The sequence below is a fragment of the Salinivibrio sp. YCSC6 genome (assembly GCF_004916735.1).
Lineage (GTDB): Bacteria > Pseudomonadota > Gammaproteobacteria > Enterobacterales > Vibrionaceae > Salinivibrio > Salinivibrio proteolyticus.
The window spans coordinates 2708544-2766214 of record NZ_CP039516.1; the positions used below are offsets into that span (position 1 = coordinate 2708544).

Annotated in this window: 56 protein-coding genes (1 of these 56 only partly in view); 29 read left to right on the forward strand and 27 right to left on the reverse strand. The window is 47.6% G+C overall.

Translation table 11 applies throughout. The features are described from left to right. The first annotated feature begins 72 nt into the window (after positions 1-72). The 3 genes from E8E00_RS12620 (at position 73) to pfkA (ending at position 2630) form a co-directional block, all read left to right on the forward strand. Positions 73-510 (forward strand): Spy/CpxP family protein refolding chaperone, encoded by a 438-nt coding sequence (locus E8E00_RS12620; RefSeq protein WP_096630583.1) that lies wholly within the window; start codon positions 73-75, stop codon positions 508-510. Between the two features lie 76 nt (positions 511-586). Beyond that, positions 587-1513, forward strand: coding sequence for a CDF family cation-efflux transporter FieF (gene fieF / locus E8E00_RS12625; protein WP_096630581.1), 927 nt, complete (start codon positions 587-589; stop codon positions 1511-1513). A 154-nt stretch (positions 1514-1667) separates the two neighbouring features. Further along, a complete protein-coding gene (gene pfkA / locus E8E00_RS12630; RefSeq protein WP_069590862.1) occupies positions 1668-2630 on the forward strand; it encodes a 6-phosphofructokinase in 963 nt (320 codons plus the stop codon). Positions 2631-2687: 57 nt separating this feature from the next. On the opposite strand, the gene cysE is transcribed toward pfkA, so the two are convergent. From cysE to E8E00_RS12650, 4 genes are all read right to left on the reverse strand, one after another. After that, positions 2688-3521, reverse strand: coding sequence for a serine O-acetyltransferase (gene cysE / locus E8E00_RS12635; RefSeq protein WP_069590864.1), 834 nt, complete (start codon positions 3519-3521; stop codon positions 2688-2690). A 122-nt stretch (positions 3522-3643) separates the two neighbouring features. Next, on the reverse strand, positions 3644-4663 hold the full coding sequence (gene gpsA / locus E8E00_RS12640; RefSeq protein ID WP_096630578.1) for an NAD(P)H-dependent glycerol-3-phosphate dehydrogenase: 1020 nt from the start codon (positions 4661-4663) through the stop codon (positions 3644-3646). A gap of 9 nt (positions 4664-4672) precedes the next feature. After that, positions 4673-5149, reverse strand: a complete 477-nt coding sequence (gene secB, locus E8E00_RS12645) for a protein-export chaperone SecB (protein WP_069590868.1) — start codon at positions 5147-5149, stop codon at positions 4673-4675. 97 nt (positions 5150-5246) lie between these two features. Further along, positions 5247-5708, reverse strand: a complete 462-nt coding sequence (locus tag E8E00_RS12650) for a rhodanese-like domain-containing protein (protein ID WP_077455084.1) — start codon at positions 5706-5708, stop codon at positions 5247-5249. A gap of 462 nt (positions 5709-6170) precedes the next feature. Here E8E00_RS12650 and gpmM point away from each other — a divergent pair, with 462 nt between their 5' ends. Further along, positions 6171-7709 carry a 2,3-bisphosphoglycerate-independent phosphoglycerate mutase gene (gene gpmM / locus E8E00_RS12655; protein ID WP_096630575.1) on the forward strand — a complete coding sequence of 513 codons (1539 nt, stop codon included), beginning with the start codon at positions 6171-6173 and terminating at the stop codon, positions 7707-7709. A 31-nt stretch (positions 7710-7740) separates the two neighbouring features. After that, positions 7741-8850: a peptidoglycan DD-metalloendopeptidase family protein gene (locus E8E00_RS12660; protein ID WP_240531922.1), complete on the forward strand. Its 1110-nt coding sequence runs from the start codon at positions 7741-7743 to the stop codon at positions 8848-8850. 66 nt (positions 8851-8916) lie between these two features. On the opposite strand, the gene tdh is transcribed toward E8E00_RS12660, so the two are convergent. From tdh to E8E00_RS12675, 3 genes are all read right to left on the reverse strand, one after another. Further along, positions 8917-9945: an L-threonine 3-dehydrogenase gene (gene tdh / locus E8E00_RS12665; protein ID WP_096631581.1), complete on the reverse strand. Its 1029-nt coding sequence runs from the start codon at positions 9943-9945 to the stop codon at positions 8917-8919. Positions 9946-9964: 19 nt separating this feature from the next. Continuing rightward, a complete protein-coding gene (locus tag E8E00_RS12670; protein ID WP_069590876.1) occupies positions 9965-11161 on the reverse strand; it encodes a glycine C-acetyltransferase in 1197 nt (398 codons plus the stop codon). A gap of 190 nt (positions 11162-11351) precedes the next feature. Beyond that, a complete protein-coding gene (locus E8E00_RS12675) occupies positions 11352-12020 on the reverse strand; it encodes a TetR/AcrR family transcriptional regulator (protein WP_096630570.1) in 669 nt (222 codons plus the stop codon). A 100-nt stretch (positions 12021-12120) separates the two neighbouring features. Between E8E00_RS12675 and rfaD the strand changes: the two genes are divergently transcribed. Genes rfaD through E8E00_RS12700 form a run of 5 tightly spaced genes read left to right on the forward strand, consistent with a single transcriptional unit; the run spans position 12121 to position 16948 of the window. Then, the gene (rfaD, locus tag E8E00_RS12680) at positions 12121-13065 is read left to right on the forward strand and encodes an ADP-glyceromanno-heptose 6-epimerase (RefSeq protein WP_077455079.1); all 945 of its coding nucleotides are present in this window, start codon (positions 12121-12123) and stop codon (positions 13063-13065) included. 44 nt (positions 13066-13109) lie between these two features. Then, complete coding sequence (locus E8E00_RS12685; RefSeq protein ID WP_069590880.1) at positions 13110-14090, forward strand: lipid A biosynthesis (KDO)2-(lauroyl)-lipid IVA acyltransferase; 981 nt, start codon at positions 13110-13112, stop codon at positions 14088-14090. Beyond that, positions 14090-15127 carry a lipopolysaccharide heptosyltransferase II gene (waaF, locus tag E8E00_RS12690; RefSeq protein WP_096631578.1) on the forward strand — a complete coding sequence of 346 codons (1038 nt, stop codon included), beginning with the start codon at positions 14090-14092 and terminating at the stop codon, positions 15125-15127. The genes E8E00_RS12685 and waaF overlap by 1 nt, the downstream gene beginning before the upstream one ends. After that, positions 15124-15903 (forward strand): glycosyltransferase family 2 protein, encoded by a 780-nt coding sequence (locus E8E00_RS12695; protein ID WP_069590883.1) that lies wholly within the window; start codon positions 15124-15126, stop codon positions 15901-15903. The genes waaF and E8E00_RS12695 overlap by 4 nt, the downstream gene beginning before the upstream one ends. 1 nt (position 15904) lies before the next feature. Beyond that, positions 15905-16948 (forward strand): glycosyltransferase family 4 protein, encoded by a 1044-nt coding sequence (locus E8E00_RS12700; RefSeq protein WP_096630567.1) that lies wholly within the window; start codon positions 15905-15907, stop codon positions 16946-16948. Here E8E00_RS12700 and E8E00_RS12705 read toward each other — a convergent pair. Further along, positions 16943-17788, reverse strand: coding sequence for a glycosyltransferase (locus E8E00_RS12705; protein ID WP_096630564.1), 846 nt, complete (start codon positions 17786-17788; stop codon positions 16943-16945). The genes E8E00_RS12700 and E8E00_RS12705 overlap by 6 nt on opposite strands. A 76-nt stretch (positions 17789-17864) precedes the next feature. Here E8E00_RS12705 and waaA point away from each other — a divergent pair, with 76 nt between their 5' ends. Further along, positions 17865-19118 carry a lipid IV(A) 3-deoxy-D-manno-octulosonic acid transferase gene (gene waaA / locus E8E00_RS12710; protein WP_096630561.1) on the forward strand — a complete coding sequence of 418 codons (1254 nt, stop codon included), beginning with the start codon at positions 17865-17867 and terminating at the stop codon, positions 19116-19118. 3 nt (positions 19119-19121) lie between these two features. Here waaA and E8E00_RS12715 read toward each other — a convergent pair whose 3' ends face one another. Then, the gene (locus tag E8E00_RS12715; RefSeq protein WP_096631575.1) at positions 19122-19832 is read right to left on the reverse strand and encodes a 3-deoxy-D-manno-octulosonic acid kinase; all 711 of its coding nucleotides are present in this window, start codon (positions 19830-19832) and stop codon (positions 19122-19124) included. Positions 19833-19985: 153 nt separating this feature from the next. Between E8E00_RS12715 and coaD the strand changes: the two genes are divergently transcribed. Further along, positions 19986-20492, forward strand: a complete 507-nt coding sequence (coaD, locus tag E8E00_RS12720; RefSeq protein ID WP_069590889.1) for a pantetheine-phosphate adenylyltransferase — start codon at positions 19986-19988, stop codon at positions 20490-20492. Here the strand turns inward: coaD and mutM are convergent. The 5 genes from mutM to radC form a co-directional block, all read right to left on the reverse strand. Then, complete coding sequence (gene mutM / locus E8E00_RS12725; protein WP_096630559.1) at positions 20487-21299, reverse strand: bifunctional DNA-formamidopyrimidine glycosylase/DNA-(apurinic or apyrimidinic site) lyase; 813 nt, start codon at positions 21297-21299, stop codon at positions 20487-20489. The two genes, coaD and mutM, sit on opposite strands and share 6 nt — an antisense overlap. A gap of 15 nt (positions 21300-21314) precedes the next feature. After that, positions 21315-21794: a hypothetical protein gene (locus E8E00_RS12730; protein WP_069590893.1), complete on the reverse strand. Its 480-nt coding sequence runs from the start codon at positions 21792-21794 to the stop codon at positions 21315-21317. A 154-nt stretch (positions 21795-21948) separates the two neighbouring features. After that, positions 21949-22116: a 50S ribosomal protein L33 gene (rpmG, locus tag E8E00_RS12735; RefSeq protein WP_069590895.1), complete on the reverse strand. Its 168-nt coding sequence runs from the start codon at positions 22114-22116 to the stop codon at positions 21949-21951. Between the two features lie 13 nt (positions 22117-22129). Further along, positions 22130-22366, reverse strand: a complete 237-nt coding sequence (rpmB, locus tag E8E00_RS12740; RefSeq protein WP_069590897.1) for a 50S ribosomal protein L28 — start codon at positions 22364-22366, stop codon at positions 22130-22132. A 185-nt stretch (positions 22367-22551) separates the two neighbouring features. Then, positions 22552-23235, reverse strand: a complete 684-nt coding sequence (radC, locus tag E8E00_RS12745; protein ID WP_077455068.1) for a DNA repair protein RadC — start codon at positions 23233-23235, stop codon at positions 22552-22554. 267 nt (positions 23236-23502) lie between these two features. Here radC and coaBC point away from each other — a divergent pair, with 267 nt between their 5' ends. Further along, positions 23503-24747 carry a bifunctional phosphopantothenoylcysteine decarboxylase/phosphopantothenate--cysteine ligase CoaBC gene (coaBC, locus tag E8E00_RS12750; protein WP_096631572.1) on the forward strand — a complete coding sequence of 415 codons (1245 nt, stop codon included), beginning with the start codon at positions 23503-23505 and terminating at the stop codon, positions 24745-24747. Positions 24748-24927: 180 nt separating this feature from the next. Further along, the gene (gene slmA / locus E8E00_RS12755; RefSeq protein WP_069590901.1) at positions 24928-25518 is read left to right on the forward strand and encodes a nucleoid occlusion factor SlmA; all 591 of its coding nucleotides are present in this window, start codon (positions 24928-24930) and stop codon (positions 25516-25518) included. A gap of 43 nt (positions 25519-25561) precedes the next feature. On the opposite strand, the gene pyrE is transcribed toward slmA, so the two are convergent. Then, positions 25562-26203 carry an orotate phosphoribosyltransferase gene (gene pyrE, locus E8E00_RS12760; protein WP_096630557.1) on the reverse strand — a complete coding sequence of 214 codons (642 nt, stop codon included), beginning with the start codon at positions 26201-26203 and terminating at the stop codon, positions 25562-25564. A 102-nt stretch (positions 26204-26305) separates the two neighbouring features. Further along, positions 26306-27025, reverse strand: coding sequence for a ribonuclease PH (gene rph, locus E8E00_RS12765; protein WP_069589051.1), 720 nt, complete (start codon positions 27023-27025; stop codon positions 26306-26308). A 159-nt stretch (positions 27026-27184) separates the two neighbouring features. Here rph and E8E00_RS12770 point away from each other — a divergent pair, with 159 nt between their 5' ends. Further along, a complete protein-coding gene (locus E8E00_RS12770) occupies positions 27185-28048 on the forward strand; it encodes a YicC/YloC family endoribonuclease (RefSeq protein ID WP_077455065.1) in 864 nt (287 codons plus the stop codon). A gap of 171 nt (positions 28049-28219) precedes the next feature. Then, complete coding sequence (locus E8E00_RS12775; protein ID WP_096630554.1) at positions 28220-29443, forward strand: site-specific integrase; 1224 nt, start codon at positions 28220-28222, stop codon at positions 29441-29443. A gap of 169 nt (positions 29444-29612) precedes the next feature. Here the strand turns inward: E8E00_RS12775 and E8E00_RS12780 are convergent. Then, positions 29613-30724 (reverse strand): IS3 family transposase gene (locus E8E00_RS12780; protein ID WP_240531956.1). Its coding sequence is split into 2 segments (ribosomal slippage): positions 29613-30472 and positions 30472-30724, totalling 1113 coding nucleotides; the frame shifts between segments, so codons are not numbered across the junction. 459 nt (positions 30725-31183) lie between these two features. Here E8E00_RS12780 and E8E00_RS12785 point away from each other — a divergent pair. The 5 genes from E8E00_RS12785 to E8E00_RS12800 all read left to right on the forward strand — a co-directional run bounded on the left by E8E00_RS12785 (position 31184) and on the right by E8E00_RS12800 (position 34247). Further along, on the forward strand, positions 31184-31570 hold the full coding sequence (locus tag E8E00_RS12785; protein WP_096630551.1) for a hypothetical protein: 387 nt from the start codon (positions 31184-31186) through the stop codon (positions 31568-31570). Then, complete coding sequence (locus E8E00_RS12790) at positions 31563-32726, forward strand: hypothetical protein (protein WP_096630548.1); 1164 nt, start codon at positions 31563-31565, stop codon at positions 32724-32726. The genes E8E00_RS12785 and E8E00_RS12790 overlap by 8 nt, the downstream gene beginning before the upstream one ends. Before the next feature lie 2 nt (positions 32727-32728). Further along, positions 32729-33088 carry a hypothetical protein gene (locus tag E8E00_RS12795; RefSeq protein ID WP_096630546.1) on the forward strand — a complete coding sequence of 120 codons (360 nt, stop codon included), beginning with the start codon at positions 32729-32731 and terminating at the stop codon, positions 33086-33088. A 312-nt stretch (positions 33089-33400) separates the two neighbouring features. After that, entirely contained in the window at positions 33401-33547 is a 147-nt protein-coding gene (locus tag E8E00_RS17170) for a hypothetical protein (RefSeq protein WP_168174063.1), read from the forward strand. A 43-nt stretch (positions 33548-33590) separates the two neighbouring features. Then, positions 33591-34247 carry a hypothetical protein gene (locus tag E8E00_RS12800; protein WP_096630543.1) on the forward strand — a complete coding sequence of 219 codons (657 nt, stop codon included), beginning with the start codon at positions 33591-33593 and terminating at the stop codon, positions 34245-34247. Between the two features lie 435 nt (positions 34248-34682). Here E8E00_RS12800 and E8E00_RS12805 read toward each other — a convergent pair whose 3' ends face one another. From E8E00_RS12805 to E8E00_RS12845, 6 genes are all read right to left on the reverse strand, one after another. Continuing rightward, positions 34683-35132 carry a hypothetical protein gene (locus E8E00_RS12805; RefSeq protein ID WP_096630541.1) on the reverse strand — a complete coding sequence of 150 codons (450 nt, stop codon included), beginning with the start codon at positions 35130-35132 and terminating at the stop codon, positions 34683-34685. Beyond that, positions 35104-35916, reverse strand: coding sequence for a hypothetical protein (locus tag E8E00_RS12810; protein ID WP_039546433.1), 813 nt, complete (start codon positions 35914-35916; stop codon positions 35104-35106). The genes E8E00_RS12805 and E8E00_RS12810 overlap by 29 nt, the downstream gene beginning before the upstream one ends. Before the next feature lie 644 nt (positions 35917-36560). Then, positions 36561-38084, reverse strand: coding sequence for a hypothetical protein (locus tag E8E00_RS12825; protein WP_240531921.1), 1524 nt, complete (start codon positions 38082-38084; stop codon positions 36561-36563). A 99-nt stretch (positions 38085-38183) separates the two neighbouring features. After that, complete coding sequence (gene mobF / locus E8E00_RS12830) at positions 38184-41294, reverse strand: MobF family relaxase (RefSeq protein WP_096630530.1); 3111 nt, start codon at positions 41292-41294, stop codon at positions 38184-38186. Further along, positions 41291-43552 carry a type IV secretion system DNA-binding domain-containing protein gene (locus tag E8E00_RS17350; protein ID WP_240531920.1) on the reverse strand — a complete coding sequence of 754 codons (2262 nt, stop codon included), beginning with the start codon at positions 43550-43552 and terminating at the stop codon, positions 41291-41293. The genes mobF and E8E00_RS17350 overlap by 4 nt, the downstream gene beginning before the upstream one ends. Next, a complete protein-coding gene (locus E8E00_RS12845) occupies positions 43539-43895 on the reverse strand; it encodes a hypothetical protein (protein ID WP_096630528.1) in 357 nt (118 codons plus the stop codon). The genes E8E00_RS17350 and E8E00_RS12845 overlap by 14 nt, the downstream gene beginning before the upstream one ends. 1089 nt (positions 43896-44984) lie before the next feature. Here E8E00_RS12845 and E8E00_RS12855 point away from each other — a divergent pair. From E8E00_RS12855 to E8E00_RS12880, 6 genes are all read left to right on the forward strand, one after another. After that, on the forward strand, positions 44985-45977 hold the full coding sequence (locus tag E8E00_RS12855; protein ID WP_096630521.1) for a DNA-processing protein DprA: 993 nt from the start codon (positions 44985-44987) through the stop codon (positions 45975-45977). A gap of 9 nt (positions 45978-45986) precedes the next feature. Next, complete coding sequence (locus tag E8E00_RS12860; RefSeq protein WP_096630519.1) at positions 45987-47231, forward strand: phosphoribosyl transferase; 1245 nt, start codon at positions 45987-45989, stop codon at positions 47229-47231. Positions 47232-47724: 493 nt separating this feature from the next. Continuing rightward, complete coding sequence (locus E8E00_RS12865; RefSeq protein ID WP_096630516.1) at positions 47725-49413, forward strand: hypothetical protein; 1689 nt, start codon at positions 47725-47727, stop codon at positions 49411-49413. A gap of 12 nt (positions 49414-49425) precedes the next feature. Further along, positions 49426-51003: a hypothetical protein gene (locus tag E8E00_RS12870; RefSeq protein WP_205907384.1), complete on the forward strand. Its 1578-nt coding sequence runs from the start codon at positions 49426-49428 to the stop codon at positions 51001-51003. A gap of 517 nt (positions 51004-51520) precedes the next feature. Beyond that, the gene (locus E8E00_RS12875; protein WP_136588389.1) at positions 51521-52276 is read left to right on the forward strand and encodes a hypothetical protein; all 756 of its coding nucleotides are present in this window, start codon (positions 51521-51523) and stop codon (positions 52274-52276) included. Between the two features lie 2 nt (positions 52277-52278). Next, entirely contained in the window at positions 52279-53766 is a 1488-nt protein-coding gene (locus E8E00_RS12880) for a hypothetical protein (protein WP_096630512.1), read from the forward strand. 110 nt (positions 53767-53876) lie between these two features. Here E8E00_RS12880 and E8E00_RS12885 read toward each other — a convergent pair whose 3' ends face one another. The 4 genes from E8E00_RS12885 to E8E00_RS12900 form a co-directional block, all read right to left on the reverse strand. Further along, positions 53877-54587: a replication protein P gene (locus E8E00_RS12885; protein WP_205907382.1), complete on the reverse strand. Its 711-nt coding sequence runs from the start codon at positions 54585-54587 to the stop codon at positions 53877-53879. Continuing rightward, the gene (locus E8E00_RS12890) at positions 54587-55423 is read right to left on the reverse strand and encodes a hypothetical protein (RefSeq protein ID WP_096630506.1); all 837 of its coding nucleotides are present in this window, start codon (positions 55421-55423) and stop codon (positions 54587-54589) included. The genes E8E00_RS12885 and E8E00_RS12890 overlap by 1 nt, the downstream gene beginning before the upstream one ends. Beyond that, positions 55420-55653 (reverse strand): hypothetical protein, encoded by a 234-nt coding sequence (locus E8E00_RS12895; RefSeq protein WP_096630503.1) that lies wholly within the window; start codon positions 55651-55653, stop codon positions 55420-55422. The genes E8E00_RS12890 and E8E00_RS12895 overlap by 4 nt, the downstream gene beginning before the upstream one ends. Before the next feature lie 376 nt (positions 55654-56029). Further along, entirely contained in the window at positions 56030-56596 is a 567-nt protein-coding gene (locus E8E00_RS12900; protein WP_072036830.1) for a hypothetical protein, read from the reverse strand. 341 nt (positions 56597-56937) lie between these two features. Between E8E00_RS12900 and E8E00_RS12905 the strand changes: the two genes are divergently transcribed. Further along, the gene (locus tag E8E00_RS12905) at positions 56938-57603 is read left to right on the forward strand and encodes a hypothetical protein (protein ID WP_240531919.1); all 666 of its coding nucleotides are present in this window, start codon (positions 56938-56940) and stop codon (positions 57601-57603) included. A 61-nt stretch (positions 57604-57664) separates the two neighbouring features. After that, on the forward strand, positions 57665-57671 hold the 5' end (the start) of the coding sequence (locus tag E8E00_RS12910) for a hypothetical protein (protein WP_096630498.1). Its footprint extends 371 nt past the window's final position; the window shows 7 of its 378 coding nt (coding positions 1-7); the start codon lies at positions 57665-57667; the stop codon falls past the right edge of the window.

The following is a 57671-nucleotide window of genomic DNA, read 5'->3' on the forward strand; positions in this document are numbered from 1 at the left end:
ACACCGAATAACGTGACTTTACATCCCAGCCCGTAAGCTAAACAGGTAACCACTCACTACCGGAGAAGAATAATGAAACGTTTCACTATCGGCCTGGCAATAGCCGCCATTGCCCTGCCCACCCTCGCCGCTCCCCACTTTGGCGATGGCATGGACCGCGGGATGTGGCGTGATCTAGAGTTAACCGAGGCTCAACAAAATCAACTCCAAGCACTGCGTGATGAGTACCGCACTCAACGTCAGCAGGCACGCGGCGACGTTCAAGCCAAGATGAAAACCTTACTGACCCAAGACACCTTTGATGAGCAAGCGGTGCGCGATTTATTGTCGGCTCAGCCACAGCCGAATACTGAACGCCGCGTGGCCCATGCACGTCATCAACACGCGATGATGCAGGTGCTCACCCCGGAGCAGCAAACTGCGTTCTTTGACGCCATGCATAAAAAGCATGATAAACAAGGCAAAGGGCAGCGTCGTCATCACGGTAAAAAAGGCGATTGTTCACGTTAAACCTGCGCCGTGTCATACGTTTGCCGTGAATGAGATATATACTGAGGGCAGACTTGATTAACCTGCTGCCCTTGGTATGACAAAAAAGTATGCCTTCTGGGTTGAGGCCGCTGCTTGGGCCGCAACCTGCGTCGCCACCCTATTGCTGATCGCCAAGCTGATTGCTTGGTGGCTGACCGGCTCGGTCAGTGTGCTCGCCTCCTTCGTGGACTCGCTACTCGACTTGCTCGCCTCATTAACCAACTTAGTCGTGGTGCGTTATGCCGTGCAACCGGCTGACAACGAACACAGCTTTGGCCATGGTAAGGCTGAGTCATTAGCCGCCTTAGCTCAATCAACCTTTATTGTCGGTTCGGCCTCGTTTTTGCTGCTCAGTGGGCTTGAACGTTTGTTCAAGCCTGTACCCATTGCAGCCCCTGAACTCGGGGTAGCCGTAAGTGTGGGGGCCACGCTCGTGACTTTGGGGTTGGTGCTATTCCAAAAGTGGGTGATCCGTAAAACCGCGAGCCCCGCGATTCGTGCCGATGCGCTGCACTATCAGTCAGATTTGCTGATGAATGTGGCGATCATTATTGCACTGGTCCTCAGTTGGTATGGGTGGACACAAGCCGACGCCTGGTTCGCGATTGGGATCAGTGGCTTTATTTTGTGGCAAGCAATCAAAATGGCCTACGAGGCAGTCCAGTCCTTACTCGACCGGCAAATTCCGCTTGATGATCAGGAACGCATCGCCGTGCTTTCAAGCTCTGTTGCAGGTGTGCGGGGGATCCACCAACTGCGTACACGCCAAGCTGGGATGACAACGTTTATCCAACTGCACATTGAGCTGGATGACGAGCTACCCTTAGTAGATGCACATACGATTGCCGATGAAGTGGAAGACCGATTACTCATTGCATTTCCCGGCGCGGATATCATGATCCACCAAGATCCCGTATCCGTGGTGAACAAAGAGCACGCACAATTCTCGTCATCGGCGGTGAACAAAAGCCCACAGGGCTGACATGTATCAACTTTTTAGCGACAGTAATTGTAATACTATTACAGAAGTAGGAAAATTACAGTCTAAGCAACAGTCGTTGCGGGTTCACTGGGGCAAATAGGTTGCCATTACCGCAATCGGCGCGAACTAATTGACCAAAAGTCAGAGGGTAACCATGGTTAGAAAAATTGGTGTTTTGACCAGTGGCGGCGATGCGCCGGGCATGAATGCAGCGATTCGTGGAGTGGTACGTAGCGCACTCACCGAAGGACTCGAAGTTTACGGCATCTATGATGGCTTTCTCGGTTTACACCAAAACCGCATTGAGCGTCTTAACCGCACCAGTGTTTCCGACGTGATTAACCGCGGCGGTACGTTTTTAGGCTCAGCCCGCTTCCCTGAGTTCGCGGACGAGAAAGTACGTGAACAAGCGATCCAAAACCTCAAGATGCACGGTATCGATGCACTGGTGGTAATTGGCGGCGACGGCTCATTCATGGGCGCCAAGAAGCTTACTGAAATGGGCTATCCTTGTATCGGCCTACCCGGCACCATTGACAACGATGTAGCCGGTACTGACTACACCATCGGTTACATGACCGCCTTGAACACCGTTATCGATGCGATTGACCGTCTGCGCGATACCTCATCCTCTCACCAACGTATCTCGATTGTCGAAGTGATGGGCCGCCATTGTGGTGACCTCACCTTGATGGCATCCGTTGCGGGTGGCTGCGAATACATCATTACCCCAGAGACTGGCTTGGATAAAGACAAACTGCTGTCGAAAATCAAAGAAGGGATCTACAAGGGTAAGAAACACGCCATTGTCGCTATCACAGAATTGATGACCGACGTAAACGAACTGGCGAAGTTTATCGAGACCGAAACCGGCCGCGAGACTCGTGCAACCATCTTGGGCCACATCCAGCGTGGCGGCCAACCGGGTGCTTTTGACCGTATTTTGGCATCCCGCATGGGTGCATATGCCGTCGATCTTCTTCAGCAAGGTGAAGGTGGCCGTTGTGTGGGTATTCAGAACGATAAAATGGTGCATCACGACATCATCGACGCTATTGAAAACATGAAGCGTCCATTCCGCCAAGATTTGTACGAAGTAGCAGAAAAGCTGTTTTAATCTCGTTCAATATGCGAACAAAAACGGAGCCAGTGGCTCCGTTTTTTATCGGCTAGATTAGATCCCATCACCAGAGATAAAGGTTTTATGCGAGCCGTTGAATTCTTGGTCCATATCCAAAGACGGCATATGCGAGCTGGGTCGGCCCACAATTTTCGCCGGCACACCGGCCACGGTGGTATGGGGCGGAACAGGGTTGAGCACCACAGAGCAGGAGCCGATTTTCGCGCCTTCGCCAATATCGATATTGCCTAAAATCTTCGCCCCTGCGCCAATCATCACCCCTGTGCGGACTTTTGGATGGCGATCGCCACCTTCTTTACCAGTACCGCCCAAGGTCACGTCTTGTAGGATAGAGACATCGTCTTCAATCACCGCGGTTTCGCCGATCACAATGCCGGTGGCATGGTCAAACATAATGCCACGCCCGATACAGGCTGCAGGGTGCACATCAACTTGGCATGTCACCGAGATTTGGTTTTGAAGATAGGTGGCGAGCTCCTTACGGCCCTGACGCCATAACCAATTCGCGACGCGAAAGCCTTGCAACGCATGAAAACCTTTGAGGTATAAAAGTGGCGTTGAATATAGCTCCACCGCGGGATCACGCTCTACCGTGGCACAAATATCGCAGGCGGCTGACTCCGTCACGCAAGCATCATTGGCATAGACTTCTTCGATGACCTCTCGCACCGCCATCGACGGCATCGACGGGGTCGATAGCTTGTTCGCCAAAATATAACTTAACGCACTGGCAAGGTTGTCGTGCTTGATAATGGTGGCATGGTAAAAACTCGCCAACATCGGCTCGCGTTCAGCATGCTCGCGCGCTTCCTTTTTCACCGCTTGCCATACGCGGTGTTGCTGGCATTCTTTTCTGGCCTTATTCACTGCCTTCGTCCTTACAAAAATGACCTACAACCAGGACGTATACACGTCCAGTGCCACTGCCAGTGTATAAAAAAAACGCGCGGTTCTCACCCCGCGCGTTTTAGTTTGCACTCGCTGGGCGATTATTCCGACTTTTTCTCTCGTGCGAGCAAGTCTTTTGCCGCTTGCGGGGCCGCTTTACCTTGGTAAAGGACTTGATAGATTTGCTCGACAATCGGCATTTCCACACCTGCACGTTGCGCTAGCGCCCATACTTCTTTGGTGTTGCGGTAGCCTTCAACCACTTGACCAATCTTATCTTGCGCGTCTTGAACGCCCTCGCCCTGCCCGAGCGCTAAGCCAAAGCGACGATTTCGAGATTGGTTATCGGTACAGGTGAGCACCAAGTCACCGAGCCCAGCCATACCCATAAAGGTATCGCGTGATGCACCCAGCGCCTCCCCTAAGCGTGTCATTTCAGCAAGCCCTCGGGTGATCAGTGCGGTGCGCGCATTGGCGCCAAAGCCAATCCCATCGGAGATACCAGCGCCAATCGCAATCACATTCTTCACCGCACCGCCAAGCTGCATGCCGATGAAGTCGTGGTTGCCATAAACGCGAAAGCTGTGCTGACAGTGAATGGTGTCTTGTAACTCACTCACAAATGTCTCATCCGGAGAAGCCACCGAAATCGCGGTAGGCAAACCCGCCGCCAGCTCTTTGGCGAAGGTGGGGCCCGACAAGACCGCAAGCGGGATATTGTCGCCCAGTTGCTCCCGAGCCACCTCTTGTAAAAGGCGTCCGGTTTCTGGCTCAAGCCCTTTGGTTGCCCAACACACGCGAGAATCAGCACGTAGGTAAGGCTTCACCTTACCTAACACATCACCAAAGACGTGGCTGGGTACCACAACTAACAAATCGCGGCTGGCATTCACTGCCACCGCTAAGTCAGCACACAAGATCAATGAGTCCGGAAACGCGATATCAGGCAAAAACGCCTGATTGGCACGATCCGTTTCGAGCTGCGCGATATGCAGGGGATCATGGCCCCACAACACGACATTGGCACCGTTTCTGGCGAGTGAAATCGCCAGTGCTGTGCCGTAAGAGCCTGCGCCTAGTACGGTGATTGCAGCGTCTTGTGTCGGTGCCAACGTGGTCATGGCCAATCCTTACGCTTGCGCGTCTTCGGTTTTTTGCTCGTCAGCTTGCTGTTGCAGATAGTTCATGAACAGCGCATCAAAGTTAACAGGAGCAAGGTTCAATTGCGGGAAGGTGCCTTTGACGACCAAGCTTGAAATGGTTTCACGGGCATACGGGAAAAGAATGTTCGGGCAGAATGCGCCCAAGCAGTGTGCCAATTGTGGCGCTTCCATGCCAGTCACCGAGAAAATACCGCCTTGCTGCACTTCACAAAGGAAGGCATTGCTGTCTTGGTTTTTCACTGTCACCGTGAGGCGCAGAACCACTTCATAAATGCCTTCGCCTAGCTCACGGCTTTGCGTGTCGAGATCCAAGTTAACGTCTGGCGCCCAATCTTGTTGGAACACTTCCGGAGAGTTTGGCGCTTCGAAAGACACATCTTTCAAAAACACACGTTGGATAGCGAAATTTTGCTCGGCTTGTTGATTGGTTTCTGCTTCAGCCATGATGGTTAATCCTTACTTTAAATTGGCTCAATGTGCCCAGCACATTAAAAAAAGCGAGCCGCCGCGTCATGCGACCGCTCGATATTTGAGTTGATGATCACTTTTTCTTCTTGGTTTTGCCCTTGCTGCTTTTGGCGCGAACCAGTGGCATATTGGCATCATTCCAAGAGGTGAGACCATCTTTAAGTACATACACAGTGTCAAACCCAGCTTTGACTAGCTGGTTTGCGCTTTCTGCCGCCGTTTGACCTGTTTTACATACCACAATGATGGGGTCATTTTTGTGTTTTTCAAGCTCACCCAGTGAGTTCGATTTGATTTCACTCGGCAAGAGGTTGATCGCACCAGTGATGTGGCCAGCACGGTACTCATCACGACTACGGATATCGACAAACACACCGTTTTCACGGTTGGTAATAATCGCCGCTTGGTTCGGCGCAACCACTTTGTATGCCGCGGTTTTCTGCTTAATTAAGGACATTAGCAGTGCTGCGGCTAAACCTACCCATGCCAAAGTGAGGAGCATGTTGTTGGAGACGAAATCGATATATTCCTGCATAAACTTTGCTCTATACTGCTTGCTGACTCGCGTCGCGAGAATCCATCAAGGGGTGAAAAATGGTGTCGAGTATAACTTGCTCGCCATGGTTTTACAGCCTGTCCGCGTAAATCCGCGCGCTCGCTCACTTGCCAGATGACTAGCACGGTTTTCCCCACCCGCTCAATAACTTGAAAAGAAAGAAGGTTTCACCAATAGCAGAAATCGAGCAAAGCCATTCGCAAGCCGGCTGGATCTTCGCCATAATGAGGGGACTCAAGGGGCATTGGCAAGCCTAACGGTCAACTTGTCAGCAGGGATAATTGATCTTAGCCTACATATCGCGGCGTAAAATGTAGTAAAATTACGCTCATTCAATGACCATTGAGTCATGCTGCTGCTCAGCTCGGGTCGGCATCAAGCCTCAGTGGTTGTCTTATGGCAGCCAATGTCAGTCTTTAGCTTGAATTGAGAGGACGTAATATGTCTGCAAAAAAACCACTCGCACTGGTGATTCTCGATGGTTGGGGTTATCGCGATCCGCAAAGCGATAATGCGATCACCAACGCCAACACCCCGGTACTCGATAGCCTGATGGCCGCTAACAGCACCTTGATCTCTGCATCAGGTTTCGATGTGGGCCTGCCGGACGGGCAAATGGGTAACTCAGAAGTGGGACACGTGAACATTGGTGCTGGCCGCGTGGTTTACCAAGACTTGACTCGGATCACCAAAGCCATTGCAGATGGTGAGTTTAACCAAACGCCAGCGCTGACTGCTGCGGTTGATAAAGCGGTAGACAAAGGTAAAGCGGTTCACATTATGGGTCTGATGTCACCAGGCGGTGTACACAGTCATGAAGACCATATTGCGGCTATGGTTGAGCTTGCCGCTGAACGCGGTGCCGACCAAATCTACCTGCACTGCTTCCTCGACGGGCGTGATACGCCACCACGTAGCGCCAAAGCATCACTTGAGCGTTTTGATACCCTGTTTACCAAACTCGGTAAAGGCCGCATTGCATCTTTAGTGGGCCGCTACTACGCGATGGACCGAGACAACAACTGGGACCGTGTTGAGCGCGCTTATGACCTGCTTACCCAAGCTCATGGCGAGTTCACGGCGACCAGCGCGGTTGAGGGCCTAGAGGCTGCGTACGCCCGTGAAGAAAACGATGAGTTTGTCGCGCCGACCGAAATTTATCGCGACGGTGACAATAAAGCGACTATCAACGACGGCGATGCAGTCATCTTCATGAACTTCCGTGCCGACCGTGCGCGTCAAATGACCCGCGCCTTTATGCCGGATTTCGATGGCTTTACGCGTAAAAAATACGCTGAGCTGTCTGACTTTGTGATGCTGACAGAATATGCAGCCGACATCGATACCACGGTCGCCTTCCCACCAGAGAGCTTGTCCAACACCTTGGGTGAGTGGCTCTCGAAAAACGGTAAAACCCAGCTGCGCATCTCTGAAACTGAGAAGTACGCTCACGTGACTTTCTTCTTTAACGGCGGTATCGAGACCGTGTTTGAAGGCGAAGAACGTGCGTTGGTTGCCTCACCAAAAGTGGCAACCTACGATCTGCAGCCAGAAATGAGCTCAGAAGAGTTGACTGACAAGCTCGTTGCGGCGATCAAATCTGGCAAGTTCGATATGATCATCTGTAACTACCCGAACGGCGACATGGTCGGCCACACTGGCGTGTACGATGCCGCGGTGAAGGCATGTGAAGCGGTAGACCATTGCATTGGTCGCGTGCTGGAAGCGATTAAAGAAGTGGACGGTCAGATGCTGATTACCGCCGACCACGGTAACGCCGAGATGATGGTGGATCCAAACACTGGTGGCGCTTACACCGCCCACACCAATTTGCCAGTGCCACTGATGTATGTGGGCAGTAAAGACATCACGTTGAAAGAAGGCGGCAAGCTGTCTGATCTGGCCCCAACCATGCTGGCCTTGACCGGTATGGAGATTCCAGAAGAGATGACTGGCAAGCCGGTGTTCGATCTGAAATAATCCCCTCATGCGGGAGAAACGAACACGCTTTTTGACAGCCCTCCGCGCCAGTGCCTTGTGCACTGGCGTTTTTCTGTGCCTGCTCACTTTTTCAACGAGCGCCAATTCCCAATTGGAAGGCGTCAGTGATGAAATCGCTCGCCAACAATCGCAATTGGCCGCACACAACAAAAAACTGAATCACCTGCAACGGGATTTAAAAGCGCAAGCCACGCGGATTGAAACGCTATCGAAACGAATTCGCTCTGCACAGAGCGCTCTTGGTGATACAGAGGCCGAGATTGAGACGCTCACTAAAAAACAGGCCCGTCTCCAACAAGAGATGGTTGGCCAGCAAGCCTTACTGGCCGACTTACTGGACGCACAATACCGTCAAGGCCAACACGATCAGCTCCAGCGCCTACTCAGTGGCGACGACATTGCACAATTAGACCGACTCACACGCTATGCCGAAACCTTGGCACAATCTCGTCAAGCTGCGATTGAATCCCTCGCCGCCACACGTACCGAATATCAGTTAACCGCGCACCAGCTGAAACAACAACGCGATAAGCAGTCTGCTTTGGTCGCCGAACTGCAAGAGAAAAAGCGGGATTTGGAAAGCGAGCAAGCCGCACAAAGTCAAACGGCGAAAAAAATTCGCGCACAAATTGCCAGTGACAGTGCCTACCTTGCGGAACTCAACGCGAACAAACAACGTTTACAAGAAGAAATCGCCGCGGCGGCACGACGCGCCACCGTGAAGATGGCAGGGATTGCGAATGCCAAAGGCAAGCTCACTTGGCCCGTCAAAGGCACGTTGTTACACCGTTTTGGCGAACGTCAGTCCGGCCAAGTCAGTTGGAACGGTGTGGTGATTGGCGCCAAGCGCGGCACCGAAGTGAAAGCGGCGCATGCGGGTAAAGTGGTGCTATCGAGCTGGTTGCGTGGCTATGGCCTATTGATTGCAGTAGACCACGGTAAAGGTGACATGACCTTGTATGGTTATAACCAAGCCTTGCTAAAAGATGTGGGCGATACCGTGACCGCCGGTGAGCCTATCGCCTTGGTCGGCGACAGCGGTGGCCAATCCACCCCTTCCTTGTATTTCGAAATTCGCCGCAAAGGCAACACCACCAATCCACTCCCTTGGCTGGATTAAAAACGCCCACCAAATAGGTGGGCGTGCGGATGTTTTGCGCGCTTCAGCGCCGCTAAACCAGAGGCGTTAGCGCTGCCAATCGAGGATCACCTTGCCAGATTGCCCTGAACACATCACATCAAAGCCTTGTTGGAAGTCATCCACATTGTAGTGATGGGTGATGATCGGGGTTAAATCCAAGCCAGATTGAATTAACGATGCCATCTTGTACCAGGTTTCGAACATCTCGCGGCCGTAGATACCTTTGATCACGAGCCCTTTAAAGATCACCTGATTCCAATCAATGCCCATATCACTCGGTGGGATGCCAAGGAGCGCAATCTTGCCACCGTGGTTCATGGCCGCCAGCATGCTATTAAACGCCGCCGGCACCCCAGACATTTCGAGGCCAACATCAAAGCCTTCCGTCATGCCAAGCTCTGCCATTACCGACTCCAGAGAGGACTCAGCCACATTGACCGCGCGCGTGACACCCATTTTGCGGGCAAGCTCAAGGCGATATTCATTCACATCGGTGATCACCACATGACGTGCCCCAACATGACGCGCCACCGCAGCGGCCATGATGCCAATCGGCCCCGCGCCGGTGATCAACACGTCTTCGCCCACCAAATCAAAGGACAGCGCCGTATGCACGGCATTACCGAATGGGTCGAAAATCGAGGCTAGGTCATCGGAGATCTCATCTGGGATTTTGAACGCGTTAAACGCGGGGATCACCAGATACTCCGCGAAGGCACCTTCGCGGTTAACGCCTACACCAACGGTGTTGCGGCACAGGTGAGTACGACCACCGCGACAGTTGCGGCAGTGTCCACAAGTGATATGCCCTTCACCCGATACGCGGTCACCCAATGAGAAGCCGCGTACCTCCTGACCAATGCCGACCACTTCACCGACATATTCGTGGCCAACCACCATAGGTACCGGAATGGTCTTTTGCGACCACTCATCCCATTTGTAAATGTGCACGTCGGTGCCACAGATGGCCGTTTTTCGAATCTTGATCAGTAGATCGTTGTGCCCCAGCTCGGGAAGCTCGGTCTCTGTCATCCAAATGCCGGGCTCCGCTTTGAGTTTCGCCAAAGCTTTCATGGTTGTTTGTGTCATGACATTACCCAATCAGTTGCATCTCTTTGCCTACTTTAATGAAGGCATCAATAGCTCGGTCCAATTGCTCACGTGTATGCGCGGCTGACATCTGGGTGCGGATACGAGCTTGACCTTTCGGTACCACAGGGTAGGAGAAGCCCACCACATAGACGCCCTCTTCCATCATGCGCTCGGCAAACTCACTGGCCACTTTGGCATCGCCAAGCATCACAGGAATAATGGCGTGATCGGCCCCAGCTAGCGTAAAGCCAGCTTCCGTCATGCGTGCACGGAAGTGCTTGCTGTTGTCCCAAAGCTGCTCACGCAAGTGGTCACTTTCGGCCAGCATATCCAGTACACGGATAGAGGCAGACACAATCGCAGGTGCCAGCGAGTTGGAGAAGAGGTAAGGGCGCGAACGCTGACGTAGCCAATCAATCACCTCTTTTTTGCCTGAGGTGTAGCCCCCTGACGCGCCACCCATCGCTTTACCCAAGGTGCCGGTGATGATGTCGACACGATCCATCACTTGATGGTATTCGTGCGTCCCTCGGCCATGCTCGCCCATAAAGCCAACTGCGTGGGAATCATCCACCATGACTAGCGCGCCATATTGCTCCGCCAGATCGCACACAGCTGGTAAGTTCGCCACCACGCCGTCCATCGAGAAGACACCATCAGTCACAATCAAGATATTCGCCACACCGGCGGCTTTCGCGGCTTTAAGCTGGGCTTCCAGTTCGTCCATATCGTTGTTGGCATAACGGAATCGCTTCGCTTTACACAAGCGTACGCCATCGATAATTGACGCATGGTTTAGCGCATCAGAAATAATGGCATCGTCAGGGCCGAGAATGGTTTCGAACAAGCCCGCGTTGGCATCAAAGCATGAGGAATACAGGATGGTATCTTCCATTCCGAGAAAGTCAGATAACTTGGCTTCCAGGGTTTTGTGTGCATCTTGCGTCCCACAAATAAACCGTACCGACGCCATACCAAAACCGTGCTCATCCATCCCTGCCTTGGCAGCCTTGACTAACTCAGGATGGTTCGCCAGCCCCAAGTAGTTATTGGCGCAAAAGTTCAGTACCTGCTGCTCATGATTGACGGCAACACTGGCCGCTTGTGGCGAGGTAATAAGACGTTCACTTTTGTACAAGCCATCAGCTTTTACTTGCTCAAGCTGGTGACGAATTTGCTGATAGAAGGCAGCCGTCATCGCAATCTCCATGCTGTGATGATTACTTTAGGAAGGTCGCTGCCTAACAGTGGCAGCGAATGATGGCGGCTATCATGGCACGTTAAATACCCAGGTGCCAATAAGGGATGTCAGACAGTGATTCATATCGTGTAATCGCTGTCATCTTGTTTGAATATCGCGCAGCTAAGCAGGCAAACCGTCGAACTACTCAGTTCAGCGTGTCTAAAGCATGCTTATCTTGGCGAACTAATTGCTTGCTATAGTGGTCTATTAATACACCAATGGCGGCTTGTCCTTGTGCGGTGGTTAAGGGCCTGAGAAGCTCTAGCATTTGCAGAACCCCTTTATAAATCACCCCCGCGTGAATTTGCGTTTGGGGAGCCTGGGCGCTTTGGTAAAAAATCCAGCTCGACGCCACCAACTTCAGGGTTTCGCCAACGGCACTAAGGGCACTTTCATCCAACGCAAGCCAGCCTGCTTGGCTATAGTGTTGAAGTATGGTCATTAAATTGACTTGCAGCTGTTGCTGGGCGGCCAAGTACTTTTGTTGCAAAGCTTCATCTCGGCGCAGAATGTCGGGCAGGTTGGCGTAAAAAAACCGATACCGCCACATCAGGCTAAACGTCGCATCTAAATAATGCTGCAACAGGGCTTGGGTATCGTCGCGTGGCTGATGAGGATCAAACGCCAAGGCGAGATCTTGCGCGTATTGGTCGAATATACTGTGTATAATCGCCTCTTTATTGCGAAAGTGATAGTAAAGGTTGCCCGGACTGATACCGAGGTCAGCCGCAATATGGTTTGTGGTAATATTTGGCTCGCCGTGTTGATTGAACAAAGCCAGTGCAGCATGGATAATTCGATCGCGGGTTTTCATGTATGGTTCTGTCCTCTGCCCGGTTGATGCTAAACCATACTATCACAGACAACAGCGAAGGCGACGGCGTCTGTCGTCAGGCAAAAATTTAGGTAATGATATGATAATTGTGACAGGTGGCGCCGGCATGATCGGCAGCAACTTAGTAAAAGCACTCAACCAGCAAGGCTATCGCGATATTGTGGTGGTCGATAACCTAAAAGACGGCACCAAGTTCGCTAACCTCGTTGATCTCGATATCGCCGACTACATGGATAAAGACGATTTCCTCACCCAAATTATGGCGGGTGATGACTTTGGTCCTATTGAGGCGGTTTTTCACCAAGGCGCCTGCTCTTCCACCACAGAGTGGGATGGTAAGTACATGATGCTCAATAACTATGAGTACTCCAAAGAGCTACTCCATTATTGTATTGAGCGTGATATTCCGTTCTTATACGCCTCATCAGCAGCCACTTACGGCGGCCGTGATAGCGATTTTATTGAAGCGCCCGACTATGAAGGGGCACTCAATGTCTATGGCTATTCGAAGCAGCAATTCGATAACTATGTCCGTCGCGTATGGGACGATGCGGCAGCTCATGGTGAAACACTGCCACCCATCACCGGCTTTCGCTACTTTAATGTGTATGGCCCGCGCGAGCAGCATAAAGGCAGTATGGCCTCAGTGGCCTACCACCTTAACCAACAAATTTTAAACGGTGAAAATCCCAAGCTTTTTGAAGGCAGTGATACCTTCAAGCGTGATTTTGTCTATGTCGGCGATGTTTGCGCAATGAATATCTGGTTCTGGCAGCAGCAAATCTCTGGGATTTTTAACTGTGGTACCGGCCGTGCTGAGCCATTCAGCGCCGTTGCCAATGCAGTGATCGCATTTCACGGCAAAGGCGAAATCGAAGAAATTCCATTTCCTGCCCACCTGAAAGGCCGTTACCAAGCCTACACGCAAGCCGATCTCACCAAGGTTCGAGAGGCAGGCTACACCGCAACATTTAAAACCGTTGCTGAAGGTGTTGCCGCGTACTTGGCCGAAATTAATCGCTAATAACAATAGTTCGCCCCAGTGAGGCTGGGGCGTGAGAAAGAGCAATGACAAAACAGCGACACGATTACGACGCGCATGCCTACAACCCAGAATTTTCGCGTGCCTATCTGGCGCCCAAATACTGGGGCACATGGCTGATGCTTTTGGTTGCCCTTCCCGTTTGTTTACTCACTCCGGCTAAGGCGAAGTATCGCTTTTCTCGCTGGGTCGCCAACAAACTGGTAGCAAAGAAAAAAGGTACCATTTTGAATGCATGGCTTAACCTCGAAGCCTGCTTTCCTGACAAATCCGCCGAGGCTCGTCAGGCGATTTTGGTAGAAACCTTGACCACGGCTGGGGCCTTTTTGCTTAGCTTTCCGCTGATCACCTTGCGAAGCCGCCATTGGTTTCAACACCACTGTGACGTCGCGGGCATAGAGCATATCACTCGCCACACGGATAATGGCGAAGCGGTGATCCTATTTGTCCCCCACACATGGGCCATTGATGCCGCAGCCATTCTGTTTGCTTCTCAAGGGCTACCAGTGGCGGCCTTTTCTAAACGACAAAAGAATCGCCTGCTGGATTGGCTGATGCATCGCCAACGCGTGCAATACGGCGGGAACTGCTACGAACGTGAGGCCGGAATTAAACCCTTTATTCGCGCCGTTAAACGCGGATTTCTAGGTTACTACTTGCCCGATGAAGATATGCGTGATGAAAGCAGCGAATTCGTGCCGTTTTTTGCCACCACCAAAGCCACCTTGCCAAGTTTGGGCAAGCTAAGCAAAGTGACCCGTTCCCATATTGTCCCGGTATTGTCCGGCTTTAATGCCCAAACAGGGCGATTTAACATCACCGTTTATCCCGCATTCAACGACTTTCCGACCGGCGAAAGTCAGACAGATGCACGCGCTATGAATGCGCAAATCGAGACAATGCTAGAAGGACAGCTAGACCAATATATGTGGATTCTTCAGCTTCTCCGGACCCGAGAAGATGGCCGCAACATTTATCAAGAAGCAAAAAAGAAGGCGGCAGCATGATGAACATACTGGTCATTGGTCCCTCTTGGGTAGGCGATATGGTGATGTCACAATCACTGTATAAAACTATTAAGCAACAGCACCCTAACGCCAAGATTGATGTGATGGCACCAGCGTGGTGTGCCCCAATTTTAGCACGCATGCCAGAGGTCAATCGCAGCATTGAGATGCCGCTCGGCCATGGCGAATTTGCGCTCGGTAAACGTCGCCAATTAGGTAAAGCACTCGCAAAGCACCACTATGATCACGCCTATGTGTTGCCTAATTCGGCCAAATCGGCACTGATCCCTTGGTTTGCCAATATTCCAGTGCGCACAGGCTGGAAAGGTGAAATGCGGTATGGCTTGCTGAATGACTTACGCCCCAACAAGAAAGCCTTTCAGTACATGGTTGAGCGCTATGTCACATTGGCTCACCCTCGTGCTGAGATGCAAAGCTCAGCCTCACTCGGCGGTCTTGAAGGCCTGCCAAAACCTGAGTTAACCATTGACCCTGACGCACAAGCGGCCGTGGTCAAAAAAATGGGGCTGAATCAAGATAAGCCCGTGCTTGGTTTATGCCCAGGGGCCGAATTTGGCCCAGCGAAAAAGTGGCCCGAACGCCACTATGCCGCGGTCGCACAAGCGATGATTGCACAAGGCTACCAAGTATGGCTGTTCGGCTCGGCAAAAGACGTTGAAACCTGTGAAAACATTGCCGCACTGTCTGGCCAGCAAGATGACATGTATGTATTAGCGGGGAAAACCAGCCTGATTGAAGCCGTTGACTTACTCGGTGCCTGCCAAACCGTGGTCAGCAACGACTCGGGTCTGATGCATATCGCTGCCGCGGTAAATTGTCATGTCATTGCGGTATATGGCTCCACATCCCCGCAATATACGCCCCCATTAACCCATAAAGTCGATATTATTCACACCGATATCGACTGCCGCCCATGCTTTAAACGCGAATGTCCGTTAGGGCATTTAAAATGTTTAAACGATTTGGACCCACGTCAGGTAATTGATCTAGTGGCAAGGACAGGGAAGCCATCATGACCAAAACAACTAATACTCTTGCCGTCGCACTGATTGTAAAAAACGAAGCACACAATCTCGAGCCGTGTCTACAGTCCGTAGATGGCTGGGTCGATGAGATCATCATTCTTGATTCTGGTAGCACCGATCAGACGCTCGATATTGCCAAACAATATACGGACAAAGTCTATATTGAATCAGATTGGCAAGGTTTTGGTAAGCAGCGACAGCGCGCACAAGCATATGTGGAAAGTGATTTTGTCTTGTGGCTAGATGCTGATGAACAAGTCACACCTGAATTAAAAGAAAGCATCTTAAGTGCCATTAATAGCCAACAGACGAACACAGTTTATTATGTGAACCGACTATCCCGTGCATTTGGTAAGGAAATAAAACACTCTGGTTGGCACCCTGATTGGATCTGTCGTCTCTATAAAACATCTGAGGCTCAGTATTCTGACTCGCTAGTCCATGAACATGTTTTAGTACCCAGTACACATCAAAAAGTCTATTTAGGTGGTGTATTAAAGCATAATACATTTCATTATCTTCATGAGTACACCGCGAAGACTAACCAGTACATAAAGCTTTGGAGTGATCAGAGGGAAGGTAAAAAGTCGTCGAGTGTATTAAAAGCTATTAGCCATGCACTATTTCGATTCATAAAAATGTATATATTAAAAAAAGGCTTTTTAGATGGTCGACATGGGCTCGTCCTCGCACTTCTCAGTGCTAATGTCGTCTTCACACGCTATGCCGATTTGTGGTTGAGAGACTATGTTAAGAGGCAATCTTGATATGCACATTTGCCACGTCAATCTTGCATCTGGGTTTAGCGGCGGTGAGCGACAAACACTCACACTGATCAAACAACAGCTCGCAATGGGTTATCAACTCACTGTGGTCGCTAACCCCAAAAGCCCGTTTGCTGATGAAATTCGCGCGCTTGAACAGTGCCAATTAGTGCTTTGTAAGCATTATACTCGCTCGCATCAGCGCTCAATCACCGCTGACTGCAATGTGGTACATGTTCATGAAGGCCGAGCCATTTATTGGGCGCTGCTCCAGCGCTTGATACATGGCGTACCCTATATCGTCACGCGACGCATTGATAACCCCCTAAAGCGTAAATGGCTATCTCAACTTGCCTATACACGTGCAAGCACGTTGGTCGGGCTCAGTTCGGAGATTGTCCGCCAGATAACTCGGCGCCACCCTCAAGCGAATGTAGCAACCATTCCTAGCTCTCCGGTTCATTATCCCGTTTCAGACGCGGACGTCGACGCGATTAAGGCGCAGTTTGCTAATAAGTTTTTGGTCATTCAAGCCGCGAATATGTACGCCCATAAAGGCTTTGATGTCACAATTGGCGCCGCCAAGGTGCTCGAGAAGCATGCTCCTCAGGTTCACATCTGCTTACTAGGCGACGGTAAAGCGCGCGCTGAGCTCGAAAAACAAGCACAAGGCCTTGACAACATTAGCTTTATGGGTAAACAAAGCGCAATGGGGAACTGGTTCGCGGCCGCCGATTTGCTGGTCCATCCGTCGTATAGTGAAGGGCTAGGCTCTGTGATTCTCGAAGCGATGGCCACAGGCTTGCCGGCAATTGGTACGAAGGCAGGCGGGATCCCTGATATTATTAATCACGAGACTAATGGCTATCTGATCCCGTCTGGTGATGCTGCATCACTTGCTCACTATATTGAAACACTATCTCAAACACCTGAGGTGTTAGAATGTATGGCCCGAGAAGCATTAAATACAGCCAAAAAATTTGATATCTCAATATGTGCAAAAAAGTATCAAGATATTTACCAGCACGTCATCCATGAAAAACTATAGCTTATCTAAACCGTTGTTTGCCCAGAATGCTTTATTTCTCAAGGTTTCTTGAAAGATATCCTTATTTATAGACGGTCTTTTAAGCTCTTGATGATAAAGGTGCAGTAATGCTGCACCAAATTTTAATGCTTTTGTTTTTATACCAACGCCATTCAAACGAAACTCAATATCTGTGTCTTCACCCACTGCAGGCGCTTCATAATTCATATCAAATCCGTTGATTTTTTTGAAATCGTTTTTAAACAAAGAAAAATTACAACCGATAATCGACTTTTCTAAACGCCTTTTTAACATTAGATTTCTGAGAAATTTTATATGAATACCGTTTTCAATGTGTTTACCGGTAACGTCTGTATCATAACCTAACAGATTAAACCACAAATAACGGAACATCATTGGAATAAAGTGAACATGACTAAACGTTGATTTCTTTGGCGAAGAACATAACTTTTTGGTATATTTTTCAGATAGTTCGACACGACGTCCACAGACAACCTTCCCTTTTTCTGCAGCATACAGATGATCTTGTACAAAACCATATTGAGGTACACAATCGCCATCGATAAAGATTAAATAATCAGTTTTAGACGCAGCAATCGATTTATTCAAAATTCGATTTTTTCTAAATCCTTTATCTTCATGCCAAACATGAAACACGCGAAAAGGAAGCAATTTAATATAGTCTTTTAACCATGAAGTGATATCATCGGATGATCCATCATCGGCAACAATCACATCAAAATTATAGTTTGATTCTTCTTTGAGTGATTGAAAAATCATACTTAATGCCTTTTTATTATTGTAAAAAGAAATAATGATTGTTGCTTTTTTATAATCCATAATATTTTGCAATCGTTTGGAAAGTCATAATTTGTTTAGTAGTATAACAATTATGTATAAAGTTTGGGACTGATTCGTGCGCTGGCTATACACCTTTATCCTGACTCTTGTTGCCCCGTTGTTATTAGTGGGCCTGTACCGAAAGCGTCCTGGGAAACCGGCCGTCGGTGCGCGATGGCGTGAGCACTTTGGTCGTACGCCGGCTGTTGAGGGGCAGCCGATTTGGCTGCACGCGGTTTCTGTGGGCGAAGTGCTCGCCGCGAAACCCGTGATTGCCGCGTTGCAGAAGGCCTATCCATCCATTCCTCTGCTCGTCACCACCACGACCCCAACCGGCGCCGAACAGGCAGAAAAGATAGAAGGCATTATCCATCGCTATATGCCAGTCGATTTTAACGTCGCTGTCCGTGGATTTTTGCGCGCAGTCAATCCCCGCCTGTGTGTGATTATGGAAACCGAGCTGTGGCCAAACACTCTCGCTAATGTCCATCAAGCCGGTGTGCCTATCGTGGTCATCAATGCGCGCTTGTCCGAGAAAGCGTGCCGCGGTTATAAACGGATCGCACCGCTATTTCGTACCATGAGCCAAAATATCGATGTGATTTTATGTCAGCACGACAGCGATAAGGCCCGTTTTGCCGAATTGGGTGTTGCCGACAATAAGCTCGCGACGGTCGGCTCCGTCAAATTTGATATTAAAGCTACGGATCCTCATCTGGGCCAATCACTGATTGATGACATTGGTGCTCGTCCATGCTGGGTTGCCGCCAGTACGCATGAGGGAGAAGATGCCATCATGCTCGACGCCCATGTCGCTTTGCTCCGTGATTATCCCGATGCCTTGTTAATCTTGGTTCCCCGTCATCCGGAGCGGTTTGATGGCGTAGAGGCGCAGATCCACACCCACGGACTCAGCGTCCAGCGCCGTACAAGTGACGCGCCAATCGCCCTTTCCTCGCAAGTCTATTTAGGGGATACCATGGGAGAAATGATGACATATCTGGCTGCTGCGAACGTGGTTGTCATGGCGGGTAGCTTTCTCGGCCCTAAAGTCGGTGGGCATAACTTGCTCGAGCCTGCCGCGCTCGCAAAGCCGCAGTTAACGGGACCCAGCTACTACAACTTCCAAGTGATTGGTGACACCTTGATTGAAGCAGGCGCCTTGCAAGTGTGTAATGACAGCCGAGATATTGCCGCGAAGATCGGTGCCTTTTTCTCGTCCCCACCTCTGGGCGCGCAAGCAGGACAAGCGGGATTGCAGGTTGTTGAGCAAAACCGAGGGGCAGTCGAACGTACCTTGCAAGCACTGGCGCCTTGGTTAAATCGCTAGCCCCTATTTGCGAATCTTGTTATAGCCTTTTAGCACGGCGGCCCAATCTTCGGGCTGCCAGTGGATTTGACGCTTTTCCTTCTCTTTTTTAAACGAGCGATGCAAACGCGCTAAGTTGTCTTCTTTCCACTGCTCACCGTCACGCTGCTGGCATTTGTCGAAATCAATTAACCACAACTTGCCTTTCTTATCGCGAAGAATGTTGTGAATATTGAGATCAGTGTGACAAACTCCGGCATCGTGAAGCCGTCGCACGAGTCGTCCGATAGCTCGATAATCATGAGCCAATAGTGCATGTTCACAGAGGATAGCTACAAGATCACGCGCGCCTGGCACTTTTTCAACCAGAATATCTGCCCGATACGTGCGCCCAGATTTGACCGCGCGCGCCGCAACCGGTCGAGGCACTGGCAACTTTTTCGCCCGCAAGTAGGCGAGTAACGTCAGTTCCGCCCCGCAACGGGTTGTCTCCCAACCGGTGAACCAGTATTGGTCTTTTACCAGCTTACCGAACAAACCGCCCCGATAATAATGGCGCAATGCCATCTCCATCTTAGGGCCACGCAAAAAAAAGGTCGTGCCGCGTCCTTTTGCTGAACCCGTCACCGCTGCTTGCTGATGCCAATAGTGAATATCGAAATAGTGGCGTGGATCCCCTTCCACTAACTCAGGATCAAACCAAATACATTCGTTGTCGCTCTGTTCTACTTCTATACTCACTGTTTTTCCTATCTTGCGGTCGCTGCAGCGCCTATCAGTGTAACGCGCCTATTTTCAGATTCACAGACGCGCCACAATGAAGAACAATGCGTCTCGACGCATGATTTGATAACCTCTGCCTAGATAACACATCAAAAGGACAACCCTGTGACCAAGAAACAACTGACCCGTGTGATTTACCCGGGCACGTTTGACCCCATCACTAATGGCCATCTTGATTTGGTCGAACGCGCTGCAAGCATGTTCGATGAGGTCATCGTCGGCATTGCCGCAAGCCCCAGTAAAAAACCCCTGTTTGATCTGGACGAACGCGTCGCCTTAACCCAAGCGGTGACCAGTCATTTGCCCAATGTCTCTGTGGTCGGTTTTTCTGGGCTACTGGTGAATTTTGCCAAGCAATACCAAGCCAATATTTTGGTACGTGGTCTACGTGCTGTCTCTGATTTCGAGTACGAGTTCCAACTGGCCAACATGAATCGCCGTTTGATGCCTGAGCTTGAAAGCGTGTTTCTCACTCCATCCGAAGAGCACTCATTTATCTCATCAACCTTGGTCAAAGAAGTGGCACTGCACGGCGGCGACACCAGTGAGTTTGTGCACCCTGATGTCTTAACCGCGCTTTGCAATAAGCTTCACGTCAACACGCCATCATAGTGGCTGGCAATGCGGGCAGAATACCGTTGCCCGCTGCCCAATCACCACACGCTCTAATACCGTCTCGCATTGCGGACAAGGTTCGCCGGCTTTGCCGTAAACCCGAAGCTCCTGAGCAAAATAGCCTGCTTTGCCATCCACGTTGGTAAAGTCTTTTAAGGTCGTGCCCCCTTGAGCAATCGCCGCCGCGAGCACGGTTTTTATCTCATCGACAAGACATGCTGCTTCTGAGTGCGTCAGGCTCCCTGCTGGGCGTTTGGGGTGGATCCCCGCACAAAAAAGAGATTCATTGGCATAGATGTTCCCCACGCCAACGACCACCGCGTTATCCATAATGAAGGATTTCATCACCAGTTTTTTACCCTTGGCACGCGCCAGTAAATAATCAGCGTTAAAAGCGTCACTTAATGGCTCGGGGCCAAGCTTGCTCAGCACTTGATGCATTGTATCCTGCGCTTGCCACAGCCAAGCGCCAAATCGTCTTGGGTCGTGATAACGGATCATCATATTGTTGCTGAGGATGACATCCACATGGTCATGCTTTTCTGGGGCTAAGCTGGCGGGTAATACCCGTAAACTGCCCGACATTCCAAGATGCACAAGCGCCGTCCCCAAATCGCACTCAAGCAACAAATATTTGGCACGACGTGTTATCCGGCGAATCACTTGGCCTTGGAGCAATTGCAATTCATCAGGCACCAGCCAGCGCAGCTGTGGTTGGCGAACAATAATTTGGGTGACGGTCTGACCTTCAACATAGGGAGTGATCCCCATGCGACTGACTTCAACTTCAGGTAATTCAGGCATGATAAGGACTTTTACTTACGACTTAGTCAACGGAAAAAGGTAACGGCTATCAACAGACACCGCCAGCCATTGGCCTTGCTCATTTTGCATTAACCAAAATTGCGGCTGCTGATAATAGGTAATACGGATAGGTTCTTGATCAGGACTACGCAGTAGCTCAAGCGTCCGCGGTGCGGTCAGTTGCGGCCGCAGTGATTGTAAAGTGGCGTCATTCACTTGTGTTCCTTTCAGTCCCAGCCAACGTTGAGCGAGCTCCGTGGGGCTAATCAATAACGGCTTATCGGTTTGCCAACCATCAAGCGTACGCGTCAAGGTTAAGTGAGAGAAGCGCAGCGCGAGCACCTCACTGCGTGACGTCACCAAGGCAATCACACCGTCAGGCATCTCTCGGGCGTGACGTTGGTGGCGCAGGTAGTCAGGTAATAGCATCAAACCGAAAAAAATCACCACGGAAAAAATGAGGATGTTGTTCCACGTTTTTCGTTTTAGCTTCATGAGACACCGCCACTGGATACCCGACTTTGTTAATCAGCAGTATATACACAAATGAGGCTGGCGTTGATAGCTAAGCGACCGGATGGTCCAGCGAGGGAAAATAGATATAAAAAAACCCAGCCTAGGCTGGGTCTTTCTCGAAACTTTCAACCAATTACTTGATTTTGGCTTCTTTATACATAACGTGCTTGCGAACTACGGGATCAAATTTTTTGATCTCGAACTTGCTTGGCATGTTACGTTTGTTCTTATCTGTGGTGTAGAAGTGACCAGTACCAGCAGAGGATACTAGACGAATCTTCTCGCGAATGCCTTTAGCCATTCTCTAAGTCCTCTTATACTTTCTCACCGCGGGCACGCATTTCTGCTAGTACAGAATCGATACCTTTTTTGTCGATGATGCGCATACCTTTAGTAGATAGACGCAGTTTAACGAAGCGTTTTTCGCTTTCTACCCAGAAACGATGAGTTTGCAGGTTCGGCAGAAAACGACGCTTGGTGGCGTTATTAGCGTGAGAGCGGTTGTTACCAACTACAGGACGCTTGCCAGTTACTTGGCATACTCGTGACATGAAAGTCTCTCCAAAATCGTTTCAGCTCGATATCAACCTTGTCCGCCAGTCCTGCAAATTCAAGGTCAGGCTCAAGGTCAAGGCTATCAAAGGTGGCGCATTATACTAACTGAATTCACATTGCTCAAGTCCCGAGCAGATCCTTTTGCGCTCTTTTTGATCGTTTTTTTCGCCAAAGGCGATCCTCAAAGGGATAACAACCAACCTCGTTCGGCGAAGGATACCACTTCTCCGTCCCCAACCACCAGATGATCAAGCACACGAATGTCGACTAATCCCAACGCTTGAACAATTCTTTCGGTGATTTGGCGGTCGGCCTGACTCGGCTCTGCCACACCCGAAGGGTGATTGTGGGCCAATATAAGCGCCGACGCATGCAATTCGAGTGCGCGGCGCACAATTTCACGCGGATACACACTCGCCGCATTATGGGTACCCTCAAAAAGTTGCTCATCGGCAATGACACGGTGTTGATTGTCGAGAAATAACACATAAAACGCTTCGCGGGGCCGGTCTCGAAGCAACGTCGACAAATAACGGCGGGTATGATCAGGGCTAGTCAGAGCATCGGTTTTACTTAACGTTTCTTTTAAATAACGGCGGCTAAGCTCCAATACCGCCTGAAGCTGGGCATATTTCGCGCTTCCTAGCCCTTTATGCTGACAAAACGCAGCTTGGTCAGCACCCATCAGCGCACGCAACGAGCCAAAGTCATTTAACAGGTAGTCGGCCAGCTCGACCGCACTCATCCCCGTCACCCCAGTTCGCAAAAAAATCGCCAATAACTCGGCATCAGACAAGCTCTGTGCCCCTCTACTCAGCAAACGCTCTCGTGGGCGGCAATCTTGCGGCATGGTTTTTAAGCTCATGATCGTTCTCCCTTTGCTGAGCCAGTCGTCGGCTACGACAAAGCCGATAGTAGGGAGAGGACGCCGCCTTGATACAAGCGCATCATGGCAAGGTTGCGTTTCAGTCGCCTATTTTTATTCCCCGTTGCGTGTGCTTTTCAGCAGACATCAGCCCATATCACAGCCAACCTGGCTCACACCGTGCGAGGATTCATGCGCTTGAACAAGCTTTTTACGCTAAGGATTATGGTATGGTTGCGCCATTCACTGACAACGATATCACGCATTATGGCCAGTTCTTCACAACAGCCAGCCCAGACGCTGGCAGGAAAACGTATACTGCTCGGTATGGGCGGCGGCATCGCCGCGTATAAATGTGCCGACCTCACTCGACGTCTTATTGAACGTGGGGCGACGGTCAAGGTGGTGATGACTCGCGCAGCAAAAGAATTCATCACCCCGCTGACCATGCAAGCCGTTTCCGGTCACCCGGTATCAGATAGCTTACTTGACCCCGCCGCTGAAGCGTCGATGGGCCACATTGAATTAGCCAAGTGGGCAGATTTAGTCTTGCTCGCCCCCGCGACCGCTGACTTAATTGCACGCGTCCATGCCGGCATGGGCAATGACCTGCTCACTACGGTGTGTCTCGCCACCGATGCGCCGATTGCGATTGCACCCGCAATGAATCAACAGATGTATCGTGCAGCTGTCACGCAAGCCAATATCGCCGCCTTGGGCGCGCGCGGTTGCCTGATTTGGGGGCCCGACAGTGGCGCACAAGCCTGTGGCGATGTCGGCCCGGGGCGCATGCTAGAGCCGATGGCGTTAGTGGCAGAATGTGAGCACTGGGCCGGTCCCACACCTCTGGCTGGCAAGCACATCATGATCACCGCCGGGCCAACCCGAGAAGCACTCGACCCGGTGCGCTATCTTTCCAACCATAGTTCGGGAAAAATGGGCTATGCGCTCGCAGAAGCCGCCCGCGCACTGGGTGCCACGGTCACCCTAGTCAGTGGGCCAGTCGCACTGCCAACGCCCACCGGCGTGCACCGTGTTGATGTGACCAGTGCACAACAAATGTATGAAGCCGTCCATGCCAGCATTGCCTCACAAGACATTTTTATCGGCTGTGCGGCCGTGGCGGATTATCGTCCCCAAACCGTTGCCGAGCAAAAGCTGAAAAAACAAGCCGATAAAGATGCCATGACAGTCACCATGGTGAAAAACCCTGACATTATCGCCTCGGTAGCTGCGCTGTCGGATACACGACCTTTTACCGTTGGTTTTGCGGCAGAAACACAGGATATCGAGACCTATGCACGCGATAAACTTGCACGTAAAGGGCTCGACATGATTTGTGCTAACGATGTCTCGCTTTCAGACCAAGGGTTTAATAGCGATCACAACGCCTTACACCTTTTCTGGCCGAACGGTGATCTCGCACTACCGTTAACAGAGAAAGCACACTTGGCGCGCACTGTGATGACACATATCGCCACCCGTTATCACGCGACGGCGACCAACGCGTAACGCAAAAAAACGCCGTTACATCAAGTGTAAAAGCGTGCGCCAAGGCCACGCTTTTTGCTTTTAATACAGGCACCTCGCCGCTAAGATAAAGGGCATGACTAACACGCTTGGTGGCACCTCGTCCTGATGCTTCCTTTACCGCCCGCCAACGTGAGAATAAAAGACAAAGGAATCGCATGAATGGCAGCCCCGAAAAAAAATAACCGCCGCGAAGAGATCCTCCAAGCGCTCGCGCAAATGCTGGAATCCACGCAAGGCAGCCAGCGCATCACGACCGCCAAATTGGCCGCCCAAGTTGGCGTTTCCGAGGCCGCACTCTATCGCCACTTTCCCAGCAAAGCACGCATGTTTGAGGGCTTAATTGAGTTTATTGAGGACTCATTACTGTCCCGCATCAACCTGATTATTGATGAAGAGAAAGACACCTTAGTGCGTCTTAAGCTCATTCTGCAGTTGCTGCTTGGATTTGGTGAGCGCAACCCAGGGCTGACGCGTATCATGACAGGCCATGCGTTGATGTTCGAGCAAGACCGCTTACAAGGTCGCATCAACCAATTGTTTGAGCGCGTTGAAGCTCAACTCAAGCAAGTACTGCGGGAAAGACGTTTGCGAGAAGGGAAAGGCTTTCCGCTCGATGAAGCGGTGCTCGCTAGCCAGCTAATTGGCCAAGTTGAAGGCAGCTTATGCCGTTATGTGCGCTCCTCTTTCAAACAACTGCCTACCGCCAACTTTGAACAGTACTGGCAATTGCTCACCAGTCAGCTGCAATAAGCCATACAAGCAATCAGGCGCGCCGTGGCGCGCCCAGTAAAGGTTAGATACCATACTCTGCTTGATAAGCTTTGACCGCCGCCAGCTGCGCCGGGTCAGCATCGCTTTGCTCTAGATAGGTCACTAAGTCACTCAAACTAATGATAGAGACAACGCGGCAGGCAAAGTCCCGTTCCACTTCTTGAATCGCAGACAGTTCTCCTTGGCCCCGCTCTTGGCGGTCAATCGCCACCAAAACACCGGCCAGTTGCGCACCTTGCGCTTGGATCAGTGCCATAGATTCACGAATAGCAGTACCTGCCGTGATCACATCATCCACCAACATCACGCGACCTGCGAGCGCACTCCCCACTAACTGGCCGCCCTCGCCATGATCTTTTGCCTCTTTGCGGTTAAAACAGTAAGGCGTGTCCACATCATGATGATCGGCCAGCGCAACCGCGGTGGTGGTCGCAATCGGGATCCCCTTGTACGCAGGGCCAAATAGCACATCGTAATCAATCCCGGCATCCATTAATGCAGCGGCATAAAAACGACCCAATTTTGCTAAATCACGTCCGGTATTAAACAAACCTGCATTAAAGAAATACGGGCTCTTACGGCCGGATTTCAGGGTGAATTCACCAAACTTTAAAACCTGCTTTTCAAGGGCAAACTCAATAAACTGGCGCTGGTAGGCTTTCATTCCATCCTCTCACTATTAAAACGGTTGTGACGGTTATGTCACGGGCTCCATCCTGTTCTCAGGGCAAAAAAATAGCCCCCAATGTGGGAGCTACTCAATCTGTTATGCGTCGGCTAACGCCGATTTTTGGGCAACGACAATGTCATCAATGCCCTTCTTGGCCAGTACCAACATGGCATTGAGCTCATCGGGGGTAAATGGCTCTGCCTCAGCGGTACCTTGTACCTCAATCATGCGGCCATCTTCGAGCATCACCACATTCATGTCGGTGTCTGCCGCGGAGTCTTCTACATATTCCAGATCGCAAATTGGCGTTTGCTGATAAATACCCACCGACACCGCTGCAACGTGACCTTTCATGGGGTTCGCGGCAAGTTTGCCATCACGCACCATGGCATTAAGTGCGTCAGCCAGTGCAACGCTCGCCCCCGAAATAGATGCAGTACGCGTGCCGCCGTCGGCCTGAATCACATCACAATCAACCGTGATGGTGTACTCACCCAGCGCGGTTAAATCAACCGCGGCACGCAGGCTGCGCGCGATCAGACGCTGAATTTCCATCGTGCGGCCGCCTTGTTTACCGGTCGACGCTTCTCGACGATTACGCGTATGCGTGGCACGTGGCAACATACCATATTCTGCCGTCACCCAGCCTTGGCCCTTGCCTTTTAAAAAGCGTGGCACACCCTCTTCGACAGTGGCGTTACAAATGACTTTTGTGTCGCCAAAGCAAACCAGCACAGAGCCTTCTGCGTGGGCAGTAAAACCGCGGGTAAAGCTAACGGGACGAATTTGGTCGAGCGCTCTTCCACTTGGACGCATGCAAGTAACCTTTTGGGCTGATGAAATTTGCCCGCGATTATACGTGTTTCTTGCCACGCTTGCGATCCCTGTCGGCACATCTTGCCAACACAGCTGACGCATTGCAGGTGGATGCGTATAATCAAGCCATTCAGTCTTTGCACACACAAGCAGGTACCAATGATCCACAGCATGACCGCCTACGCGCGACACGAAATCAAGGGCGATTGGGGCAACGCCGTTTGGGAAATTCGTTCCGTCAACCAGCGCTATCTCGAAACCTATATTCGCATGCCCGAGCAACTGCGCAGCCTTGAGCCCGTCGTGCGTGAGCGCTTCCGTAAGCGCCTCGCGCGCGGCAAAGTGGAATGCAACTTACGCTTTGATACCTCGCAAGCCAATCAAGACAAGCTCACCATTAACGAAGCCTTAGCCAAGCAAGTAATTCACGCCGCCAAATGGGTGAAAGAAACCGCTGGGGAAGGCAACATCAATCCGTTTCAGGTTCTGAATTGGCCAGGGGTGATGGAAGCCCCAGAGCAAGATACCGACGAGCTGCATCGCGCCCTAATGACTGGTCTTGATGAGGCACTCGACGCCTTTATCGCCGCGCGTGCGAGCGAAGGTGACAACATGAAAGTGCTGATTGAGCAGCGATTAGATGCGATTAGCGCTGAAGTCATCAAAGTGCGCGAAAAGATGCCCACCGTGATTGAATGGCAGCGTGAACGCTTAACCACTCGTTTGGAAGAAGCCAAAGTGGAGCTCGATCCAACTCGCATCGAGCAAGAAATGGTGATGCTGGCGCAAAAAGTAGACGTTGCGGAAGAGCTTGACCGCTTGGACTCACACGTTTCAGAGGCGCGCAAAATCCTCAAAAAAGGTGGCGCCTGCGGCCGACGCTTGGACTTTATGATGCAAGAGTTCAACCGCGAAGCCAACACCCTCGCCTCCAAATCAATCAGCACCGAAATCACCGCCTCCGGCGTCGAGCTCAAAGTGCTTATCGAACAAATGCGCGAGCAGATCCAGAATATTGAATAATTTTCTCTTGTTTTCCAAAGCTTTCCAATTCTCACCAAGGCCCTGATTTAGCAGGGCTTTTAATTTTCACTCTGTTCTTGTACGTTTCAATCTGTTTCATCTAAGTGGTGAGTTAACTGGTGAGTAATGCCTCGCTATACTTGCATCAAATGGTGAGTATTAGGAGGCACAATGGCATCAATGACCGCAAAGCAGGTGGCATCACTTGCAAAATCAGGAGAGCCAACAAGGAAATCCGACGGAAAAGGACTCTACTTTGTCGTTCCAGACTCGGGAGCGCCCTATTGGGCCCTTCGATATAGTGGAAATGGCAAACGTAAACAAATGACTCTGGGGCAGTACCCTGGTATGTCTTTGGCCGATGCAAGATCAGAAGCTGAGGTGTTTAAACGTGACTTAAGGCAAGGAGTAGATCCCCTCATTGCAAAACAGCGTCAAAAGTGGACTGGTATCATATCGGTCGATGATTTATTTGAGGATTGGTATAAAAACGATTTAGAGCCAAGGCTAAAGCATCCCAACATTCCAGCTCGAATATATAGAAAGGAAATTAAGCCAGTCATCGGCGAGTTCAAAATTCAGGACGTCACAGCTCTGGATATTCGAGAGATAATTCAAAGAGTTAGGGATAGTGGTCGTCTAACCGTTGCAAATGACACGCTTGGCTATATGAAGCAGCTTTTCAAGCACGCATTAAAGCTTGAGCTAACCGCTAATAATCCCGCTGCACCTTTCACAATAAACGATGCTGGAGGGCTCGAAAAAACTCGTAAGCGAGCATTAGAGCTCAATGAAATAGAGAAAATATTTAAAGTATTTCGTAGCCATCTAAACAGTTTTGGTAGAGAGAACTATTTGTTGTGCTGTCTATTCTTGGTACTAGGTAATAGGAAGAGTGAACTGTGTGAGGCTCCCTGGTCAGAGTTCGACCTAGAGGAATCTGTCTGGCATATCCCAGAGTGGCGGGTAAAGACAGGCATCGCTATATCTATTCCCCTGCCAAGCCAAGCAATGACATGGCTCAGTGAGCTCAAAGTAAGATCGATGGGTTCTGAATACGTTTTTCCAGCCCGACGCCGAAGCAATCTATTGCATATGGGGCCTGACACCCTGAATAGCGCAATCTCAAAGTTGTTTGGACGAGAAGCTGGGAGGAAGATTCAGCCACCCAACGTGATGGGTGACATAGAGCATTTTACAGTACATGACTTACGGCGAACATTCAGGAGTCTAGCTGCATCAGTAGGAACACCAAATCACGTCGCTCGGTTGTGCATCAATCACCGACAAGGCGGTGTTGACGGTATATATGATCGGTATGAGTACTTTGAAGAACGGAAAGCTGCTCACCAGAAGGTAGCCGATCTAGTTACACCTCTCATTCATCTGGAGTAATAAGTTATCCTTCATGGAACAGGCTAAATCTGACACAGCTTGTTCCAGCGGCTTAGTTTAGGCCAGATGTGCAAAGTTCCCATATATCTTCTAGTTAACCGTGCAACGGCCCCACATACGCTCTCAGACCAACGAAAAAGTTCGCATACAAGTTGTAACCCTCCCTGTTTTAGTGGCACTCTAAATTAGAGTTTTTCCTACTTTCATGCCTTGCTAAATACTCCCAAGGAGTCAGATCATCGAGTGAGTCATGAGGGCGTTCATTGTTGTATTCCTTCATCCATTTTTCTGTCAGGTCTCGGACTTCACTCAAGGTTTTGAACACGTACATGTTGAGTATTTCTGTCCGATAAGTTCGGTTAAATCGCTCTATATAGGAGTTCTCCGTTGGTTTGCCTGGGCGAATAAATTCCAACTCAACTGCGTTCTCTTCCGCCCATTCAGCCAGCGTGGTCGAGATGAATTCAGGGCCATTATCCATGCGCAGCTTACTGGGGTACCCTCGCCAAGCAATAATGCGTTCTAGCACCCTTATAATGCGTGGTGCTGGCAGATTGAGATCTACTTCAATCGCTAGCACCTCACGGTTGAAATCGTCCACGACATTGAACGTACGAAAGCGCCTGCCGCAGAGCAAAGAGTCACTCATGAAATCGATAGACCAGCAACTGTTGATCGACTCTGGACATGCCAGTGGTGTTGGATTTCGTTTTGGTAGGCGCTTTTTTCCCTTGCGCCGTAGGTTTAGCTTGAGCGAACAGTACACTCGATGGACTCGTTTATGATTCCATCGGTGTCCCCAGCGCCTAAGTACTTTAAATAATTTGCCAAAACCGTAGGCAGGATAACGCTCTGCTGCGTCCTGCAACGTCGCGATAACCTCATCATCCCGATGAGGATCTGGTCGGTAACGATAGACTGAGTCGCTAATGCCAACTACGCGGCAGGCCATTCGCAAACTGACCTGGTAGTGTTTGCGAGCGTAATCGACAAGCTCGCGCTTAACCGCTGGCCCTACAGCTTTTTTTCCAGAATATCTTTAACGATACGGTGCTCAAGGCTTAGGTCGGCAAACATTTGCTTGAGCCTCCGATTCTCATCCTCAAGCTCTTTAAGCCGTTTAACATCTGACGCTTCCATCCCACCATACTTGGACTTCCAGTTGTAGTATGTCGCATCAGAGATGCCATATTCGCGACAGACTTCGTTGACCTTTCGGCCTGCTTCGACTTCCTTCAAGATCTTTACGATTTGTGTTTCTGTGTAGCGTGATTTTTTCATCATGCGTTCTCCGTTTGTTTCAGTGTAAACGGAAAACCTCTAATTGCTAATGACCAGTTTTTTGGGGAGGGTTACAAAGTGATTTGGCCTTCATTTTGTTCAGTAAACGCCCCAAATTGGGCTTTGGTCGGTCCCTTTCGTGCAACCACCCCATAGGTTTAAGCGTTAATCGTGCAGCCAACCAATATATCCAAGGCTTAAACGTGCAACGTTCCCACATATGCCCTTGCAGTGGCGTTACATGTCACATTTTACATTCGTGACATGTAACGAAACATAAGTATCTTTTTAAATTCATTTATATACGTTCAACCAGTAACACCAACCTAAGTCAAAATCTGGAAATTCCCTTCTGACTCTACAGACAACACATTTGTCCAAATCGGGCAGTTTGGCGTGCCAATATCGGCAGTTATCAGCGGGATAATGGCTCCGTTCACTAAGCACGGAGTTATTTTTATGAAGTTAAATGGCATTGAGCTGCTCCACCTAGCTGTAGCACATGAGCTAAGAGAAGTTTGGGTCGTCAGGTTAGACCCACCCGATCAGCCCGGCAATCGAGGACCAGATGGTGAACTGCTCTGGCCGGAGGTTTTGCTGTGCAAAAGTTCTGACGACGCTACACATTTGGCTGAGTACTTAAGCAAAGCAGCCTTTGATGATTTTTCTGATTTTATGGCCGCAGAGGAAGATGGGGAAATCCATTCAGTATCTCAGGATGCAGATCAGTACATAGTTGCGCTCTGTAAAAACATTCAAAGGTACAGATACGCATGCCTGGTAGAGCCAAGCATCAAAAGCATCTCACAAATCATCTTGCTCAAGGAGGCTTTTCAACATGATTAAAAAGTCATTGAGTTTGCTGGCTTTTACATTAATTGCATACTCAAACATTACACTTGCTCAGGAAAGCGCCACTGTGGGCCAAAAATCCTCACAGGAAAAGCGTACCCAAAAAGAAACCACGTTGAACGATGAGACAAGCATGGAGTTACAACGCCAAAAGGGAGAGGAAGCAAGAAAAGGTGAGGAAAAAAGAGACACAACTTCCACGTCAGCTCGACATGCAAGCGAAGCATCATCTAGGCAGCAATATCAAAACGCTCGCCGTCTTTCAGTAAAAACAGCACCACTTTCTATTCTCATAGAGCTATTTGCCTATGTCGAAAAAGGCAAATCTATAAGAGGGAAAACAGCAAACCTCCTCAGAAATTGTTCGCTCATTACAAACCCACAAGCGCCACAATTTCCAGAGCTAGAACCCAAACCCCTAGTTACAAGCGTGCAGGCCTGCATGGTCTGGAACAAAGAAAAAACACTGGGACAATGCCAAGTTGAGTTGCAGCAGGCAGCTTTCAACTGGGCGACCACTGGCATGCCTTCATCCATAAGAGTTCCATCTGAACGACTGAAAAGAGAAGGTGTTTGCTGGGCAGTCTACGGACTTGTAGCAGAAGCAACGCTGGATGAAATATCAAGCGGGATTTCGGTCAACGGAAGTGGCAAGTCAGCGATAAAAATGGCGCTTGCCAAGGCAATGAGTAAACAGCTCATACGTAATGACTTACCAGAAAAGGCCTTGAAGATAATAGATAGACAATTTGGAAGGAACTGCGTAGTGCCATCGACACGAGGGTATAAGTATGAAGGAAAATACGAATGGTCTTGTGGCTCTTTTTCTGCTGATCCAAAAAATCTGTCAGCTTCAATTGGCGAGTTCACTGTCTTTGGCCGAGGAAACTCACTCTTTGGAGAGTCATGGGAGCTAGAGACATCATTAAATCACGACACTCTTTTTTCATTATCGACTACCAGAACTAACTCAAAAGAAGCATCAACGTCTAATGCTCATTATGCAAGCACCGACAACCGCTCATCCAAGTCCCGTAATCTTTCAATGAGAACTTCCGAGCGCTTACAAACAGAGGAAGCATCCAATCTCAGCAACTCCACGGAGGCAAGCTTCACAGTGTCTCAGCCAGGCATAAAAGGGGGTAATTAAAAATGAAATCTGTACTGTATGGCATCATCATTGCCTGCCCAATAACAGCCATCGTGATCTACTTTGCCTTAACTGGTAGGCAGGAAGTTCTTATCCAACAAAAAACCCATGAAATTCAACAACAAATACGGTCGGAAGAGTTTCATCGTGACTTTTCTAAGGCTTGGGCTGAGTTTGATCTACCCAACCAACACGATAAGGCCCTTCTCTCGTCGGAAAATGCTGAACGGAACGAGCGAATAAAACAGCTCAAAAAACTTCGCTCTCAGTTGGAAGCGGAGCACGGTGAGTCAATGGATGACCTTAAAGGAGACTTAGCAGAGATGAGAAAAGCGTTAAAGGAATCCGCGCAGGAAAAGTAGTTGTAATACCATAGTGCATTTGACCACTCCATTACTGTTATATAAGTCATTTATCTGCTGCGGAACAGGAGGATTACGCCATGAAGCATCTTTTCTGCAGTTAGGTTACGCACTTAATTGTTCTATATGGACTCGGTTAGATTGAAGAATTGGTTGCCTTGCTAGGCATCCTTCAATGTCAGTGAACTAAAAAAATTGAAAAACCATAAAATATCAGTGAGTATCACCAATTATCATTAAATCATCAGTCGCGTGATTTTTTGCCATTGATAGCATGTGCCTTGTACTTTTACACAAACAAGGAGACGACAAATGTCTAAGCAAAACAATCACAACTCAGATATGACAAACGCCAATAAGGGTTCGTCTGGTACTAACAAGACTTACTCACAAAACCAAGGAAATCGAGGGTGGCAGATGAACCCTCAAAATCCGCAGCATGGCGGCAAGAAAAAATAAGTTGTGAAGGGGGCTTAATGCTCCCTTTCCTTTAAGGGACTACATGGAAAAGAGCAAAAACAGTAAGAAAAAACCGTTCAAATGGACAAGAGAACTTGTTCGGCTTGCACTGAACGATGGATGGACGCAACAAGAGATTGCCGAAAAATGCAGAACACAGCAATCCATCGTAAGTGCTTGGAACAAAGGTTCGAAACAAGGCACGGAACAACAACTGCTGCCTTTGCTCAATATCTATGGCAACAAAATTCGTCGAAACAGTTTTAAAGTTTATTGGTCATTAAACACTGAAACTATGGAGAAAACCTTTTACCGTGTTGAAGGGAAGGTAATTCTTAGCCAAGCATTTTATGATCCGCGAAGAGACCAACGAGGCAAACTGGTCAAAAAAGTTCCAGAGCTAAAACTTGTGGTACACCATCAAGGGGCCGATCAGTTTCGTGTCGTCAGTCAAAGTCGATTGACTTTCAGGCATACGAATGAAGAACTTGATCATAGCGTAGAGGATGCTGTTTGGAATTCGCATGTGCTCGAACCTTTAACTACGACGCAGCTAATCGATTTCATTGATCACTATTCCAATGAAAAGTTAAGTAGGTACCCAAGTGATGCTAATACGTTGCCGTTCTTAATCAGACAATCTCTTTTAAACCATGGATTCCCAGTGTCGGGTATTGTTGAATATCCTGCCGTTTGGTAGTGTGTAAATCCAACCCAAAAGGAACGAGCGCCTAAAGCTCAAAATATCAGGCTAGTAGCCTGTTTGAATGTGCTCCCTCAAGGAAAGCCCCGCTAACTGCCTTTTGCAGTGGCGGCGCTAGCATTCTTTTCGGTATTCATGGCCGCTGCTTGAAATCAAGCTAAGTGAATGGGAAACCTATTAACTGAAACGCCGTCATGATAAACGGGTACGGGGTGGGATGACGCCCAAGCCGTCAGATATCTGGCCGCTTGGGCGTTTTTTATTGTTATCAGGTGCCCAGTAAAACGGCGCTGATTGCTGGAACTGTTGTGCCAATGACTTCTTGAGTGCTAGCAACAACAGGTAAGGTTGCAGACATAACACTTTCAACGACGGTTTGTGTATTGTAGAGACCCATACCGCCACCAATGCCCAAGGTAAAGCCATCAAAGCTTATTTTGTCTTATCCGGTTTGAGCGCTACAAGTTCCTCTAATGGGCTTGGCCCTGTCAAGCTGTAATTAATCACCGCCGGATTATTGTAACGAACATCAGAGAGGTCCAGATGTAATCCCTCTTGACTCTCTCCTGTTACATTCTCTAGGCAACGTCGAGATTCCAAGTCAAGAGCAGTCATATATTTCTGTTCATTACTTTGAGGACCGAGTGCCATGGTAATGAGACAGTCTTTTCCATGCTCAATCTTGTAAGTAACATCAACAGTGTCACCACTTGCAGGGAACTTAAAAACCATAAGTGAAGCGTCGTTAATTCCAGGCTTTGTCGCACACCCAGCCAAAGAGAGCATAGATGCGGTAGCCACTGCTAAGATTGCTTTTTTCATTTCAGTTTCCTCATTTTCTTGAATGTAATTCTCAACGACCAATTGACTTGTTTTTGTCACGGTCGATTCTTTTTTCACTGTGTTGTTGGTGCTGAATTGACGATACCGCTTGACGTTCTTTCTCTCTCGAGTGAGATCGGGATATAGCTTTTTGATGCTCTGGGCGAGGTTGATATTGGCTGTACTCTTTCTTGGCAGAATGAGATAACTTGTTATAGGTGCTAACTATCAGCTTATCAGCCTCCTTCTGTTGGCCGCTTTGCTCCAACCGTTTGGCATTGCTTATTGCATCTGACATCAGTCCATGCCGCTGTTCTGTTTTGACCTCTAGTTGAAGGCGGGATAACTCAACACCTAGGGCCTTTGTCATTTTTCCAATATCTTTTTTTAGTTCTTGGGCAGCTTGTTGCTGCTTAGCGTTATCTGGCTCAAAAAAGATTTTCTGGATAGCCTTTGCAGCCATCCACACCATGGCTCCTGCTGCTTCAGTGAAAATATCGTTCTCCAGATAACCTCTTTGATAGTTAGAAAGCGTTTTAGATAGCCAGTTATCTTGAGTTGGTTTATCGAGCCCCATGCTTTCAACCTGCTTCATTAGCAACTGGACAGAATCAACAATTTTCATCTGCTGCTCAGATAGCTGTCGATACTGCTCATTCATATGAGCAAAATCAAAAACACTGGTTTTAATCTGCTCATCTTTAATGAGATGACTATTCATACTCTGCATCATCGATTTGGCCGCTGATTCAAGCTGTCCAACCAGCTTATTCGGGTCAGAAACATCAGCTTTACTAAGCTCCTGATAGAGTGCTGCAATTTTCGCTTTTTCATTCAGTTCCATTCTAAATACCTCTTAATGACAATGTTTTACATGTAGATTTCCGTTAACCCACTCTGCGCTAATGAAATTATTGGGTTCGAGAATGTTTTCAAAATGGCTAGCTGACGCCTCTATGTCTGCGTGAAAGCGCTCGATATCAGCCTGATAAGTCCGCATTTCATCCATAAGACGGGACAGTTGAGAGTACAGATCAGGGAGGGGCTCTCTTCTGAAAATCTTTCTGAAAATACTGATAATCATTGAGTCCCCCTTTGATACCAAGAAGCAATAGGTTCGAAGTGATCTCCCCACTCCATGATCTTCAAAAAGTCATCGGTGTTATCGACTCTGGCGAGTCCACAATATGTTTTCGTGTATCGACCATCGAGGCACTTCAATACCGTGAAATGAAGAGGTTCACCAGATTCTGCTCTTGCAGCGGTTACACCTCGTCTTTGATGAATGTGAGCATCATTTATTGGAAGTACTAATCCGTTAAGTTGAATCTCTGCCGCCATAGTGTCCTCATTTATCTCTACTCTCTTTGAGCTAATATTTTCTCAGGTGAGCAAGCGTTAGATGGCACGCCAAAGTGCCCAATTTGGACAAAAAAGAAAGGGGCCTTAGCCCCTAAACGAATGAGTGGAGAAGTTGAATTCGATGATCTAGCGTTTGTGTTCACCAGCTTCTATCTGTTCGCGAGAAAAGACTGTGGGACAACGTGACAGATCCGGTTTTCCATAACCATTCACAGCCTCTGATCTGCTGCATATATAGGCATCAAACCGACCTGCGGTTTGCATCATTTTTTCTTTGGCCTTCATTGACTCGCTTGCCTTTTCTAGGTAATCACAGGCAGGATAAGACCATGTTGCGAGTCCTGAATGACCTGCCGCATATGTAGAGCAGGTTTCCCGCTCCGTGACTTTCTCTGTGTAACTTGCAATACCACTTCCTTTTTTCTGGAGTTGAGTCTGAATAGTTGAGTCGTGCTGGTACGGACCGGGATAGCTCCAATAAGGCACCTGATAGTTGTTGAATGCAGGAGAGTACACCGACATAAACCCACGAAGACCCTCGCTTTCGCCAGCAATGTAATCAGCAACACGTTTCCAGTTACCGTCTGTCCATTTCAAACAATGGTAACCTCCATCCGTTTGACGAGGTTTAGCTCCCAGCGCGATAGCGAGCTCATCAATTTCGATGTCACTATCCTGGCTGCTATTATCTGTACCAAACGCTGCACACATACCACCCACGTGCATTACGGATATGACGCTGGAGCGGCCTATGGCGTACGGTTTGATATCAAACGCTTCAAAGTATCCAGTTCGTTGATAATTATAGAAGTTGGCAGCAATCATATTCATTGCTCCAGATCTGGATTGCATGTTTAACACATCACGAGACATTTTAAGCGCACTATCCCAACCAACCCGCGACGCCGCTGCCGCAATAAGGCTGCCCATCACATCATTATCATGAGACGAGATAGTGTATTGAACAGATGAAACTGGAGTCCGTACTGCACAGTATTCGTAATATTCATTAAAGGCTAAATCCTTACGCGCTTGTGGAGCGGCTTCATTGTGCTTCACCAAGAATTTATCCAAGTTCAGCTCCTGACCGTTCTCTGTACACTCATTACCTCCGTTGATTAAACAACTCTCATAAAGCTCAACCGTGCTTTTGAAAGAGGCAACATTGGTAAGCGCATAATGGCTGATGAAATCGTCTACTGAGAACATTTGACCAGAATCATTGAAGCAATCATGGAATCCGTACTTCATGGCCTTATCTGCTTCGTCGGAATAGCGATCTATTTTTGAAAAATTCACCTTCCTTTCTTTTTGGCGTCGCTCATAGTTGTCTGTACGAATGCGCTCCAGGGCTGCTGATTGATAACCTGGCTCTAGCAACGCCTCGGTCCAAGAATTGAAGGTTTGCCACTCGGCACCTAAATTTGCCACCATCTTAGCTGCTGAGTTGAATGCCTCCTCGCTACCGAAGTCCTCCTGTTTGAATCCAACGAGTTTCATGTCGATTAGTGCCGCCTGGATGTCAGGCTCTGTTTTTTCAGTTTTTTGGACCGACGTATCTGTCTTAGTCTTACCTGCGATATTAGGCATGGTCGCGGAGCAACCTGCTAGTGCAGTTATTACAACGATTGACGTAAAAAGAACTTTCACTTTTAGATCTCCCTTTTGGTTCTGTATCCATTCCATTTTTAAATAAAAGGGCAGTCTAGCTAGTACGCCAAACTGCCCTTTTTGGACAATAGACTGCAATTATCTTGTTAGACTGCGTTCACTGTCGCCTCTTGATATACCTTTAGCCTGAGATTTACCAGTTGTCTGCGTTGACGAGCGTCCTGACTCTGGTTGTTGCCATAGCTTATCAATCAAGTGATCCAGCGGTTCCAGAGACTGGTAACGGCTTTCCTTAGCCGTCTGTTTTTGACCTGAACGCTGCTCCACAGCTCGGACAAACCCTTCCTTTGAATCGGTGTATAGATACACGCGGTCCTTTGCTCTTGATATCTGCACGTAGAACTGTTCCGTGTTCAATAAAGCTTCCCGGTTGGTTTCGGCGTGCACAAACACGTTCTGGGCTGTCTTACCTTGGGCAGCATGAACCGTCATGGCGTAACCGTGATCCCAATGGGAATTAGCCAGTTTGGACATGTCAAACTCACCAGTTTTACCATTTGAAAGTCTGAAGGTTACGTTCGTGCCTTCTATCTTCTCAACTGTGGCCGTGTCATTGTTCAATCGTCCAGTTGGCTTATCATTATCACGCCACACGATCTTCTCACCAACGGCCAAGCCACTTTCAGTTAGTTCGAACAACTGGATGTTCTTGGCCGCATAGTTTTCAGGAGAGAAGCGAATCAGCTCAGCCTGCTCATTTTCCCCCAACTTCTTCAATAAGAGAGCGTGATTCTCTCGACCAACGACCTGATAATAGAGGCCCTGCTTGATACCCTCACGCTTGAAGCTACGCGCAAACCGAACGATGCACCCATTTTGATATGACGTCACCATGCGCCTTTCAGCTTCTGTTGCATCGACTGGTGATAGCTGGTTAGTACGCAGCTCTTCGCCCAGAGCATCTTCTTTTTTTAGGGCGTCACGAACTAATTCATTCGTGCGACGGCGGCCCTCACGGCTTGGTTCGAGGATAATACTTTTGGCTCGTTCATCCGGCGCAAGAGCCATGTAGTCCTTTACAAGCTCTTGTCTGCGGACTTCACCGCTTTTCTCATGGTCAATTTTTCCACTTTTCTTACGAGCGACCAATTCTTTTATCGTGCTGCCACTCTCCTGTAACCGACTTAGAGCATTAGAGGCCCTTTTCATTAGGGAGAGGTATACCGCATCCCTTGTTCCTCGGTTCGTCTGCCGAACGATTTCTTCTAGTCGATATGTTTCCATTCCATGAGCCTGAAGCTGACGAAAAGCAGCACCAGCCTCTACTGACGCAAGCTGGCGGACGTCACCAGTCAACACAACCTTAGCACCTACCTGGCTAGCTCTTTGAAGTAGATCGCGCATCAATTTTGTACCGATCATTGATGCTTCATCAACAACCCAAAGTTGAGGGGACCGCTGCATTCCCTTAGCTAACTCATCCCGCTGACTTTTTAACTCTGTTTGTTCGTAACAAAGTTCATCGAGTCGCTTTTGGTAAATGGGGGAGGTTTCAGGGATCTGAGCACCAGTTTTTAGGTCTACTCCGGGGTTTTCAAGGGCCTTTTTGAGCCGTTCCAGCCGTCTGTCTATTCTCTCTACTTGGGCGATCAGTCGCTTCTCTTCTACCCATTCATTGCGATTTTGTCCCAGAAAACTTTGGATTGTACTGGAGGGAATATTCGCGCCCTCAGATAAACTTTGAGCAGCCGAGTTAGTTGGAGTAAGACCTCTTACTTCGTACCCCATAACTCGTGCTTTTTCAGCAACAGTGCTGAGCACGGAGTTGGTTTTAGCTGTACCAGCTAATCCTTGCACTCCAACGATCCGATTCTCGGAGAGAAGAATGCCCTCTGTAGCTTTCCTTTGGTCAGCGTTCCACTCATACCCAAATTCGTTGGCTTTCTCCTCGGCATTAGAAATAGCCGCAGCCGCCTGTTCCCGGCTGCACAATGCCTGAACTCGGTCGCGGCCAAGGTATTCCTCCTTGATCACCTCATCCTCGATGGCGATGGCCGCTTTCGACGTATATCCCCGAACATCAATCTCTTGCTTGCTGACCTTATCAAAGGTTCTAACCGACTTCTCTATGAGCTGACCACTGCGAATTGCAGCATCAATTGCATTCGTTACATCAGAAAGTAGTACTCGCGATCCGGCATAACGGCTAGCCACTTTGACTAGATCGTGGTGTGCCCAAGACGTATCACGTTCTCCAAGGTGCTCAGTCGCCCACATGACGGCTTCGTTGGCTAATTGAACCCGCGCAAAAGTCGCCTCGGATTGCCGCTCCAGGGATGGGGTATTCTCCCGAGACAGAGCTATGACCCCTTCCAATTCTGTCAGCTTCTCTTCGCCCAATTCTGCATGCCAGCGATTCAGAAGTTCACCACGCTCAGCAGAGACTTTTCGATCCCGCGTGTCGAGCGTGGCGGTCTCCTTTTCCTCAGCCGTGGCCGTTTCACGAGTCTTTCCCCTAGCCTCCAGCGCATCTCCGATTGCCTCTGATCGTTTCGACAGTTCACGTACAGTATCTTTACTTACCCCAGCAATCTCCCAGGTCCCATCTTTACCCTGGTGCTCTAGTCGAAAGCCCAGTGAACCAACCTCTTGAGCGAGAAATTGACGGTAGACCAGACCAAGGTGCTTTTGGTCAATGAAGATTGGTTTATTCTCCGTTGAGCGCCACTGGCCGTCATTTCGCTGTGTTAAGTTCATTACCACGCAGTGTGTGTGAAGCTGAGGATCAAGGGCACGACTGGTTGTGTGTTTGAAAGTGGCTGCGACCAGCGAACCTGTTTTCTCGTATTCAACGGTATCCTTAGTACGGTTGCGATTCCTTGTGACAATATATTCGCTCTCTATATATTGAAGTACCGCTTGGACAGCCCGGTCATGGGCTTCGAGAAGCCGTTTGTCGCCTGCTACCTCTGCCAGAATAGAAACACTCTTAGGTGCTGAAAAAGTGAGGTCGGTCCCTGGTTGGTGTTTCCACTCGCCGTCACGAAAAGTGCCAACCTGTTGACCGTCTGGGAGCCGCCCATCCAGAAGTGATTTAAAAGTTTCCCGCTCCACCTCACCAACAAGACTGAGAGCCTCAGCTCCAGAGCCTACCCATGCGGAAGGAGATAGCCCGTCTACATAGTAGTCATCATGCTCAAAGTAATGACCGGCAGCTCCGGCACTTTTAATAGAAGACGCAGACATCATGATTTTTTGCCTCCTTTCCCAAGCAGGCCAAATACCAAATCATCATCCATTCCAACCGTTCCCAATACTGAATTTAGTTCCTGCTCTAAGTCACTTGGACTTGGTATTGGCCTTTTAGACTCATCAACGTCCCGCTCATCGGAAAGCTCTTTCGGAACATAGCCAATATCAGCTTCCATTTTTAAGGCTCGTGCGGCATTAAGCAGGCGCATACCAACCGTCTCATTCTCATCACCTTGAATAAAACCGTCAGCGATCTTCGGAAGCCTCAAGAAAGGAATATCAATACGGGCTTTACTCTCCACACCCCAAATTTTGACAAAACAAGACAAATCAGGCAGGTCCATGATTTCACTGGGAAGAACAATTTTTCGGTTTTGACGTTTAGAACTGACCCGAACGCCGTCTCGAATGTCATCGGCGGAGTAGTTTAAGTCTTCATCAACTTCCTCACGCTCAGCTTCACCAAGTACCTTGGAGACCCATTCCGCAGTGTCGGCATTATTCAAACGGAAATGAAGCTGCGTGGAGCATAAGCCAAGTATGGTTTTAGAGGTGTTTTTCCCGAACTCTTCCTCTAGCTGGTTTATTTCCTGAATACCCAAAACAACAGCCGCACCGAAGCCCCGCCCTTCGGCCATCAACATTGAAAGAGCAGGAATTTTTTTGAGGCTTGGTAGCTCATCGACAACAATCCAAAGAGTCCGTTCGTTATTAACCCCACGCGCCATCAACCCTTTGGCCGCAGCTTGTATCCAGGTCGAGATGAGAGGTTTCTGTATTTCTATTTCAGATTCTCGTACTGGTAAGAATAACCAACTATCATCAGCATTAGGTTCATCGCCTTCTGCTATCCAATCTCTTATTGAGAAAAACCCCTTTGTATTTTCTTCTTTCAGTAACCGCAGTGGTAAGACTCCATTAACTAAAGTTGACCGAATACTTGCTAACGTCTTCTCATTGCCTTCGGAAAAATGAGTTTCAGCCGGTGTCCCTGCTACTAATTCTGTTAATAGCTCTAAATCACTCCAAGCAGTAGCCCGCAAAAGGGTAGTTAAAGATCGGAAGCCATCCATATAGAGTTTTTGTAACGCTGCGGAAAACACATGGCGCGGCGAGTCTCTAAAAAATGGATCTCCTCCTTTAGATTTGTCCTCCGGAATGAGTGTCTCCGCTATCCAGTCTGCATCAAATGGTGAGGCCATTTCTTCCCATGGAGTCCATTGGTGTGAGCGACTATCTGCCGGATTGAGTATGTGATCAACTCCGTCCCGATAGAACATCTCTACGAACTCGCCTTTCTTGTCATATACCACGGCTCGGTCTCCACGAGCACGAATAGCTTTCAACAAATAAATTAGAAAAGTAGACTTACCTGCACCGGTAGTACCACTAATCAGAGTATGCTTTTTTGAAAATCCGTATGGTAATGGAAAGTCCTGACTTAAATAGTCCTTATAATTATTTATGCTTTTTTCTCTATAACGATTCATCTCAAGCATAAAATTATCAGCAATGTCTTTTTTAACCTGATTAACATCTAGGAACTTTCGAATTTGATTATTTTCTTGAAAAGATTCCAGGATTGAATCATTTACTTTACAAGTTAAATCTTGCGCTATTTTTATCTCCATACCAGAACGAATAAGCATCTCATTAATATTTTCCAATGATGGAAATGGCACTCGGAAGTTTTTTATTTGTGACGCATAACGGTTTGGTATGTACCTAAATATAAAATCAGAGGTTCCATGCTTATTTATAACCTCAACTTTAAGATCATCGTCAGATACCAATTTGGCACCTCGGATATATTTGTCTTCTTTAATCCCCTTACCTCTTTTAACTGCCCTTACAACCAGATAAAAACCAAAGGGCCAGTACAATACAAAAAATAAAATGAAAGCCCATACAAATGAACTGAGAAGATTAACAGCAGCTTCCAGAAATAGTGGTTCATTTATCACCACAGAGGATGGCAGAGAGTCGCGCCCATCTAGGGCAACACAGGTTCCTATAGTCACGCTTGAAAATGGTTGTACTAGTGCCTTCAATTGTGCCCAAAGATATGTACTAGCGTTTTGCAAAACACATTTATCGGCGTCTATCCAGAGGTATAACAAGCCACCGACAATCGCCAACAAAACACCAGGCAGAAAGATCCAAATTCCGCTGAATAACAACATCTGCTGGCTATGAAGCCATGTGTCCGCACCACGAACAAAGTCACCGACTCGACCTTTTCTAATCGTTGCCATTTTCAGCACCTCCAATGAAATACTCTCGCAAAGCATTTGTCCGGGCTGAAATGACCTGTTTAGCCTCAGCCATTTCATCCTCAGAGCAGGTCTTTTTGAGCAGAAAATCGGTGGTTGCCACATTTATCGATAGCAGGTTAATTAGCTGCTGATAAATCTCCTTCTGATCCACTTGTACGTTTCTGATTTCGTGCAGTGTTGAGTCATTATTTAATGCCTGCTCAATCAAAGACACCGCCGTTTTACTAACTGTTTGTCCTGAATCTTTAGCTAATTCCTTCAACAAAATATGTACTTGTCTAGGTGGATATATTTGTACGCGGTACGCCTTAGAAACTCCCATTGTAGTCCCCCTTATCCCTGATTCTCTTGTGTGCAACTCCCTTGCGACTCAGTGTGTACAGAGGTACAGGGAGTCCCCTCAGAAGGCGCTACTGCGCCGGATGAGACAGACCACTCGCGGTGAGTGGGGTGTGGAGAAAAATCCGGGCAAAGCACGGCTTTTTCTTGCTGTGAGATGGGGTCCCCGCTCGATAGTGCGGGGTGAATTGCTTCAGCCATTCGCAGGAAGGAAATTGCCAATTTACGTGTCTCATACTCATGGTATTTCCTTGCTCTAAACATCAGGCTATTGGCGATCGATGTGATTGCTTGCTCTACAGATTTTGAATTCGATGCAGTCTCAAGAATTTCGAGAATTGAAGCGCCAGAACAATGCTGGCACTGCCGAGGATGAAGTTTCATTCGTTATCTCCTGATTGATGAGTTTCAGGAGAGATTTTGGCCTTTAAGAGTGTAAATCCCGGCACGTCAAACTGCCCAATTTGGACAAATCGGTCACTTGGAAAAATGCCTGGCATCACTCAAAAGCCACCTGTAGATGGCTTTCTGATGCAGCACAGCCACAACTCTACTTGGTCGTCATCGAAAAGCGACCTGTTGGTGGTGTTTCAGTGACTTTTGAGATAAACAACGAATGCAGGTTTGTTTTTACAAAAGACTGGGCTTAAGGAATGCACACAAGCCTCAGGGTAGAGAGATTTAATCTTCAGATCACAGATATCGGGATTCAATGTAAGGCAGTACATCATTCAGTTCGTCACTTTTCCTTTGCAAGTTCATTTGGGAGAAATGATGGTAAACATCTGGTCGAAAACACGCTTTTGCCCCAAACTAATTTGGAAGACGCAACTTCACAAGATGCTTTTTTCTAATGAAAAGATGTTTGGATTTTCACAACAACTAACTGTAAAACACTTACTCAAGAGCAAAATAATCACGCTTTTGTTATGCGATTACTTGCTATACGTAATAGAAATCAGGAATATGGAAGCAATAAGAGCGTTTCGCCTTTAGCATTCAAACTAGCTTTAAATCTACCGATCTCAGTGCAAGAAATCAGGCGCAACCCAGCTATAGCAAGGTATTGTAAATGGAAAAGGAGCAAGATTACTGGAAAGCTGAAACCGTCGCGTTTCTAGCGTTACAGTCAATACGCGGTGTTGGCTTCAAAACACTGTATAAAATCGCTGCTCAAAAAATCAGCTTTAGAGAACTGATTAAAACAGATGACGTTGAGCACTTTGAAAAAATGCTTCGACAGAAGCTTGATGATTCTATTAAAGAGTCTGTCGAGTCATGGATGCAGTTCAAACTTGAACTATGGAACAAAGGTCTTGAGCTTGCGCGTGAGTACATAAAGAAGAACATTCGTATTTTCTTCTATGACCAAGATCTCTTTCCGAAGCAGTTGAAGAACATACCTGAACCACCCATGTGGCTGTTCGTCGAGGGTAACTATAAGATACTTCACCAGTCATCAGTTGCGATTGTTGGTAGCAGAAAAGCTACAGAAGATGGTCTTTGGCTAACGAAGTACATTGTTGCAGCCATAGCTAATCAAGGCTTGGCATCTGTGAGTGGCCTTGCTGACGGCATTGACCAAAAAGCCCATGTTGAGTCTATTCGCTTCAATGTTCCGACCATTGCTGTACTAGGCACTGGCATTGATAGCAACTACCCTCGTGGCTCTGAGCATTTACGAGCAGAGATTGTCGCTAATGGTGGTGCAATTGTTACTGAGTACCTGATTCACCAAAGCTACAGTGCTCACAACTTCGTACGTCGCAATCGTATTCAAGCTAGCCTTGCTCAGATTACAGTACCAGTCGAATGGAAAATAAAGAGCGGTACAGCTCATACAGTGAACTTCACTAAAGACTACGGTCGATTCTTGGTGATGCCGTATCTCTATCCGTCAGATTTAGAAAATGCAGAAATAAAAGCGGTCAGTGCATATAAACGCGGTCAAGTTTTCAGCGTCCCTGCTCAATCCAGTGACTTAATAATGTATTTGAAACAGCCAGAAGAAAGCCAACCATCACCAGCACAAGGCGAGCAAGGGCAACTTTCAATGGATTTGTAAGGAGTTTGTATGGCTGCTAAACAGCTAAAAGGTGTGATTCTCAGTGTCGAAGATACGTTAATCAACACTGGGAAGATTAAGGGTGACGTTTTCGCAGAAGTAGAAAAACTAATGGCTTTCTTTACACTGCGTGGCATCAAGCCAGTACTGCTTGCTAATCGTAGTTGGACTATTACCGACAACGACGGTAACAAAAAAGACTTATACAACGCGTTTGAGGGTCATTTCAAAGACCTCGATATATTTACTCGACAGCGTGACCCTGAGATTCCACCTAAGCCACGCGCAGCAGCAACTAAGTACGTTCTAGATAAAATGAAGTGGGAGTCCAACGAAGTCGTCTATATCGGCAGTAGTGACGATGACATGCGCACGGCTGTAAACGGCAAGATTCTATTCTTGCGTGCTACTTGGTACAGTAACAATACTGACTACGGCTTCGAGTTTAGTGAACCAAAAGAGCTTGCTCGCTTCATTGATACGCTTTGTCTTCGTCAGCACTTTTGGAGCCATGAAATCAAAGACGGGGATTTTGAGTACTACGCGCTTGCACCGTTCAGCACATTCAAGCCTGAGTTTAGAAAGTACTCGGAGAATGGACGTGCAGCAGCTAAGTTCGGTCAAGGCGATGTTGACTTCTGGTTGGGTGCGCTAGTTACAAGCATGTACTTTACTGGTATTCATCAGCGTATTGATTTTATTGCCGCCTACCCAGGGCATAGAGCTGGTGTTGGCAACGATAAGATGAACGATGACCTTATGACTTTTGGCAGATGCTTCAACAAGGGCTATTTGCATGATTTGATTGAGCGTCACACGACGGCTACAAAATCACAGAACGCACGTCGCGAAGGCAAGATAATTGACCATCATAATCAGCTCAACACTATCAAGCTGAACAAACTACCAACAAAGAACTACAACAAGCCATACAAGAATGCACCTCTAAAACACAACAAAACAGTCTTGCTTGTTGATGACATTTGTACGAAAGGTTGGTCACTGGAAGCAGCTCGCAAGTACGTTGAACGCACTGGCGCTAAAACAATCATGGTTACATGGTTGAAGACAATCAACACTGATATTGAAACAATCGGTGCTACGCCAGCGTTTGACCCTTACCAAGCAACCGAGTTTACGAACATTCCATCAGGTAAAATATATGGCTACCATGTGCATCATGTAGACGGTGCTGCTTCTGAAGAGCTTAACGAACAGCTACAACAATACATTGATTGGGATTGGCCTGTTTAATCTCATCGAACAAAAAGTCCTAGTAAAACGCTAGTTTTTTGTGGGGGGAATCAGTTCCAAATATTATGCATTGTATATTTCAGTGAAAATGCCTAGTCGTTTGCGGGAAAAGCAATCTAAGGCTAAATCGGCGGCGTCGAACATTAAAGTTGGAACTCCATAATAAAGGCTAGAACTATGACAATAAAGTTCGAAACTTTTCGATGTTTTTGTCGTAGTTTGCCTTTTGCTCTGATAACGTTTTGCCCCAAAATGAGCTAGATTAGAGTTGAGCTTTGTTGTAATCATCGTAATTTTGATTACCTTTCCTTATGTTAAAAATCCTAACTATGTGGGCAAATCCACTATACATTTCTCATACTAAGCGCCACGTGGGATCGTGATGCGCTTAAAATGTTTTAGTGAAAAAATCGTGTTTAACAGCCTTTTAACCGCATTGCTAGGCCTATTCTGATATATTGGTATTATCTCTGTCTTCTAGGAAGAATAGCAAATGTCAGTCGATGTAAATGGATTTATTAAGTCTCAGCTCAAACAAGCTGTTCCCCACAAGCGCCTTGCTATCGCCCCTTTCACCGATGAAAAGCTTGAAAAGAAGTTGGATAATGCCATTGCTAGCTACAAGCTAGATCTCGATCCTAATCTGGTCGTCGCTTTGTTTGACATGACTGTGTTCAACAATGGGAAAGATGGCTTTCTTGTTACGGGTGAATCTTTGTATGTGAAAGGGCCATTTGAAGCGGCTCTGTGTATCAAGTTCGAGTCAATACACTCTGCCGAATATGTACAGAAAACTGTAACGAAAAAAGATAAAACTAAAGAAATCGAGTACTTACTCATCACTTATGGGGATGATGAGGAGCTCATGATCGACTGGAGTGATCTAAAAGGGCACTACCAGGGATTTGCTGATTTTCTTACGCAGTTAATCTCGGAGTTTGAGGACTTCGAAGAGCAAGAGCAGGTCGTGCTGTTATCAGATATGAGTGAAACGGTTAAGGCCGCATACTGTAAAGTCGCTATCAATCTCGCCTTTGCTAATGACAATGAGATCGATGCGAAGGAAACAGCAGAGATTTTATCCTTGATTACTCGCGTTGAGCTCAATCCTGAGAAGCGCTTAGATGTTCGTTCGTACATGTTGGACCATCAAAACACCATCAGTGCTGATGAGCTATTAAGCACTATCAAAGCAGAGCTCTCTGACACGCAATATGAAGCGCTTTGCCTGACGTTGATGAAAGACCTCATTGGTATATTTGCCTTCGGAGGACAAGGAACTGTCGACGAAGCAAAAAACAGCCTTCACCTTCAAGAGCTAAAAACTAAGCTCGGGATATCTGACGAAAAACTCGATGTTATGGTCGAAGCCGTCAAAAATGACCAGCTAATTTTAGATGATCACATCGACGACAGTGTGCTTGAGCAGAAGACGAAGCAGTTAGCTCAAAGCGTTGCCGCTGTTGGCGCTCCGATTGCGGCTGTATATATGTCGGGGTCGGTTGTGGGTTTGTCGGCTGCAGGTTTGACCTCAGGCTTGTCTGCTCTTGGTGTTGGTGGTGTTCTCGGTTTTTCAAGCATGGTAACGGGCATTGGTGCTGCGGTTTTGATTGGCGTGGGTGCCTACCACGGCATGAAGAAGCTTACGGGTGCAGACAAACTGGACAAGCACAAACATCGCGCTTTTTTGCTTACCAAAGCCGTTCAACACACTCAAAAGACAATCTCAGTTCTAATGGAAGACATCAATTTTGTTACTGAGAAAATGAATGAGCTAATCAACAACTCACTGAATCAGAATGAGGTGATCCACAAGTTAGCAGCGAAGCAGCAGCAGCTAACCATGCTTATCAAGTCGGGTAAGCACCTTGAGAACAAGAGCAACGAATATCAAGCCAGTGAACTGCGGTCAAAATGTCCCATCGAGCTAGATAAAGCTAGTTTTCTTGAGCTAACATCAGAGCCATCAAAGAAAAAGCTTCAAGAGCCCGTGCTGTCTCATTACGAGTGTGAAGAGGGAGCAGAAGAGGGTGTTCTGACGCTTAAGCAAGGGGTTTCAGTTAAGACGCTAGAGCAATTAGCACAGATATTTGAAGCCATTGGCTACTTCGACATGAGCAATATGCTCGGTGCAAAATCTAAGGCCTTGGGTAAAGCTGCATTAGGCAAGTTGCTTAGCTAACAGGAGCTTGATGTGGCGAAAGGAAAGAATATTCTCGAGCAGGACGAAGAGCGGAACATAAAGGCGCTAACAGCAGCAAACCATCAGCTATCTAACGCTCAAGCGCATCTTGTTGATATGCGCTCATCTTTGGAACAGGTTGATGACTTGCTCTGTGAGGGTGATGATTTGCTGAGTGAATTGCTTGATAACACAGACGATCTCTTAACTTGGTGTGGTACAGAACCAAGCGAGGGGCCTGATACCAACCATGTTGGTCTGGATGTATTGCTTGCTGGGATAGAAGTGGAGTTGACAGCTAGCATTGGGACACTGCAACCCCTAGACTTTGTTGAAGTCGATAGCTGTACTTCTGAAGAAGAATATATGAGGCAACTCGATGCCTATATAGAGAGAAACCAGATACAGGTCGACTATCAAGGGTTGCGAGGTGTGATGTCTCAGCAGCAGTTAGCAGAGGCGCAACGCGAGTTTCGAGACTCGTTTTTCTCAAAGCCTGCGCAATGCGACTCCATAGACTATATGATCGCGGGAACTTGCGGGGCTATTGCGGGTTTAGTCGATGTGTTATTCGTTGGTACTCCAACTACAGGCCCACTTACCAAAGTTGCCGATAACGTTGCTGAGGGTGCAGTTGAGAAGTTTGCTTCAATGCTTGGTTGGCAAGGGCCAAGAGATGATGCCAACAGCACGAGTAGTGCAATAGGATTCTTAGAGCGCAAGTTTAAAGTTAACTACGATCAAGCAACTACCAATGGAGAGATAAACGGCACTGGTGGCAAGGTTAAGAACCTGTCTACTAAGAACCATCATCTAAAAAGCCTCAGTCATAGCCCCGATATTGTCGGGCTGTTTTTCTCAGTTCTGAATCAGTTCACGAATACCTCTTCATTTGTTAGTGAAGGCCAGATAATCACTATCGAAACGGAAGAGTTTGAGCTGGTAGGGCATAACTTTGTTGCAAAGATATTCGCCGGTGTTGCTAACTGGTTTGGTCACATCATGTCAGACGTTTCTGGCTCTTCTGGAATAGATCGTAAGCAAGCGGACTATGGGCGAGGCTCGGGTGTGCCGATGCCTTTCTACAACCTCACGCAGTTAATGAACTTCGGTGCTTTTGAAGTGAAAACAGGCAACGTTAAGAAAGGCAAAGAGGTTATCAACAAGCAAACCCTAGCAATTGTGTTTAGCAAGGTGTTTGAGCAAGGGTACGATCTTAGACATGGCGCTGCAATGGCTATACCAGTGCTTATCTCCGAGTTACTCACTAGGTTAAGCTGGGCCGTCAAGCAACATGTTTTACATGATAAGCCTTGGGAGGAGTGTATACCAAAGGGCTCAATCCCTGAACTTCGCCGTATGTTGTTGGTAAGCCATGGAACACTTTGTACCATTGACGCAGCAGATGCCGCGTTGCGCTCAGGCGGCTTAATTGTGGAGTTCTTTTTGAGGACCAACCTGGTCGCTTGGATTCGATTTGGGCATTTGGCCTTAAAAGAGCTTCAGATAGTACTGTTTGATGCTCAAGATAATGATGCTATTGATAAAGCCATTGAAGAAGATTGTAAGCGGCTGATTCTCGGGGCCTAAGCGCGAATTGGGTTCAACTCTATGAATACTATTACTAGGTTTGGCTTCGAAGCATGCTTGCGTCAACTGCTTGTTCTGATTTTGGATACAGCCCGAGAGTTGTTTGATTAATGCTACAGGGAGTTTGGCCAATTAACCAGAGGTATTTGAAATACCTCTGGTTATCCGTTGAATACTAACTTAGCGAAAGCTGAAGCTCATTTCTGTCCAGAACAGTTACAGTCGGTACTCTCTGACTCCAAAGTGCCCCTTTCTTTGTTTCAATAGGTCGACCACTTATTTCACAAAAGCATCATTTGACTTACTTTTTCTAATGCCAGTAATGTGTCAATAGAACAGAGGTAACATAACAAGCATCAAGCCGATTAATGAATAAAATCCACTTTCAAAGCATGCAGTCGTAAGAAAAAATTGGTTCATTTTGGAGGGTGGTTTAGAATAGCTAGAAATGAGTATTCAACTTCGTTTTTAAACCTATAAAAAATTAAATATACTAGGATTAGTGAGGTTTAACTAATTGGAAAATATAACCAGTTTTGTTAGGTTGGTTTGCGGGACAGGTTTTGATTCTAATCATGAGTTAGACAAGATACTGCTACATCTTCAAACATCTTTACAGAAAGTAACTCAGGAATTAGTCGAACTACAACAGTCATCAGATTATAAGCTAGGTTTGTATGGTCCGTACTTGGGGCGTTCGATATTAGAGCTTAGTATGACAGCTTTGATTGCTAGGGTTGATCCATTCAAAATATTATTGATGAAAGGTAAGCAAGAGCAACCTGACTATGATTTGGGTAAACCTCATTCTTCAGCAATCCGCTGGCAAGGTGATGTAGTCGACAAGGCTGTAAGTAACATATGGAATGATAAATCACTAAAAGACCCTACTCGTGCAATTTTTGGAGCGTATCAAGTTCAGCTTGTGCTTATTAGTAGTGCAGAATTGGTCATTGATGAAGGTAGTGAAAGTTCAATGGGTGAATGGTATGCTCAACTGAGTAGCACCACTCCAGATAGCACTATTGAATCAATTAAATCGAAAATAAATACAGCCTACTCTTCTCTTTCTAAAGGCATTCATCATGAGTTACTGATACCGCAAGAATCAGTGTTGGACCGAGATACGGTGATATCACTCTTGAACGAAACATTTTATATAGTAGCTTCAATTAGTCTACTAATCTCACAAATTCCATATGCTTATAAAAAAGCGGAGCTTGAGCAGAGTTTTGTTGACTACAAAAACTCAAAAGAACTGGAGTTAAGTTAATTATGGAATATGAAGTTTACGAAGACAACTCTCTTGTTCTTGCAGCTGAAGATTTTGATTTGCAAGAATTTTCTGAGTATCATTTTTTCACCTCACAAGATAGAAAGTGTATTTCAAAATTGCGAGCACATGGGCCAGTCTTATTAAAAGGTGCTCGGGGGTGTGGTAAAAGTGCACTTATGATCGAAGCGTCAATGGGACTATATCCTAGAAACAAAGACGGTACCGCAATCGGTATTTATGTCAGTTTACGGCACCTAGATCTTTTGCGAACTTCTGGAGCTGAATACATTGAACTATTTTGCAAGTTAGTGATTGGCGAAATTCAAAAGCAGTTACCAGAAGCTGATATTAACACGATTGCTTATAACGTTTCAGAGTTACAGCAAATTTTAATTCATGTTTCATCGCAGTTATCAAAGAGAATCGTGCTCCTTTTTGACGATGCAGCGCATATTGGAAGAGAAACAAGTTTATCAGATTTCTTTGACATCTTTCGAACACTTTCGAACAACACGATCTCATGTAAGGCATCAATATATCCAGGTGTTACGAAATTTGGAACTAGGTTTGATGTTTATAATGATGCAACGGTTATCGATGTTAACCGTTCAGAGACAGCTTCTGATTTTACGGAGTTGTTTGTTGAAGTTCTAAATCGAAGATTTTCAACATCTCTAGATGATTCAAAATTCGCTAAAGGTCTCTCCAAGTCAGAAGTATGTAAGTTAATGGGTGTTGCTGTACTAGGCAATATGCGTTCGTTTATATATAGCTGTAACCAGTTAATTACATCAATTAATGGCTCTTCCTCGGTTACGATTACGCATCTAACAGAGTCCTTTAAGCAACTTTCAAATAACTACTTCTGGCCATTACTCGAAGAGATAGAACCAAAATTGGGAGTATATGAACCAATGGTTAATCCTGCACAGCAGATTGCAGAGATTTTCTTCGAAAAAGCCGGAGAAAAGAGCGAGCGCTCAGTTCTAATTTTAAGGGAAATTGGACAGAGATTGAATAAACCGTTAGAAATCCTCGAATATGTTGGCTTTATTGCAAGAAAGGAAGTTTCAAGAGCAATGAAGTCACGAGGTCGTGGTACACGTTATGTGCTTAATTTATGTAATATTACAGAATATCTAGAACACAGTCGGATAAGCCCTGCGATGCAAGATAAATGGCTGTCTTTTAAAGACGATTCTGTAGAATTCCATCGTGGTAGTGACCTTTATAAACTGGAACTACCAGAACCTTTACCAGAACATGAGCTAGATATTTTAAATAAAGAAATATCGATTCTCAAAAAATCAAATGCATATCCGTATGGTTTAACAGACTACATGGTGGGTTTACTTGATCAAAATGACATTAAGACATTGGAGGATTTGGTGAACACTTCAGACGATGTATTGCTAGCGTACCCACAAATAGGCCCACAAACCTTAAAAAGAGTTAGAAGTACGGTGAATCAAGCAATCTGGATGTAACGCATATGTTGCAAGTTGCTAAGGTTTTAAGATACTTCTTCTAATCTGAAATAAACGGTTTAGAGCTATAAATCTAAACCGTTTCTGTCCAATTTTCATTTAAGGAAGGCTTACTGGCCGCACTTCAACATCTTTTTCAACCGCTCGATGTGCTGCTGAGCTACCTTTGGATCGACCGAACGCGGTTCCCGTTTTTGGGGTAGGGCTTTCGGAATTTCGCCGCTGAGGTCCTCCCCCTCCAAGACTCGGCGAACAGTGATAGAGTACGCTCGCTGGAAAAGCGGCCAGCTTTTATCGCGAGGAAGATTGGCAAGCTCGAACTTTCCTGCCTCCCTCGCGGCGACGTATACAGCCGGATGCGTCCATTTGCAGTCAACCGATGCCGGATGAGAATTTCGCGACGCTTCCCGGAAGGCGGCTTCAGGTGTAGGCAAATCGAATTCCGCCGGATCTGGCTGGCACCACTTGATGAACTGACCAACACTCGGCCAAAACGGGGATTCTGAGCGCCGAGCCTTTGCCAATCCACATTTTAACTGTGTTTCAGTAGTGATTTTCGCTTCAACCAATCCGCGAGCCCAGGATCGCTTGGCTGCATCGATGTCCGATTTGCATGTGAACGTCTGTCGCCAGGCTGGAAAACAAGCTTGTAGCTCAGCAAATAGTTTGTTGATAACTCCTGCCGCTGCGATTAGCTTCTTATCATCGTCAGTCTGATGAGATAGTTCTGGCTGAGATGTGCTAAATTCAGATGCCTCAGACTGTTCTGGTCGGGAATGAATATTCAGTGAAATGATCTCAGCAATGTTTCGCCCTGCCATTACCATCCCCCTTGTGCCCAGCTTGTATCGGTCAGGTCTTCAATGAGCGAACGATTTTGCGGGCTTCGGTTGCTGCTGGGAGTTAGCCTATCTGCCTTCAGGCCAGCCCACCCCCTCAGAACACACGTTTCGATCGCCTCGCCTAGGCAGACACCAACTTTCGCCGCCTCCCGTTCTACCAGCAGCACAGCTTCCTCAGTGAGGGTCGCGCGTTTTTTCTTACGGATTGCTTGCCACTCTCGGGCGTGGACCGGATCTACTCCCCGCGACACAAGAGCATCAACAAAATCAAAACACGCTTTAGAGCGGGTGTTATTAATATCTTTGAAGCTCTCTGGGATCTCTCTGGAATAGTTTGCTGAAACCTTGCATTCTTGTGTGCGACAACCGTGCAAACTAGTTTGCGAATAATCGCTATCCAGTTTGCGATTTTCCGCATTCTGGATTTTTTGGCCGCAATCAGCGAGAAAACGCAGGTAAGCGTCGTGGTTTACGCGGTAGTGCAAGCGTGCGGGAACCCCCGCTCGTTTTTCCTCCAGCAAACTCATTTCGCAAAGCTTGCGCCGGATTTTACGGAGGGCATCTCTCTGAATTCCAAGGCAGGCTTGCCAGCTCCCGAGCTCTGCGAAAATGTTGGTAGCCTCAGGATCTGGCTCTCCCTCGGCAGGTAGGTCAAACCAACCACCTGCTTCTGCCTTGAGGCTGCTTAGAAACGACGCTTGTTGTAAAAATGCAGCGGCTTCCAGTCCCAGAGCTTGAATTGATGCACGGGGTATTGCGATCCGTGGGCCATCAATTGCTCTGGCGAGGTCCGCTGAGTTTAAAAAACTGTTCATTTATCCCCTCCAGCGACGCAGACGGGGCTCATAACAAAACGACGATTAATTTCAGCTTCTACTGCTGGATTTATAGCGGTTGGATGCAGTTTGGTGAAATGTGCAATAACCAGGCACACATAGGCCTTATGGGTTATTGAGCCGCTTGCAGCCGCCACATCGAGCATCAATGAAAATGGTTCCGACGAAACAATCTTGCGGAAATAAGAAGGGTGAATTTGTACGTTCATAACAAACCTCAACGATTAAAGTTGAGGCACTGCGATCGCGGCTATTGAAGCAGCACTCCGCCCCATTCGCGCCTTATTAACGGGGGGTTATGGCGATACGCTTTAACCAGGCAGGCCGGAACCTACAAGGTCGCTCATGCCAAGCATGAACTCGCGGTGGAACTTTCACATGTGAAAGTTTTCGCTTACCAAATCAATTAATATGCTGTTTGTTTAGGGAGGCCAGCTACCTCACCAATTTAAAAGCTTGCTATTAAGATGGAGGTAAATATCTTGCTGGCGATTCGAATTATGTCCACTCCGAACAAACTTGCGATTAGTAAGCCAGCGATTACCATTTCAATTTTTGTAATTTGTGTATACATAACAAATCTCCTCAAAACAACGGTTGTTGGTCACCAGATTTAGGGCAGGTAGCAATATGTCCAAGACGATGATCTGTTTTTGGATGCTCCCAATTATTTTTTCCACACGCAGGGCAACATTTACTGACAACTTTATCTCTCAGCCCAGGACCGCTGAATATTTCACTTTTACAGTGAACACATTCAGAAAAAAAAGCCTCACCTATACTGATTTCCTCACAAGCTTTGTAGAACCCTGAAATATCAAAGCTTTTTTTACTTTTAAGCCATGTATATGCTTCAAGAACTGATTCAAGATGAGTTAGTTTCTCACGTAATTCACAGTAAATTTGTATTGCAGATGAATAATTCACCCAATCCTCCTTTGACAGAATATCCTGCCCGTAACTCGCTCGGCGATGTTCCTTAATGGCTAAATCTTCTCTTATTTTTCTGATTTGCTTGTAAGTAAAAGATGTTTCTTCCATGACAATACAAGTAGAAAACCCTTTTTTTACAAGATAATAGCCGAATGCCCACCGATTAAGATGATGTCGAGATGGTAAAAATGGCAAAGGTTTGAAGATGTTGGATTGCATAACGCCCCCGTTCAAAGTGTAAAACGATGAACAGGTAAGGCCCTATGCCTTTCCTGATGTCCCTATCATTAATACATGAGAGGGCTAATTGAATAGACCGAAATGTTCCCATCCGGCATAAAAGAAAATACTGTTTAAAGGCCAGCTACCATTGTTTAAATAATATCAAGACGGGGGGAGTTGTCAACAACTCTAAAAACAAAATAAGTCAATTATTTCATTTAGTTAAGTTTTTTACGTCAGAACAAATTTCAATTACTGCAATTATCATAATTACGATAATACCGTAATTATTGTAACCTCAATCTTTTTTATATTTTGTCCAAATTGGGCAGTTTGGCGTGCCAAAATATCAGGTTGTCAGCTTCAAAATTCTCCATGCGAAAAACGCATTTTATATCCACATGGAGATACTAGAAATGAAACCATTTAAGTACGCTGCCCTCGCAGCATTTATTACTCTTTCATCCGCCGCCGCTTATGCTGGTACAGGCACCGGGACGGCTCAAATTTCAGCAACCCCGCCAGCTTTGTCTGTGGTCGAAGTTCAGCCATACACAATGACCTTGGAACGCCTGCCGGGAGCCGCCCCAACTGGCGGTTTTTCTTTAAAAAGTTGGGCGACTTACTTGGCGCAAAATCCGGAGGACACGGTACAACCAGGCTGCCTAAAAGTGGCGGGAGACATGAACAAATCGGTTGGGATTACCATAACTAACCTATCCAACCCAACAGCTCCGGGTGGAGCAACTCTTACCTTCAGTGGCACACCTAAAATTGATCTTCATACGTCAAACGTAGATTGCTCGGATGCCATAGCGCAAACATCAACAGGAGTCGGTGTAAACGCTGCACCTTTAACAGCAACCACTTCATCTTCGGGCGAGCTTTACATCGCCTGGTCGTATCGCCAACCCGCCACAGCCTCATCAGGATTCATGCAGCTCAGTGCATGGGAAGAAGGGATCTTTTCTGGAACCGTCGATATCGCCGTCGATTACCAATAATTCCAGAGTGTCAGGGCCAGCAAAACGTTGGCCCTGACCATTGTCATTCACAGAGGTCCCAATGAAGT

What these genes read in the sequence shown, in the direction of transcription:
- E8E00_RS12675 (WP_096630570.1), bottom strand. Translation starts at nt 12,020, where the DNA reads ATGAAAACCCGCGATCGAATTATCCATGCTGCACTGGCTTTGTTCAAT.
- E8E00_RS12770 (WP_077455065.1), top strand. Translation starts at nt 27,185, where the DNA reads ATGATCCACAGCATGACCGCCTACGCGCGACACGAAATCAAGGGCGAT.
- E8E00_RS12900 (WP_072036830.1), bottom strand. Translation starts at nt 56,596, where the DNA reads ATGCAATCCAACATCTTCAAACCTTTGCCATTTTTACCATCTCGACAT.
- gpmM (WP_096630575.1), top strand. Translation starts at nt 6,171, where the DNA reads ATGTCTGCAAAAAAACCACTCGCACTGGTGATTCTCGATGGTTGGGGT.
- E8E00_RS12620 (WP_096630583.1), top strand. Translation starts at nt 73, where the DNA reads ATGAAACGTTTCACTATCGGCCTGGCAATAGCCGCCATTGCCCTGCCC.
- slmA (WP_069590901.1), top strand. Translation starts at nt 24,928, where the DNA reads ATGGCAGCCCCGAAAAAAAATAACCGCCGCGAAGAGATCCTCCAAGCG.
- gpsA (WP_096630578.1), bottom strand. Translation starts at nt 4,663, where the DNA reads ATGACCACGTTGGCACCGACACAAGACGCTGCAATCACCGTACTAGGC.
- E8E00_RS12860 (WP_096630519.1), top strand. Translation starts at nt 45,987, where the DNA reads ATGGCTGCTAAACAGCTAAAAGGTGTGATTCTCAGTGTCGAAGATACG.
- E8E00_RS12880 (WP_096630512.1), top strand. Translation starts at nt 52,279, where the DNA reads ATGGAATATGAAGTTTACGAAGACAACTCTCTTGTTCTTGCAGCTGAA.
- mobF (WP_096630530.1), bottom strand. Translation starts at nt 41,294, where the DNA reads ATGATGTCTGCGTCTTCTATTAAAAGTGCCGGAGCTGCCGGTCATTAC.
- E8E00_RS12775 (WP_096630554.1), top strand. Translation starts at nt 28,220, where the DNA reads ATGGCATCAATGACCGCAAAGCAGGTGGCATCACTTGCAAAATCAGGA.
- E8E00_RS12650 (WP_077455084.1), bottom strand. Translation starts at nt 5,708, where the DNA reads ATGCAGGAATATATCGATTTCGTCTCCAACAACATGCTCCTCACTTTG.
- E8E00_RS12785 (WP_096630551.1), top strand. Translation starts at nt 31,184, where the DNA reads ATGAAGTTAAATGGCATTGAGCTGCTCCACCTAGCTGTAGCACATGAG.
- coaBC (WP_096631572.1), top strand. Translation starts at nt 23,503, where the DNA reads ATGGCCAGTTCTTCACAACAGCCAGCCCAGACGCTGGCAGGAAAACGT.
- E8E00_RS12865 (WP_096630516.1), top strand. Translation starts at nt 47,725, where the DNA reads ATGTCAGTCGATGTAAATGGATTTATTAAGTCTCAGCTCAAACAAGCT.
- E8E00_RS12795 (WP_096630546.1), top strand. Translation starts at nt 32,729, where the DNA reads ATGAAATCTGTACTGTATGGCATCATCATTGCCTGCCCAATAACAGCC.
- E8E00_RS12810 (WP_039546433.1), bottom strand. Translation starts at nt 35,916, where the DNA reads ATGGAACTGAATGAAAAAGCGAAAATTGCAGCACTCTATCAGGAGCTT.
- E8E00_RS12845 (WP_096630528.1), bottom strand. Translation starts at nt 43,895, where the DNA reads ATGGGAGTTTCTAAGGCGTACCGCGTACAAATATATCCACCTAGACAA.
- E8E00_RS12695 (WP_069590883.1), top strand. Translation starts at nt 15,124, where the DNA reads ATGACCAAAACAACTAATACTCTTGCCGTCGCACTGATTGTAAAAAAC.
- E8E00_RS12705 (WP_096630564.1), bottom strand. Translation starts at nt 17,788, where the DNA reads ATGGATTATAAAAAAGCAACAATCATTATTTCTTTTTACAATAATAAA.
- E8E00_RS17350 (WP_240531920.1), bottom strand. Translation starts at nt 43,552, where the DNA reads ATGGCAACGATTAGAAAAGGTCGAGTCGGTGACTTTGTTCGTGGTGCG.
- E8E00_RS12895 (WP_096630503.1), bottom strand. Translation starts at nt 55,653, where the DNA reads ATGAACGTACAAATTCACCCTTCTTATTTCCGCAAGATTGTTTCGTCG.
- E8E00_RS12800 (WP_096630543.1), top strand. Translation starts at nt 33,591, where the DNA reads ATGGAAAAGAGCAAAAACAGTAAGAAAAAACCGTTCAAATGGACAAGA.
- E8E00_RS12885 (WP_205907382.1), bottom strand. Translation starts at nt 54,587, where the DNA reads ATGGCAGGGCGAAACATTGCTGAGATCATTTCACTGAATATTCATTCC.
- E8E00_RS12730 (WP_069590893.1), bottom strand. Translation starts at nt 21,794, where the DNA reads ATGAAGCTAAAACGAAAAACGTGGAACAACATCCTCATTTTTTCCGTG.
- radC (WP_077455068.1), bottom strand. Translation starts at nt 23,235, where the DNA reads ATGAGCTTAAAAACCATGCCGCAAGATTGCCGCCCACGAGAGCGTTTG.
- rfaD (WP_077455079.1), top strand. Translation starts at nt 12,121, where the DNA reads ATGATAATTGTGACAGGTGGCGCCGGCATGATCGGCAGCAACTTAGTA.
- tdh (WP_096631581.1), bottom strand. Translation starts at nt 9,945, where the DNA reads ATGAAAGCTTTGGCGAAACTCAAAGCGGAGCCCGGCATTTGGATGACA.
- E8E00_RS12855 (WP_096630521.1), top strand. Translation starts at nt 44,985, where the DNA reads ATGGAAAAGGAGCAAGATTACTGGAAAGCTGAAACCGTCGCGTTTCTA.
- E8E00_RS17170 (WP_168174063.1), top strand. Translation starts at nt 33,401, where the DNA reads ATGTCTAAGCAAAACAATCACAACTCAGATATGACAAACGCCAATAAG.
- rpmG (WP_069590895.1), bottom strand. Translation starts at nt 22,116, where the DNA reads ATGGCTAAAGGCATTCGCGAGAAGATTCGTCTAGTATCCTCTGCTGGT.
- pfkA (WP_069590862.1), top strand. Translation starts at nt 1,668, where the DNA reads ATGGTTAGAAAAATTGGTGTTTTGACCAGTGGCGGCGATGCGCCGGGC.
- fieF (WP_096630581.1), top strand. Translation starts at nt 587, where the DNA reads ATGACAAAAAAGTATGCCTTCTGGGTTGAGGCCGCTGCTTGGGCCGCA.
- pyrE (WP_096630557.1), bottom strand. Translation starts at nt 26,203, where the DNA reads ATGAAAGCCTACCAGCGCCAGTTTATTGAGTTTGCCCTTGAAAAGCAG.
- E8E00_RS12670 (WP_069590876.1), bottom strand. Translation starts at nt 11,161, where the DNA reads ATGACGGCTGCCTTCTATCAGCAAATTCGTCACCAGCTTGAGCAAGTA.
- E8E00_RS12685 (WP_069590880.1), top strand. Translation starts at nt 13,110, where the DNA reads ATGACAAAACAGCGACACGATTACGACGCGCATGCCTACAACCCAGAA.
- E8E00_RS12790 (WP_096630548.1), top strand. Translation starts at nt 31,563, where the DNA reads ATGATTAAAAAGTCATTGAGTTTGCTGGCTTTTACATTAATTGCATAC.
- mutM (WP_096630559.1), bottom strand. Translation starts at nt 21,299, where the DNA reads ATGCCTGAATTACCTGAAGTTGAAGTCAGTCGCATGGGGATCACTCCC.
- waaF (WP_096631578.1), top strand. Translation starts at nt 14,090, where the DNA reads ATGAACATACTGGTCATTGGTCCCTCTTGGGTAGGCGATATGGTGATG.
- secB (WP_069590868.1), bottom strand. Translation starts at nt 5,149, where the DNA reads ATGGCTGAAGCAGAAACCAATCAACAAGCCGAGCAAAATTTCGCTATC.
- rpmB (WP_069590897.1), bottom strand. Translation starts at nt 22,366, where the DNA reads ATGTCACGAGTATGCCAAGTAACTGGCAAGCGTCCTGTAGTTGGTAAC.
- E8E00_RS12890 (WP_096630506.1), bottom strand. Translation starts at nt 55,423, where the DNA reads ATGAACAGTTTTTTAAACTCAGCGGACCTCGCCAGAGCAATTGATGGC.
- E8E00_RS12700 (WP_096630567.1), top strand. Translation starts at nt 15,905, where the DNA reads ATGCACATTTGCCACGTCAATCTTGCATCTGGGTTTAGCGGCGGTGAG.
- rph (WP_069589051.1), bottom strand. Translation starts at nt 27,025, where the DNA reads ATGCGTCCAAGTGGAAGAGCGCTCGACCAAATTCGTCCCGTTAGCTTT.